This window comes from Streptomyces sp. WAC 06738 (assembly GCF_003945505.1).
Taxonomy (GTDB): domain Bacteria; phylum Actinomycetota; class Actinomycetes; order Streptomycetales; family Streptomycetaceae; genus Streptomyces.
The window spans coordinates 4,043,691-4,100,697 of sequence record NZ_CP029618.1 but is presented as its reverse complement, the minus strand read 5'-3'; the positions used below and the strand labels follow the sequence as shown (position 1 = coordinate 4,100,697).

The following is a 57,007-nucleotide window of genomic DNA, read 5'->3' as shown; positions in this document are numbered from 1 at the left end:
CTGAGCCCGGTGACCTGCTGCCGCGGCCGCCCGCGACCGTCCTCACGTACTCCCTCACCTGGCGCTGGGCCGACCTGGACGAGGACGCCTTCGTCACCCTCATGCGCAACTACGCCCGCTGGGGCGAGCGCAACTCCGCCCCCGGCTCCCCCGCCGCCGCGCTCTACGGCGAGTTCGCCATGACCACCTCGCCGGGCGGCACCCTCGGCATCGCCGGCCAGGTCGCCGCAGGCGACACCGAAGCGCGCCGGCTGCTGGACGACCTCCAGGGCACGCTCACCGGCGGCCGGGGCGTACCGCCGCCCGCGCGGGAGGCCGAGACGCTGCCGTGGCTCTCCGCGACGCTCGCGCACAGCGGCGCCGACTCCGTCCCCTTCGCCGCCCGCATGAAGATCAAGTCGGGCTACCGCCGCCGCGGCTTCTCCGCCGCCCAGCTCACCACCCTCTACGAAAGCCTCACCGACCCCGCCTACGACAACCCCTTCGGCAGCGTCTTCCTCAACACCTACGGCGGGCAGGTCAACGCCGTCTCCCCCGGCGCGACCGCGATGCCGCACCGCGACTCCGTCTTCCTCGCCGGCTTCCTCACCGGCTGGACGGGCGAGGACGAGGACGAGCGGCAACTGCGGTGGCTGCGCGAGCTGTACGGCAAGCTGTACGCGCGGTCGGGCGGCGTACCGGCGGGCCCGGACGACAGCGGGACGTTCATCAACTACCCGGACAACGACCTCGCTGACCCCGCTCACAACACCTCGGGCACGCCCTGGCACACGCTCTACTTCGGCGCGGACGGCTACGCGCGGCTCCAGCGCGCCAAGGAGCGCTGGGACCCGCGGAACGTCTTCCACCACGGGCTGTCCGTACGGCCGCTGACATGATCGGCGCATGAAGGTACTTGTGATCGGTGCGACCGGAACGGTCGGCAGTGCTGTCGTCCGCGTGCTGGAGGAGGCTTCCCACGACGTCGTGAAGGCGTCGCGCAGCGGTCCCGTGCGGGTGGATCTGGAGGATCCCGCCACGCTGGACGGGCTCTTCGACGCCGTGCCGGACCTCGACGCGCTGGTCTGCTGTGCGGCCGGCGGCCCGCTGGTGGACCTGGGTGCGGTGACCGACGACGAGTTCGCCGCGGGGCTACGGGGCAAGCTCCTCGGCCAGGTCGCCCTCGCCCGGCGGGCCATGCACCGGCTCCCGGACGGCGGCTCCGTCACGCTGACCGGCGGCACGTTCGCCGCGCCGCTGGCCGGCGGGTCGCTGGGAGCCCTGGTCAACTCCGGCCTGGAGGGCTTCGTCCGCAACGCGGCCGCCGAGATGCCGCGCGGCCTGCGGATCAACCTCGTCAGCCCGGGGTGGGTCGCGGAGACGCTGGCGGGCCTGGGCATGGACCCGGCCGGCGGCACGCCCGCCGCGGAGGTGGCGCGCGCGTACGCGGAGGTGGTGGCGGGCACCGCGCAGGGGCTGACCATCCGGCCGTGACAGGGGGCGGCCGGGCGGCGGCCCGGGAGCCGGGGCCGGGGCCGGGCACGCACGGCGCCCGGCTCCGGCTCCCGGCGCTCGTACGATCGTTTCCATGCTGACGCCGCCCGCTTCCGTGACCGACCGGGACGTGCTGCGGGCGGTGGCCCGGTACTGGCTGCCGGAGGCGGACGAAGTGGCGCACCTGCCGTGGGGCTTCGGGGCGTACCACTGGCGGGTGGCGGGCGGCGGCACGGTGCTCTTCGCGACGCTGGACGCGCTGGCGCCGCGGCACTCGGCGGCGTCGCTGGAGGCGGCGTACGCGGGGGCGGCGGCGCTGGCGGCGGGCGGGCTGGAGTCGGTGTGCGCGCCGCTGCGGACGCGGTCGGGGGCGGGCGCCGGGGCGTTCACGGTGCCGTACGGGGACGGGGCGCTGAGCGTCACGCCGTGGGTCGAGGGCCGTACGCCGACGGAGGCGGAAGCGGCCGGGCCGGCGCACGCGGCGGAGGTCGTACGCGCCCTGCGTGCCCTGCACGCCACCGCCGTCCTGCCGCCCGCGCTGCCCGTCTGGGCGCCGCGGGTCGGCCCCGGCTTCGCGGCCGGCCTGCGGGCCCGTACCGCGGAACCCTGGACGTCGGGGCCGCTCGCCGAGGAGGCCCGCACCGCCCTCGCCGCCCACGGCGACGCCATCGCCCGCTGGACCGACCGCTACCTGCACCTCGCCGGCGCCGCCCGCGCCCGCCGCGCCTCCTGGGTCCCCACCCACGGCGAACCGCACCACGCCAACCAGCTCCTCACCCCCGCGGGCCTGCGCTTCGTCGACTGGGAGTCGCTCGCCCTGGCCCCGCGCGAGCGCGACTTGGCCGACGTGCCGCCCGCCCTGCGGGACGCGCTCGACCCGGACCCGGCCATGCTGGAGCTGTTCGCCCTGGACTGGCGGCTCTCCGAACTCGACGAGTACGCCCGCTGGTTCACCGCTCCGCACACGGGCACGGCGGACGACCACACGGCGCTGGCCGACCTGCACGAGGAACTTGCGGGATGAGTCCCCGGCCGTGACCGGGATACTGCGGAGAAAGCTCCCCGCCTCCGTGACGCGGAGCGGGGGGACCGCAGGGCGACGGGCGGTTGATGACCATGATGCGCGCCACCGGGACGGCCGCGATGGCGGCGTCGGACGTCGTGTACGTGGAGGGCTGGATCCCCGCGGTGCTCGTCCTCGCCTTCGTCTTCGCGTACGTCGCGTACACGGACGGCGGGTGGAACGTCGCCGCCGGGGTGGCCGTCCTCGTGGTCTCGGGTCTGTTCGCGTTCCTCATGTGGAGATCGCTGACGGACTATCCGCTGACGTACAGGAACGGCGACCGCCCGACGCTGAACGTGGACGGGACGGGCCTGTACCAGGTCTGGGACCTGGCGCCCGGAGCGGGTGTGAGCACCGTCCTGGAGGCCGACGGCGGCTCCGACGCCGGGAAGCTCGCCGGCGACGTGAGCGTCGGCCACGGCTGCGAGGCGGCGCGCGTCCGCTGGCGCATCAGCGCGGGCGACCCGGCCGACGAGGCGTCCGCCGGCATCTCCCGCGCCGACGCGCCTTTGGCGTCGGGGACGTTGGGCGAAGGCGAGCGGCGCGGGCTCGGCGACGTACCGCTGCGGCCGGAGCCGCCGGACGCGGTACTGCTGACCGCGGTGCGGGTGGACGACGCGACCTGTGACACGACGCTGACCTGGGAGAACCCCGGCTTCGAGGGCCCGGGGCACGGCAAGTTCCGCTTCGTCTTCCCGGTGCCGAGCGAGTGACAGGGGGAACGGCGCACGAACGGCGGGCCCGCCCGGGGGCGGGCCCGCCGTCTTGCGGGACGGGGGTGCCGGTCAGCAGCTCAGGCGGTCGCCCGGGGTGACGCCGAGGATCTGGGTGAAGCGCTGGTAGTTGTTGATGCGGCTCTGGACCTGCGCGGGGTTGCCCCCGTTGCACTCCAGGGCCCCGTTGATCGAGCGGATCGACTCACCGAAGCCGGCGCCGGTGGTCATCGCCGTGTGCCCGGACATGGTGCCGGGGCCGCTCTGCGTCATCCAGTACCAGAGGCCGGTCTGCCAGGCCACGGCCGGTTCCCGCTCCACCCGCCAGGGGTTGGTGAGCAGGTCGAGGCCGAGCGCGTCGCCCGCAGCCTTGTAGTTGAAGTTCCAGCTGAGCTGGATGGGCCCGCGGCCGTAGTACGCGGCCTGGCCCGCGGGACAGCCGTAGGGCTGGGTCGCGTCGCAGTAGTGGGGGTAGTTGGCCTGGTTCTGCTCGACGATGTGCACGAGGCCGCCGGTCTCGTGGCTGACGTTGGCGAGGAAGGCGGCGGCTTCGCGGGCCTTGGTGGTGTTGTCGCCGGTGTTGGCGAAGGCGGGGTAGGACCGCATGGCGGTGGTGAGGCCCGCGTACGTGTAGAAGGGGTTCCGGTTCGGGAACATCTGGTTGAACTGGGCCTCCGTCACGAAGCCCCCGGGGCCGGGACCGGGGTCGCTGCCCCCGCAGGTGCCCTGGTCGGCCCAGACGCCCCACTGACCGGTGGTGCCGGGGGTCTCGCCCTGGGTCCACCACTTGGCCTGCCAGTTGTGGCCGTTGTGGGAGACGACGTTGCCCTGGGTGTAGACGGCGCCGCTGTTCCACGCGGCCGCGCAGGCGGCGGCGCTGGCGGTGGTGGCGGTGGCGAGGGGGACGAGCACGGCGATGAAGGCCACCGCGGCGAAGGCGGCGACGAGGCCCCGGATCCGTCTGCCGAGTCTGCGGCGCAGGTGTACGTGCACGTGTGTGGCTGACACGTCATCACATCCTGTCAGTGGGGGTGTACGTGGCATGGTGGAGCAAAGCCCATTGGTCTGGACCTGTCAAGGTCTAGACCAACAAATACCCCGAGGATCAGCACACCGGTCTACGGCCCCTCACCAGCAAGGGCTTTCTATGGCGGCGGCGGGCGGCAAGTTCCGGCCCGCCAGGCACCGTTGACCACCGCTCTGAGCAGCCGTACTTTCTGTCCGTTTGGTTTCTCAGCCGGTCGGACAGCCGGACCGACCGCCGTTCGGCGGCGGGTTCCCCGGCCGGACCCCGACCGCCGAGCCGGGAGGTACGCACGTGCCCCAAGAAGCCACCCCGCCAGCCGGTCCCGTACCCGCGCGCGGTCCCAGCAGACGCAGCCTCGGCCGCGCGGCCGTGGCCGTCGCCGCCACCCCCGTCCTCGCCGGTACGTGGCAGGCGCTCACCGCCTCCACCGCCGCGGCCGCCGACGGCGCGGCCGACGGCGAGCAGAGCCGGGCCTGGACCGGCACCTGGGCCTGCGCCGAGACGACGGTGCCCGCCGCCGACGCCACCGCCTTCGCCGACCAGACCCTGCGCCAGGTCGTCCACACCAGCACCGGCGGGCGCGCGCTCCGTATCCGCCTCACCAACAGGTACGGCACGGAACCCCTCGTCGTCGGCGAGGTCCGCGTCGGCCTCTCGGTCCCCGGCGACGGCACCGCCGTCGTCCCCGGCACCGACCGCGCGGTGCGCTTCGGCGGCCGTACGCCGGTGACGCTGGCGCCCGGCACCCGGCAGTGGAGCGACCCGGTGTCGCTGGACGTGCCGACCGCCGCGGACCTCGCCGTCAGCGTCTACCTGCCGCAGCCGACGCCGGCCGACACCGTGCACAGGTCGGCCTTCCAGCGGAACCACGTCGCCGCGGGGAACGTCGCCGCCAAGCCGGCCGTCGACGCCCAGCGCACCGTCACGAGCTGGTACTTCCTCGCCGGCGTCGCCGTCGCCGGGGCCGCCCCGGACACGGACGCGGGTGCCGGCACCGGCTCCCGCCAGGCGATCGTCGCCTTCGGCGACTCCATCACCGACGGCTCCGCCACCACCGTCGGCGCCAACCGCCGCTGGCCCGACGTCCTCGCCCGCCGCCTCCGCGACGAGGCCGGCCGCACCGGCACCGGCGTCCTCAACGCCGGCATCGGCGGCAACCGCCTCCTCCGCGACCCCAACCCGCCCCCCGGCTCCAACGCCGAGAGGTACGCCCCGTACTTCGGCGAGGCGGGCATCCGCCGCTTCGCCCACGACGTACTCGACCAGCCGGCCGCCCGGCACGTCGTCGTGCTCCTCGGCATCAACGACCTCGGCCACCCGGGCCGCGACGCCCCCCGCGACGAGGAGGTCACCGCCGCCGACCTCATCAACGGCCACCGCAGCCTCATCCGCCAGGCGCACGCCCGCGGGCTGCGCATCCACGGCGCGACGGTGCTGCCGGTGGAGGGCGACGACCTCGGCTTCTACACCCCGGAGCGGGAAGAGGTCCGGCAGACGGTGAACGACTGGATCCGCACCGCGGGCGAATACGACGGCACCGTCGACTTCGACGCGGCCACCCGCGACCCGGCCCAGCCGCGCCGCCTGCTCCCGGCGTACGACAGCGGCGACGGACTGCACCCGAACGACGCGGGGATGGCGGCGATGGCGGCGGCCGTCCCGCTGGACCTCTTCACCTGAGCCGCACCCTGCGAGCGCCCCCTGAGCAGCACGAGGGCCGGCCGGCGTCACCGCCGGCCGGCCCTCGTTCCGTACGGGCCCGCGGAATCAGTCCCGCTGCGCGCCCTCGGGGAGCTGGCGGAGCTGCATCGTGCTCGCGGTGCGCGTGCCGAAGCCGTAGTCCAGGAGCTTGGCCGCGTCCTTGTAGCGGTCGCTGGCGTTGAGGACCACGCCGATGTACGTCTTGCCGTCGCGCTTGGCGGTGAAGACGAGGCAGGGCCCAGCCGGCGTGGTGGTGCCGGTCTTCATGCCGTTGGCGCCGCTGTACGAGCCGAGGAGCTGGTTGGTGTTGTACCAGGTGTAGGTGCGGCGGTTGCCGTTGGTGGCGGTGCCGTAGCGCACGGCCTTCGTCTTGGAGATGATCTCGCGGAACTTGCTGGAGTAGCCGTACGCGCTCTTCGCCAGCTTCGCCATGTCGCGCGGCGTCGAGTAGTTGTCCCCGGTGGAGGAGACGCCGTCGAACGAGTCGAAGTGGGTGTTCGTCATCCCGAGGAAGTCGGCCTTGGCGTTCATCTTCTTGATGAACGACTTCACCCGCGCCGAGGTCGTGCTGCCCGAGCCGTAGGTGTCGGCCAGCGCGTACGCGGCGTCGCAGCCGGACGGGAGCATCATCGCGTACAGCAGGGTGCCGACGGAGACCTTGTCACCGGCCTTCAGATCGGCGGTGCTGGCGCCCCTGTTGACGACGTAGTCGCGGTACGCCTGCTTGATGGTGACCTTCTTGTCGAGGTTCAGGTCCGGCTGGCTGAACACCACCCGCGCGGTCATGATCTTCGTGGTGCTGGCGATCTGCCGCTTGGTGTCGGACCCCTTGCCGAAGACCTTCGCGCCCGTCGACCCGTCCATCAGGAACGCGCCCTTGGCGGAGACCGTGGGCGCGGCGGCGGCCTCGGCGGCGCTCGCCGGGGACGCCATCGGCGCCACGGCCAGCAGGGCGCCCGCGGCCACGGCCCCGGCCGTCGCCTTGCGGAACCGGGTACCCGTGCGGCGCGGGCGGACGCTGTGTTCTGTTGTTGTCAAGGCAGTTGCTCCGATGCTCCGAATGTCGGTGAGCGGCGCGCTTGCACGCTGCGCGCGGCGCCGGCGTGAACGTCACGGCGGGCGCGGCGGCTGCGCCGCTCTACTCCTGACTCACGAGAGGGCCCGATGGATGTACGACGATAGGCGTGATTTCCGTGCGTCCGGAAGGGGCGTACGAATTCTCCCGTGGCGCCGCCGCGTTCTTCGCACCGGGGTCGGCGGCGGGGGCGTACGGGCGGATTCGCCTCGCGGGCGCGCAGAGGGTTGACATGTACGCGGAGGGCGCGCTTTCTTACTGACAAGTCAGTAACTTCTGTTGGCAGAGTCGCCCACCGAGGAGTTGCCCGCATGCATGGCCGTACCCTCCGGCGTGCCTTCGGCACGCTCGCCGGCACCACCGCGGCGGCGGTAGCCGCCACCGTCGCGCTCCCGCTCACCGCCGCCTCGGCGGCCGAGCGGCCGCCCTTCTACGAGCCGCCCGCCGCGCTCCCCGCGGCCGACGGCGACGTCATCCGCGCCGAACCGTCCGTCTACTACCTCGACCCGCTGAAGACCCTCAAGGTCGACGCGAACGTCCAGCGCGTCATGTACCGCTCCACCGACGGCCAGGGCGCGCCCATCGCCGTCACCGGTACCGTCATCACCCCCAAGTCCGCCTGGTCAGGGCCCGGCGAGCGGCCCGTCATCGGGTACGCCGCCGGCACCCAGGGCCTCGGTGACCAGTGCGCGCCCTCGCGCCAGCTCGCCAACGGCACCGAGTACGAGGGCCTGTTCGTCAAGGGCCTCCTCGCCCGCGGCTACGGCGTCGCCATGACCGACTACGAAGGTCTCGGCACCCCCGGCCTGCACACGTACATGAACCGCGCCGTCCAGGGCCATGCCGTCCTCGACTCCGTACGCGCCGCGCAGCGCCTGCCCGCCGCCGGGCTCCCGGACGACGGGCCCGTCGCCGTCTACGGCTACTCCCAGGGCGGCGGCGCGGCCGCGTCCGCCGCCGAACTCGCCCGCTCCTACGCCCCGGACCTCGACGTCAGGGGCGTCGCGGCGGGCGCGGTCCCCGCGGACCTGGCCGCGGTCGGCCGCAACCTCGACGGCTCGCTGTACGCCGCGTTCCTCGGCTTCGCCGTCGCCGGACTCGCCGAGGGCTCGGAGGTCGACCTCGGCCCGTACCTCAACGACCGCGGCCGGCAGGTCATGGCCGAGGCGGCGGAGACGTGCACGGCCGAGGCCGTGCTGCGCTATCCCTTCCTGCAGTCGAAGACGCTCACCGCAGACGGGCGGCCGATCACCGACTACATGGACGCGTCGCCGTGGCGCGAGGTGGTGGCGGAGCAGCGGATCGGCGCACGGAAGCCGGAGGTTCCGGTCTTCGTCTCGCACAGCATGCTGGACGACGTGATCCCGTACGGGGTCGGGAAGAAGCTGGTCGCGGAGTGGTGCGCGAAGGGCGCGACGGTGGACTTCTCGACGAACGTCGCGCCGACGCACGTGGGCGGCGCGGTGGCGTCGTACCCGGCGGCGTACGGCTGGCTGGAGGGCCGCCTGGCCGGCAAGCCGGCGCCGGACGACTGCTGAGCACCCGAGGCGCCCCGGGCCCCGCGGCCCCCGGGGGCCGCGGCAGGTCCGCCGTCGTGGGGCGCCCCGGGTGGGCGTCCCACGACGGGGGCGGCGGCGCCGGGGCCCGGTGTCAGGGCTTGCGCGCCACGCCGCCGTACGCGGCCACCTCCGGCCGCTTCTCCGCCGCCGGGTCCGGCCGCCAGTCGGCGATCTTGCCGAATCCCGGCTCGACGAACTCCAGGCCCTCGAAGCACGCGCTGATCTCGGCCTGGGTCCGCGGGTAGTACGGATCCGGGCTGCCCTTGGCGTACTCCTCGCAGAGGGCCACGTACGGCTTGCTGTCGACCGTGCCGTCCCACAGGATCAGGTAACTGCCGGCCGGCACCGCGTCCGTCACCGTCCGCACGATGCGCCGCATGTCGGCGTAGCTGCGGGCGTGGCCGAGGACGCCCATGAACATCACGGCGACCGGCTCGCCGAAGTCCAGCGTCTTCCGCGCCTCTTCGACGATCCGCTCCGGGTCGTGGAAGTCGCAGTCGACGTACGCGACGGTGCCCTCCGCGCTCACCGGCTGGAGCAGCGCCTCCGCGTGCCGCAGCACCGACGGGTCGTTGTCGACGTACACCACCCGCGACTCCGGCGCGATCCGCTGGGCGACCTCGTGGGTGTTCTCGGACGCCGGCAGCCCCGTGCCGACGTCGAGGAACTGCCGCACGCCCGCCTCCCGCGCCAGGTGGGCCACCGCCCGGATCAGGAAGCCGCGCGACGCCTTGGCCATCGTGCCGATGTCCGGATCGATCGCCAGGCCCTGCTCGCCGACCGCCTTGTCGACCGGGTAGTTGTCCTTGCCGCCCATCCAGAAGTTCCAGATCCGCGGCGACGACGGCACGCTGGAATCGATCACCGGGGGTTTCGAGGGCTGCGACACGGCCAACTCCTTCTGCTCCGACAGGCGGCACCGGGGCACGTCCGCCCCGGGCGCCGCCGCGGAGACGCCGTGGGCCCCGCGACCGGGCCCCGGAGGGGCCCCTTCGACCACGAACCCTACCGGCCAACTTACGGACAGTGACCGTAAGTTGAGCGAAGTCGCCCGCTCAGGACCCCGATTGTTCCGGGAGTTGCCCCGGGCGTACGGAACTGTCGATTCCGCGCAGGAGCACGCCGCCGGCGAGCTGGAACGCGGCGAGAACGGCGAGGAGCTGGGCCGGCGAGAGCGCGGAGGCCGCGGCGGCGGTGAGCGCGGCTCCGGCGGAGGCGGCGGTGGTCTTGAGCCCGGCGCCGAGGGTGAAGACCTGGGTGCGCACGGCGGGCGGCGCGTGGTCGGCGCGGATCCGCAGGGTGGCGGCGAGCAGCGGCCCGTCGCAGAGCCCGGCGAGGCAGAAGAGCACCACGCAGAGCGGATACGGGGCGGAGGCGGCGGCGCCGAGGAGGGCCGCCCCCGTACCGACGAGGCAGACGGCGGCGAGCCGCACGTCGGAGACCCCCGCCCCGCGCCGCGCGGCACCCAGCGCCCCGGCGAGCGCCCCGGCGGCCAGCACGGTGAGCAGCACGCCGCCACCGCCGGGGTAGCCGCGCTCGTCGGCGAGGAGCACGGCGGCGGGCGCGAGCCCGCCGATGCCGACGAAGGCGAGGGAGGTGGCGGCGGTGATCCCCCGGAGCGCGGGTATCTCCCAGAGCACCCGCAGCCCGCCGAGCAGTTCGCGCCAGAGCGCGGAAAGGCCCCGGCAGCGGAGGTTCCGGTCGGCGGTGGGGCGGGGGCCGTCCCCCGCGCCCTCCGTCTCCCCGGCGTCCGGCGCCGTGCCCGTCCGCGTGCCGGCGTCCGGTGCGGCCTTCGGCACCGCCCCTCCGGCCGGTCGCGGCGCCCGGAGGGTCGTGGCCAGGCCCGCGGCGCCCGCCGCCGACACGGCGAGGGTCCCCATCGCCGGGCCCGCGCCCCACACGCCCGCCGTCGCCGTCACCGCGGCGGGGGCGGCGATGCCCGCCGCGTTGTACGTGGCCGCGTCCAGGGCGTACGCGCGGGCGCGGGCGCCAGTGCCGGGGACCAGGCCCGCGAGCAGGCTCGACAGCCCGCCGGTGACCATCGGTCCGCAGCAGCCGCCCAGCGCCGCCACGGCGAGCACCACCGGCACGGGGGCGCGGCCGAGCGTGAGGGCGACGCCCGCGATCGCGGCGGCGAAGAGGGCGAGCGCGGCGACGTGGAACGCCGCACCCGCACCCCGCGCCCGCGCGGCGAGCGCCCCGGTCAGCGGGGCGGCGACGGCGTGCGGCGCCATCCACGCCGCGAGCACCGCCGCGCCCTGCGCGGCGCTGCCGGTCCGGTGGAGCGCGAGCAGCGTGACGGAGACGGCCATCCCGTCGTCGGCGAGCCGGGCGCAGGTGGCCGTGGCCAGATACCCCCGCAGCACCCGCCCCATCGCCCCGCCTCCTGTCCGGCCGCCCGGCCCCGCCGTTCGAGAGCACTGCTCCCGCCCGCGAGCGGCGATCGCGAGACGGAGCACCGTCCGTCGCAGAGCACCGCTCTTAGTAACGGCTTATCGGATCAAGACGTTACACTACCGTCGGCCCGCCACCCCGCCCAGCCCGAGCCCAGGAGCACCGATGCCCCCGCCCCCACCCCCCGGCCACGGCTTCCGGCCCGCGCAGCGGCTCCTCGACATCGCCAACGCCGTCCGCCGCGACCCCCGTATCCCCCGCGCCGGCCTCGCCCGGATCCTCGCCGACCACGGCGAGACGCCCGCCGACCTCGCGCCCGGCGCCTTCTCCGACGCCGACGCCGACGCGCTGCGCGGTGCCGCCCGGCGCATGACCGCCGTGCTCACCGAGCCCGACCCCGACCGCGCCGCCGCCGCGCTCAACGAGGTGTTCGCGGAGTGCGGCGCCCGCCCGCGGCTCTCCCGGCACGGCGACCACCCCTGGCACCTGCACGTGGACCGCGGCGACGACGCCGGCTGGGCCGACTGGTTCCTCGCCTCCGGCGCCCTCGCGCTGGCGCAGATCCTCACCGAGTACGGGCAGCCGGCCTGGGGCGAGTGCGCCGCCCCCGACTGCACCGTCCTCTACCTCGGCACCGGCCCCGGCAGCGCCCGCCGCTACTGCTCCCCGGCCTGCGCCTCCCGTACGCGCGTCGCCGCCCACCGCCGCCGGCGGCGTGCGGAGCAGACGGCCGGCCGCGCCGGGCAGGCCGGGCAGCCGGAGCCGACCGGCACCTGACCCCCTCGCCCGCCGCCTCCACCCCTTCGTCCCGTTTGCGCGCTTCCTCCGCTCTTGTTTCAGTGAGGTGAGGCCCAGGCTCCACCCCACCCACCGCCGCGGAGACTCCCCTATGTCCCTCTCGCCCCTCGGCTCCTACGGCTCCTCCGACCCGTTCTCCGATCTGCTCAACCGCTTCTTCGGCATGTCCCCCGCCACCTCGCCGCCCGCCGTCCAGCGCGTGCCCATCGGGCGGCTCCTCACCGACTCCGCGCGCGAGCTGATCGGCCGCGCCCAGCGCCGCGCCGAGGAGGACGGCAGCGTCGACCTCGACACCGAGCACCTGCTCTGGGCCTGCACCCAGGTGGACCCCGCGCGCTCCGTCCTCGCCCACGCCGGGGCCGACCCCGACGAGCTGGCCAGGGCCGTCGCCGAGGCGCTGCCGGGGGAGGGGAGCGCCGCGTCGGCGGAGCCGGAGCTGACCCCCGCCGCGAAGCGGGTGCTCCGCGGCGCGGTGGCCCGCTCGCAGGCCAACGGCACGTCGTACATCGGCCCCGAGCACATCCTCGGCGCCCTCCTCGACGACCCGGACGCCGGCGCCGCCCGGCTGCTCGGCGCGTACGGCACGGACACCGACCGGCTCCGTACCGGTGCGGAAGCCGCCACCGCCCACCGCGTCGCGGGCCCCGCCACGGCCGCGGGCCGCCCCGCCGCCCCGGGCGGTGCGCAGCCGCGGAGCGAGACACCGACGCTCGACGAGTACGGCCGCGACATCACCGCCGAGGCGCGCGCCGGCCGGCTCGACCCCGTCGTGGGCCGCGCCGAGGAGATCGAGCAGACCGTCGAGATCCTCTCCCGCCGCACCAAGAACAACCCGGTCCTCATCGGCGAGCCCGGCGTCGGCAAGACCGCCATCGTCGAGGGCCTGGCGCAGCGCATCGAGTCGGGCGACGTGCCGCAGACGCTCGCCGGCAAGCGCGTCGTCGGCCTGGACCTGGCCGGTCTCGTCGCGGGCTCGAAGTACCGCGGCGAGTTCGAGGAGCGGCTGAAGAAGGTCATCGAGGAGGTGAAGAAGACCGAGAGCAGCACGATCCTCTTCATCGACGAGCTGCACACCGTCGTCGGCGCGGGATCCGGCGGCGAGGGCGCCATGGACGCGGGCAACATGCTCAAGCCCGCGCTCGCCCGCGGCGAGCTGCACGTCGTCGGCGCGACGACGATCGACGAGTACCGCAAGCACGTCGAGAAGGACGCCGCGCTGGAGCGCCGCTTCCAGCCGGTGCTGGTGCCGGAGCCGACCGTCGCGGAGACCGTGCAGATCCTCGAAGGGCTGCGGGACTCGTACGAGGCACACCACCAGGTCCGCTTCACCGACGAGGCGCTGGCCGCCGCGGCCGAGCTGTCCGACCGCTACGTCTCCGACCGCTTCCTGCCCGACAAGGCCATCGACCTCGTCGACCAGGCGGGCGCGCGCGTCCGGCTGCGCTCGATGGGCCGCAGCACCGAGGTGGCCGACCGCGAGGACCGGCTGGCGAAGCTGCGCCGGGAGAAGGACGAGGCGGTCGCGGCGGAGAAGTACGAGAAGGCGTCGCAGCTCAAGGAGCGGATCGCCGAGACGGAGGCGGAGCTGGCGGGCGTCGAGGAGCGGCGCGAGGGTGTGATGGAGGTGACCGCGGACGACATCGCCGGGGTGCTGTCGCGCTCGACCGGCATCCCCGTCGCGCAGTTGACGGAGAGCGAGAAGGACAAGCTGCTGAAGCTGGAGGACGCCCTGCACGACCGGGTCGTCGGGCAGGACGAGGCGGTGGTGGCGGTCGCCGAGGCGGTACGCCGCGGGCGGGCCGGCATGAGCGACCCGGACCGGCCGACGGGTTCGTTCCTCTTCCTCGGCCCGACCGGCGTGGGCAAGACGGAGCTGGCGAAGGTGCTGGCGGACCTGCTCTTCGGCGACGAGAACCGGATGATCCGCTTCGATATGAGCGAGTTCCAGGAGCGGCACACGGTCTCGCGGCTGCTGGGCGCCCCGCCCGGCTACGTCGGCTACGACGAGGCCGGGCAGTTGACGGAGAAGGTGCGCAGGCGCCCGTACAGCGTGCTGCTCTTCGACGAGATCGAGAAGGCGCACCCGGACGTCTTCTCGGCGCTGCTCCAGGTGCTGGAGGACGGGCGGCTGACGGACGCGCAGGGTCGGACGGTCGACTTCCGCAACACCGTCGTCATCATGACCTCGAACATCGGCGCCCAGCGGATCCTCGCCCACAAGGGCCGTGTCGACGAGATCCGCGACGAGCTGATGGAGGACCTGCGCGGGCGCTTCCTGCCCGAGTTCCTCAACCGCATCGACGAGGTCATCATCTTCCACGGGCTGACGGCCGACGACCTCGCCTCGGTGGTGGACCTGCTGCTGGACCGCAGCCGGCGGCGGCTGCGCGCGCAGGAGGTCGACCTGGAGGTGACGGAGGCGGCGAAGAAGCGCCTCGTCGCGCTCGGGCACCAGCCGGAGTTCGGCGCCCGGCCGCTGCGCCGCACGCTCCAGCGGGAGCTGGACAACCGGATCGCGAACCTGCTGCTCGACGGCTCGGTACGGCCCGGGGACACGGTGCTGGCGGACGTGGACGGGGAGAGCGGCGAGCTGGTGTGCACGCTGGCCCGGCCGCGGAGCTCGAAGGCGGAGACGGCGGAAGGGGCCGGCGTGGAGCGCGAGGAGGGCGGGCCGACGGGGCTGCGGGACGCGGCGTAGGCGGGTTCCGGCGGCGCGGGGCGGGGCGTTCGTGCCGTACGTGCCGGGCGCCCACCCGGCTCCGTACGCCCGCGCGCCCCGCCCGCGTCACGCCGGTGTCGTACGCGCCAGGTGCAGCAGGAACTCCGCGTTGCCTCCGCTCGCCTTCATCCGCTCCAGCAGCAGCTCCATGCTCTGCACGGCGTCGCGGTCGCCGAGCACCCGGCGGAGCCGGTGCAGCAGGGCGACCTCGCCGGGGGCGGCGAGGAGTTCCTCGCGCCGGGTGCCGGAGGCGTGGACGTCGACGGCGGGGAAGATGCGCCGCTCGGCGAGGGTGCGGCTGAGGCGCAGCTCCATGTTGCCGGTGCTCTTCAGCTCCTCGAAGTAGTAGTCGTCCCCGCGGGAGCCGGTCTCGACCAGCGCCGAGGCGAGGATCGTCAGGGAGCCGCCGTCCTCGATGTTGCGGGCGGCGCCGAAGAGCTTCTTGGGGATCAGCAGCGCGGAGGCGTCCACGCCGCCGGTGAGGGTGCGGCCGCCGGCGCCCGCGCTGTTGTTGGCGGCGCGGCAGAGCCGGGTGAGCGAGTCCAGCAGGATGACGACGTCCTGCCCGCCCTCGACCATCCGCTTGGCGCGCTCGATGGCCATCTCGGCGACGGCGACGTGCTCGCGGGCGGGGCGGTCGAACGTGGAGGAGATCACCTCGGCGCGTACGGAGCGCTGCATGTCGGTGACCTCCTCGGGGCGTTCGTCGAGGAGCACGACCATCAGGTGGCACTCGGGGTGGTTGACGGCGATAGCGTCGGCGAGGTGCTGGAGCAGGATCGTCTTGCCGGTCTTGGGCGGGGCGACGATCAGCCCGCGCTGGCCCTTGCCGACGGGGGCGAGGAGGTCGACGACGCGGTTGGTGAGCCGGCCCGCGGAAGTCTCCAGGCGAAGCCGCTCGGTGGGGTGGAGGGGGACGAGGTCGGCGAAGCGGGGGCGGCGGGCGGCGGCCTCGGGGTCGAGACCGGCGACGCGGTCGACGCGGGCGAGGGCGGGGACCTTCGCCCGCCGGTCGGCGGCGGCCCCGCGGTCGCGCTCGCGGCGCTTGCCGGACCCGGAGGCCGATCCCGGCCCCGGGCCCGAGCCGGACTTCGGTGCCTGGCCGCCGGCCGGCAGGACGCCGCCTTCCACGAGGTCGCCCTTGCGGAGGCCGAAGCGGCGGATGAGGTTCGCGGGCACCTGCACGTCGTCGTCGCCCGGCTGGAGGTTGCCGACGCGGAGGAAGCCGTGGTTGCCCACGGGCTCGAACACCCCGGCGACCGCGGCGAGTTCGGACGTGGCCCGGACGACGCCTGCCGCCTGGGTTTCTGCTGTGGTGGGTGTCGTAGTAGTCATGCACGGTCCTTTCGCGGACGGTGTCGCGGTTCCAAAGGGTGTGGGATGTGCGGCAGAGGCGCGGCTTGGGCACGCGCGGCCGCGTAGAGAGGTGAAACAACCTCGCTCGGCGTCAGTCAGCGACTCGACGGAGAACCGGAGCGCGGTGGTGAAGAAGCACGGGCGCCGACTGCGGGCGCGACTCAGTGCTGATGTCAGAGTAACATCCCCGGTCCCCCGGCCATTCCCTTTCGCCGCTACGGGCCCGCTGAACAGGGCTTTGGCACCGCATCCCGGCGCAAAGGGCTGCGCCGGTGTCAGAGGGGCATGTCACAGTGCTAGGGACATGACTGCTGCACTCATCGGACGAGACCACCCCGCGGGCGTGCTGCGCGCCGAGGCCGACCGGGCGGCGGACAGCCACGGGGGCCTCGTGCTGGTCACGGGCGAGCCGGGCATCGGCAAGACGTCGCTGGTCACCGCCGCGGTGGCGGAGGCGCGACGGCGGGGGACGCTGGTGCTCGGCGGCTCGTGCTGGGCCTCCGACAGCGCCCCGGGGTACTGGCCGTGGGTCCAGGTCGTGCGGGCGCTGCGGCGCGGTGTGCCGGCGGAGGAGTGGGCGGCGGCCCGCGAGGCGGCGGGCAGCGGGCTCGACGTGCTGCTCGGCGAGGAGCCGGCCACGGGCGGACGGCAGGAGCACGGGGCGCCGGCCGAGCGCGTACGGGACGGCCGCGGCCCGCACCACGAACACGACCGGGACCGGGACGGGGCGCACGACCGCTCCGGGGCGCACGACCACGACGTGGCGCACGACTGCTCCAGAGCACACGACCACGACGCGGCGCACGACCGCTCCAGAGCACACGACCACGACGCGGCGCACGACCGCTCCAGAGCACACGACCACGACGCGGCGCACGACCGCTCCGGGGCGCACCACCACGACGTGGCGCACGGCACCGACCCCGCCGTCGTCACCGGCCCCCCGGCAGGACCCGGCACCGACCCGGCCGCCGCCGGGACGTACGCCGACAGCTTCCACCTCGCCGACGCCGTGACCACCGCCCTGGTCGCCGTCTCGCACCACCGCCCCGTCATCGTCGTCCTCGACGACCTGCACTGGGCGGACCCCGCCTCCCTCCGCCTGCTGGAGTTCGCCGCGCAGCACACCTGGTTCGAGCGGCTGCTGCTCATCGGCACGTACCGGGACGCCGAGGTCGACACCCCCGGCCACCCGCTGCGCGAGCAGATCGCGCCGCTGGTCGCCAAGGCCACCACCCTCACGCTCACCGGCCTGGACCGCGCGGGTACGGCCCGGCTCATGGCCCGTACCGCAGGCCGGGATCCGGGCGAGGCGCTGGCCGCCGAAGTGCACCGGCGCACGGGCGGCAACCCCTTCTTCATCGAGCAGACCGCCCGCCTCTGGGCCGGCGGCGCCTCCGCGGAGGCCGTCGCGCCCGGGGTGCGGGACGCGCTCCAGCGCCGGCTGCACCTGCTGCCGGCGCCGGTCGCCGAGCTGCTGGTCGCCGCCGCGGTGCTCGGCCGCGAGTTCCACCGCCAGGTGCTGGCCGCGGCGGTCGGCAGGCCGCCCGGGTACGTCGACCGGCTGCTGGAGACCGCGGTCGCCGCCCGGCTCGTCGTGGGCCGGGGCGCGGGCCTCTTCGCCTTCGCGCACGACTTGGTGCGCGAGACGCTCTACGAGGACCTGGACCCCGCCGAGGCCCGTCGCCGGCACGCCGCGGTCGTACGCGCCCTTGACGCCTCGCCCGCGCTGAGCGAGAAGGTCTTCCCCGCCGACCGCGCCCGGCACGCCTGGGAGGCCGGCGACGAGCTGCCCGCCGAGCAGGCCGTGGGGCTCCTGCGGGACGCCGGACAGGACGCCGGCAGCCGGCTGGCGTTCGAGGAGGTCGTCGCGCACCTGCGGCGGGCGTACGAGCGCTCCGCCGCCGCGTCGCCGCGCTGCCGGGTGCTCACGGCCCTCGACCTGGGCGGCGCGCTGCTGCACGCGGGCAAGACGGCCGACGCCTGGCCGCTCTTCGAGGGCGCGGTGCGCACGGCGCGGGAGCAGGACGACCCCGAGATGCTGGCCCGGGTCGCCCTCGGTGTCTTCAGCGCCGAGGGCTACTGCGCGACGATCCCCCAGGACCAGGCCGAGGCCAACCGCCTGCTGCTGCGCGAGGCACACCGCGCGCTGGCCCGCAGCTCCCACCCGGCGTCCGCGGGGCCGGACGAGGACGAGCTGACGGCCGGCCAGATGGCCGCGGAGCTGAGCATCACCCTGTCGGTGAGCGCCCGCCGCGGCCAGGACGACGAGGAGCTGGGCTTCGGCCTGTGGACCAGGCACAACGCGATCTGGGGCCTGGGCACGGCCGCCGAGCGGGTGGCGCTGACGGAGGAGCTGATCACGCTCGCCGAGCGGGCGGGCAACTCCGCGGGGCGGCACATGGCCGTGGCGATGCGCTGGGTGGCGCTGCTGGAGCTGGGCGACCCGCGCTTCGCGCCCACGTACCGCGGCTACGTCGAGGCCGCCGAGCGCAGCGACGTGCCCAGCATCCGCCACACCGTGGTGATCGACCAGAGCCTGGTGGAGGCGCTGCGCGGCGACTTCGACGCCGCCGAGCGGCACATCGCGCAGGTCGTGGAGATGGGCCGGGACACGGAGCACGAGCACTGGATCGAGATGCTCGACCACCACTGGTGGGCGATCCGGATGCTCCAGGGCCGGTACGCGGAGGCGGCCGAGGCGGCGGGGAGACTCACCGTCGCCGGGCACGGCTTCCCCGCCGGGCTCCAGGCGCTGGCGGAGCTGCGCCGCGGCGATCCGGAGCCCGCGCTGCGGCTGGTCGCCGAGGGCCCGCCGACCGACGAGCAGCAGAACCGCGGCTTCTTCCCGCTGTGGCTGCGGCTCCAGGCGGAGACGGCGGCCGCGACCCGGGACCCGGAGCTGGCCGCGTCGGTGCGGGGCGCGCTGTCGCCGTACCGCGGGCAGTGGCTGGTGGCGGTCTACGGCTGGGACGTGAGCGGCCCCGTCGACTACTGGCTGGCGCTGGTCGACGCGGCGGAGGGCCGCTGGGCTCCGGCCGCGGCCGGCTTCCGCGCGGCCCGCCGCTCGGCGGACCTGATGCAGGCCCGCCCGTGGTCGGTGCTGGCCCGCCACGGCCTGGCGGGGGTGCTGCGGGAGCAGGGCGACCCGGCGGCGGAGCGACTGGCGCGGGAGACGGCGGCGGAAGCGGCCCGCCTCGGCATGCGGCTGGAGGCGGAACGGCCCAGGACCCCGCCCGCGGAACCGGCGGCTCCGCCGGCGGAGCCGGCCCCGCCGGCCGCGGAGTTCCGCTACGACGGCCGGGTGTGGACCCTGACGTACGCGGGCCGGACCGTACACCTCCCCGACGCCAAGGGCCTGCGCGACCTGCACACCCTCCTCTCCGCCCCCGGCACGGACCTCCCCGCCGTCCGCCTCCTCAACCCGGAGGGCGGCGAGGAACTGGCCGCCGCCCACCGCCTGGGCGGCGACCCGGTGCTCGACGCCGAAGCCAAGTCCCGCTACCGGCGCCGCCTGGAACTCCTCGACGAGGAGATCGACCAGGCCACCGCCACCGGCGACGACACCCGCGCCGCCGCGTACGACCGCGAACGCGCGGCCCTCCTCGACGAACTCCGCGCCGCGGCCGGCCTCGCCGGCCGCACCCGCCGCCTCGGCGACGAGGCGGAACGCGCCCGCAAGGCGGTGGGCGCCCGCATCCGCGACGCCCTCCGCAAGATCGCCAAGGACCACCCGCCCCTGGCCACCCACCTCAAACAGACAATCTCCACAGGCACCACCTGCACCTACCACCCCCAACCCCCCACACCCCCCTGGCGCCTCTGAAGCGGCGCCGGACCGGCGAGCCGGAAGAGTGTCGGGTGGTGGACAAGGCCCACGCACTGGTGCAGTTGTGGCACGAACTTGAGGTCCCAGAAGGTCTGCGGGTACCGGGCTCGGGCATGGCCGGAGCCCGGCACTCCATGTCCGGGTTGCGGTCCCACATGCCGTTGCCGCCCCGGTAGACGGGCAGCCCTGACGGGGCGGATATCCCAGCCCCGGTGAGGACGGCGAGCCGAGGTCTGCGGTCGGCCGACGCGATACAGTCATACGATCACTCTCGGCGCCGTCGCAGCCTCGTGGCACCGGGTTTTCTCCGGGGTCACCGCGAGCCCGCCGCCGACGATCTCCCAGGTGGAGGCCGCCAGGGGTGCTCCTGCGGCACGGGATGACGTCGGGCAGGTCGCTGAGGGAAGATGCACGCGTGCTTTCGGATCGCGGTGGGCGATATCTTCAATCTCTCCAACGTCAAGCCACGCACGCGCACAGCCATTGCCGGTTCCTGGCCGACCGGATGCGGCCGCTGGCCGGGTGGATCGGCGCCGGGGACACAGGGCTGCGGGAAAGAGCGCAGCGCCTTCAGCGCTTCTTCGAGGACGTAGAGGAGCACTACCAGCGGGTGGTGCAGGCGGCGGAGCAGCCGCCGCCGGACGACCGACGCGCCCGGCGAAGCCAACGGCGGGAGCTCCAGGCGACCGTGGGTGAAATGCGTCGCAAGGTAGATGAGTTGGACAGAATGGTCCTGGGACTGGAGGTCGAGCACGGCCTTCAAGCTCGCGCGAGCGGTCACCATCGGCCCGAGGCCGACGGCTGAGCGGATGCGGCGCGGCACGCGTCGTACGCAGCCCGCCGTGATCATCCGGGGTGAGGACCGCCCGGCGGACGAGGCAGCCTGGAGTTACCCGCCGAACACCGCCAGCCCGTCCCCCTGGCGGCCGTGATGCCGTGGACCTCGGGAACAGCGGCAGCGCGTTGCGCGGCGCATTACGCTGCAATACGCTTCTTGTCATGAAGACCATCACCCAGCGTGAGCTGGCGGCCCGCTCCAAGGCGGTGCTCGACGACGTCGAGGCGGGTGAGACGTACCACATCACCCGGAACGGCACCGAGATCGCCGAGGTTCGCCCCATAAGCCCCCGTCGACGGTTTGTCCCCGTCGAGGAACTCCAGCGGACATGGGAGCGCGCACCGCGGGTGGACCACCGGCAGATGCGCGCCGAGACCGACGAGTTCTACGGCGACGAAGACCGCGTCGACGAGGGCGCAGACGATCCGTGGCGATCGACGTGACCGGCCGTCGGCGCCCGCGAGGGCTCCTCGACACGTGTGTACTCATCGATCTCCCTGATATCGACGCCGAGAAGCTGCCCGTCGAAGCCGCCGTGCCGTCGGTCGTGCTCGCTGAACTCGCGCAAGGCGTGGCCATGACGCGGGACCCGGTGGCGATACTGGCCAGGTCGCAGCGGCTCGCCGATGCCGAATCCGTGTTCTCCTCGATTCCCTTCGACCGCGAAGCAGCTCGCCGGTTCGGCACGCTGGTTGCCTTGACGATCAAGGCGAACCGAAATCCCCGCCCGCGGCGCATGGACCTGATGATCGCCGCCACGGCCGCCGCGCACGGCCTCCCGCTCTACACCCGCAACGGAGACGACTTCCAGGGCCTGGAGGAGGCCGTGGACGTCATCGTCGTCTGAGCCGACGGCACTCGGGCTCCCTGGGGGCTGGAGGTCGCGCTCAGCGCAGGTCGAGCAGCATCACGTCGTGGAGATCAGCGTCGGCCCAGGTCCGCGCCTCACCGACCTTCCGGTACCCCACGCTCGGTACATGGCCGCTACCGCCTTGCTGTCCGGTGGACGTCGAGCAGGACGCGTTCGGTCCCGATGCCGTCGAGCAGTGTCTCGTGGAGGCGACGGGCAATGCCCTGTTCACGCCAGGGTGTGCGTAGGCGAGTTCCATGAGGCCGAACGTGCGGTGGCCGTCTTCGCGCCGCATGTCCTCGGCTACCGGTAACCGGCCGGCTCACCGTCCTCGGCACGGGCGAGCACGGCACGAAAGCGGGGCTTGTTCCCGGTCCCCCTGGCGCCTCTGACCGCGTACGTCCCTTCCGTCATGCCTTGACCGCCGGGGCGCGGAGCAGCGCGGCTATGAGGGCGGCGCCCAGCGTGAGGAGGGCGGCGGCCGTGGTGAGTGCGGTGGAGAAGCCCTCCGTTGCCGCGTGCAGGGGGGTGTGGTCCGGGGTCAGGTCGTCGCGGCGCCGGGTGGCCAGGCCGACGAAGACCGCCACCCCCACGGCGCCTCCGACCTGCTGGACCGAGGTCAGGACCGCCGAGCCGAGGCCGGCGTTCTCGCCGGTGGTGCCGGTGAGGGCCGCGACGGTGAGAGCGGGCAGGCTCAGGCCGCATCCGAGGCTCGTGACGAGCATGCCCGGCAGCACCCCGGAGGCGTAGCCGTCGCTCGGTGCCACGCCCGCAAGCAGCAGCAGCCCGGCCGCGGTGATCAGGAACGACAGCACGAGGGCCGGTCGTGTGCCGAGCCTCGTCACGGCTCGGGAGGAGAGCCACATGCCGATCAGGATGCCGCCGCCGTACGGCAGGTAGGCCAGGCCCGCCGTGAGCGGGCGGTAGCCCAGCACGGTCTGCAGGTGCACCATCAGCAGGAAGGCCATCGCGTACATGGCCGCGGAGAAGAGCAGGGTCGTCCCGTTGGCCACGGCGCGGAAGCGGAAGGCAAGGAACGACAGCGGCACCAGCGGCTCGGCGGTGCGTGCTTCGACCGCGAGGAAGGCGGCGGCCAGGAGGACGGCGAGGACCAGGGGCCCGGTGGTGCCCGGGTCGCCCCAGCCCGACTCGGCGGTCCGCAGCAGCCCGTAGACCAGGGACACGAGGGCGCCGGTGCCCAGGACCGCGCCGGGGACGTCGAGGCGTGCCGCGCGTGCGGCGCGGCTCTCGGGCACCAGGCGCGGGAGCAGCACGACGGCCGCCAGCGCCACCGGCAGGTTGACGAGGAAGATCCAGCGCCAGGACGCGAGGCCGGTCAGCGCTCCGGAGATCACCAGGCCCGCCGTGCCGCCCAGGCCCGCGATCCCGCCCCAGATGCCGAACGCCCGGGCGCGCTCCCTGGTCCCCGGGTACAGGAGCGCGATCAGCGCCAGCGCGGCGGGGCTGGCCATGGCCGCCCCCGCGCCCTGCGCGAACCGCCCGGCCACCAGTTGCCAGGGCTCCTGCGCGAGCCCGCAGAGCAGACTCGCCGCACCGAACACGCTCACGCCGGTGAGGAAGACGCGCCGGCGGCCCAGAAGGTCGGCCATGCGGCCGAAGAGCAGCAGCAGTCCGCCGAAGGCGAGGAAGTAGGCGTTGACGACCCAGGCCAGCCCCGGGGTGCTGAAGCCGAGGTCGTCGCGGAGGGTGGGGAGCGCGACGCTCACCACGTTGTCGTCCACGACGAGCATGAACTGCACGAAGCAGAGGACCACCAGGGCCGGCCCGCGCCGCCCGCCGGCCCCGGCCCCCTGCCCGGCCGCTGCCGACGCCGCCGTCATGGCGGGCGTCCCGTGCTGCGGGGCGGGGCCGGTCACGCTGCGGTCGCGCCCGGGGCGCGGAGGATCGGTCGGCATACGACGACGCTAGGCACGCGGCGCCCTGGCCGCGATCCGCTACCGGGCCACGTCGTGTCGCATTGGGGACATACGCTGGGAGGCATGACCGATGCCGTCTTCGGGGCCGTCCCGGCCGGGGTGGGCGCCATCGTCGTCGGGACCTTCCCGCTGGCGTCCGGGCAGTGGTTCGTCCCGCACAGCCACCCGCAGCACCAGTTGGCCTGGGCGCGGCGCGGTGTGCTCGGCGTCGCCGTCGGCGACTCGTACTGGGTCCTGCCGCGCAGCCGGGCGCTGTGGCTGCCCGCGGGGGTCGTCCACAGGACCGGGGCGACCCGCGACGCGGTGCTGTGCAGCCTCTACTTCGCACCGGACCGATGCGACCTGGACTGGGCCGAGCCCACGCCGGTCGGCGTCGACGGCCTGCTGGCCCACCTCTTCGTCCACCTGAGCGACGAGAGCCTGCCCGACGACGCGCGGCTACGGGCCGAGGCGGTCGTCCTGGGTCTCCTGCGCCCGCTGCCGGCCACCCCCATCGACGTACCGAGCCCCACTGACGACCGCGTGCGCGCGGTGGCCGACGCGCTGCTCGCCGACCCCGCGGACCCCCGGGGGCTGGAGGCTCACGCGCGGAGCGCCGGCGTGAGCCGCCGCACCCTGACCCGGTTGTTCGTCCACGACACCGGCATGACCTTCGACCGCTGGCGCACCCACCTGCGGATGCGCGCCGCCCTGCCCCTCCTCGCCGAGGGCCTGCCCGTCTCCCGGGTCGCGCACACCGTGGGGTACGCGACGGCGAGCGCGTTCCTCGCGGCGTTCCGGCGAACGGTCGGCACGTCCCCGGGCAGCTACCTCCACGGCGAGGCGCCGCCCGCCACCGGCGAGTGATCACGGCCGGGCCCGCCGCCCGGTGGGGCGGCGGGCCCGTACCGCTCAGGACTGCTTCGGCTCCTCCAGCCGCGGGAAGAGGATCGCGCCCTTCGTCACGCGGGCGCCCGCCGGGAGGCGGCCCCAGTCGGCGGCCTCGGCGAGGCGCTGGTCGGCCAGCGGGCCCAGGGCGGGTTCCGCGCCCAGGGAGGACCAGAGCTGCTGGGACGTGCGCGGCATCACCGGGTGGAGGAGGACCGCCACCGCGCGCAGGGCCTCCGCGGCGGTGTAGAGGATCGTCCCCAGGCGGGCCTTGGCCTCGTCCGAAGGGTCCTTCGCGACCTTCCAGGGCTCCTGCTCCGTCAGGTACAGGTTGACCTTCTTGATGAAGTCGAAGACCGCCGCGATGCCGCCCGCGAAGTCCAGCTCGTCGCCGATCCGCCGGTCCGCCTCCGCCACCGCGTGCGCCAGGCCGTCGACGATCACCTGCTCCGCGGGCCCGGCCGCGGTCGCCGCCGGGAGGTCGCCGTCGAAGTACTTGACGGTCATGGCGCCCACGCGCGAGGCCAGGTTGCCGTAGTCGTTGGCCAGTTCGCTGGTGTAGCGGTGGGTGAAGTCCTCCCAGGAGAACGAGCCGTCCTGGCCGTACTGGATGGCCCGCAGGAAGTACCAGCGGTACGCGTCGACGCCGAAGTGGTCCGTGAGGTCCTGCGGCTTGATGCCGGTCAGGTTGGACTTCGACATCTTCTCGCCGCCGACCATCAGCCAGCCGTTGGCGAAGACCTTGCCCGGCAGCGGCAGCCCGTTGGCCATGAGCATCGCCGGCCAGATCACCGCGTGGAAGCGGAGGATGTCCTTGCCGACGAGGTGGACGTCCGCCGGCCAGGTGCCCGCGAACTTCGCCTCGTCCGCGCCGTAGCCCACGGCGGTCGCGTAGTTGAGCAGGGCGTCGATCCACACGTAGATCACGTGCTTGTCGTCCCACGGGACCCGCACGCCCCAGTCGAAGGTGGACCGGGAGATCGACAGGTCGTTGAGGCCCTGCCGGACGAAGTTCACGACCTCGTTACGGGCCGACTCGGGCTGGACGAAGCCGGGGTTGGCCTCGTAGAACTCCAGCAGCTTCGGGCCGTACTCGGAGAGCTTGAAGAAGTAGTTCTCCTCCTTCAGCATCTCCACCGGCGTCTTGTGGATGGGGCAGAGCTTCAGGCCCGCGTACTCGCCCTCGCCGTCGAGGAGCTCGCCGGGGGTCTTGTACTCCTCGCAGCCGACGCAGTACGGGCCCTCGTAGCCGCCCTGGTAGATCTCGCCCTTGTCGTACAGGTCCTGGACGAACTCCTGCACCCGGTCCGTGTGCCGCTTCTCCGTGGTGCGGATGAAGTCGTCGTTCGCGATCTCCAGGTGCTCCCAGAGGGGCTTCCACGCCTCCTCCACGAGCTTGTCGCACCACTCCTGCGGGGTGACGCCGTGCGCCTCCGCGGTGCGCATGATCTTCTGACCGTGCTCGTCCGTGCCGGTGAGGTACCACACCTTCTCACCGCGCTGGCGGTGCCAGCGGGTGAGCACGTCGCCTGCGACGGTCGTATAGGCGTGGCCCAGGTGCGGAGCGTCGTTCACGTAGTAGATGGGCGTCGAGACGTAGAACGCCGGCTCACCCCCACCCTTGTGGGGAGTACGACGCTCCGCAGCGTCAAGCTTCTCAGATCCAGTGGCCGCCATACCCGAAATCCTAACGGCCGCGGACCGTCGCACTCATCCGATTACGTACGGTGACGAACCGTTCATCGTACGCCGCGCATGCGCCCACCGGCGCGGGTTCACCCGGAGTTCAGGTCCCCTTCGCTCCCCGGCGGGACTACGCGCCTAGCGTCCGGCGCGAACTCACAGAATCCGGAGGGGATCGTGCGCAGACTTCTGCCGCTCATCGGCTCGCCGCACCCGGGCGGGCGCTCGGCCATGACCTGTCGCTACCGCTGTGGCGACGCTTGCTTCCACGAGGTTCCGAACACCAGCGACAACGAGTACGCCGGCGACATCGTCGCCCGCGCCGTCTCCCGCCGCGGGGCGCTGCGTGCCGGTGCCGCGGTGACCGTGGTGGCGGCAGGAGCGGGGATCGCCGGGGCCGCCCCGGCGACGGCCGCGCCGGCCTCGCCGGCCGGCACCTTCGGCCGCGGTCCCGGCAGCGGCGGGGCCGGCGGCGACGCCGCCCGCGGCCTGCGCTTCGACGCGGTCGCGCCCAACACCGACGACGTCGTCACCGTCGCCGACGGCTACGAGCAGAACGTCGTCATCGCCTGGGGCGACCCCGTCCTGCGCGGCGCCCCCGCCTTCGACCCGGCCCGCCAGTCGGCCGCCGCCCAGGCCGGCCAGTTCGGCTACAACAACGACTTCCTCGCCCTGCTGCCGCTCACCGGCGAGCGCGACCGGCAACTGCTGGTGGCCAACCACGAGTACACCGACGAGCAGCTCATGTTCCCCGGGTACGACCCGGAGAACGTCACCCGCGAGCAGGCCGAGATCGGCTGGGCCGCGCACGGGATGTCCGTCGTGGCCGTCCAGGAGGACGGCGGCCGGGGCACGGGCGGCGGCACCCTCCGCGCCGTACCGCGGCACCCGCTGAACCGCCGGATCACCGCCACCACCGAGTTCGAGCTGCGCGGCCCGGCCGCCGGCAGCGACCTGCTCAAGACCTCGGCGGACGCGACCGGACGGCGTGTGCTCGGCACCCTCAACAACTGTGCGGGCGGCACCACGCCGTGGGGCACGGTGCTCTCCGGCGAGGAGAACTTCAACCAGTACTTCGCCAACGCCGGCTCCGTCACCGACCCGGTCGCCAAGCAGCGCCTCACTCGCTACGGGCTCTCCGGCGGCGCCTCGCAGCGCAGGTGGGAGCAGTTCGACGACCGCTTCGACGTCGTCAAGGAGCCGCAGGAGTCGCACCGCTTCGGCTGGGTCGTGGAGATCGACCCGTACGACCCGGACTCGACCCCCGTCAAGCACACCGCCCTCGGCCGCTTCAAGCACGAGGGCGCCAGCATCCGGCTGACGCGCGACGGCCGCGCGGTCGCGTACTCCGGTGACGACGAGCGCTTCGACTACCTCTACAAGTTCGTCTCCGACAAACGCATGGTGCGCGGCACCAGCCGCTGGGCGCGCGCCCACAACATGACGCTCCTCGACGAGGGCACGCTGTACGTCGCCAAGCTCACCGGCGACAGCCCGGCCGGCGAGATCGACGGCAGCGGCAAGCTGCCCGCGGACGGCGAGTTCGACGGCTCCGGCGAGTGGATCAAGCTGGCCAGCGGGAACCGCAGCTTCGTCCCCGGCATGACCGCCGAGGAGGTCTACGTCTTCACCCGCCTCGCCGCCGACAAGGCCGGCGCGACGAAGATGGACCGCCCGGAGGACGTGGAGCCGAGCCCGAACAGCGGGAAGGTGTACGTCGCGCTCACGAACAACACCAACCGCGGCACTGGCACCAATGCCAAGGCCGACGAGGCCAACCCGCGCAACGCCAACAAGCACGGGCACATCCTGGAGCTGACGGAGAAGCGCGACGACCCGGCGGCCACCGGCTTCGGCTGGCGGCTCTTCCTGGTCTGCGGCGACCCGGCGGACCCGTCGACGTACTTCGCGGGCTTCCCGAAGGACAAGGTCAGCCCGATCTCCTGCCCGGACAACGTGGCGTTCGACCCGTACGGCAACCTGTGGATCTCCACCGACGGCAACGCGCTCGGCAACCACGACGGGCTGTTCGGCGTGGCGACCACGGGCCGCTACGAGGGCCAGGTGAAGCAGTTCCTCAGCATGCCGACCGGCGCGGAGACCTGCGGTCCCGTGGTGCAGGAGGACCGCGTGCTCGTCGCGGTGCAGCACCCGGGCGAGGTCGACGGCGCGTCGTACGAGAACCCGGGCTCGGCGTGGCCCGACGGCCCCGGCAAGCCCAACCGCCCGGCGGTCGTCAACGTCTGGCGCACCGGGGGCGGGCGCATCGGGGCCTGACGCTTCTCCCGCAGCGACCCCGATACCCCCTCCGGTCCCGTGGCGGAACCTCCGGTTCGACGGGTCCGGCGGCCCCGCGCGCACGTGTCGGCGTGCCGCGGGGCCGTCGGCCCGGGTTCCCCGGTCGAGCATATTAGGTTAGCCTCACCTAAGTCGATCGCCCGAGGGGGAACCCAGCCTTGGCCACCACCGCACCGACCACCGCGCTCTCCCGCCGTACCCTGCTCACCTCAGCCGGCGCCCTCGGCCTCGGCGCCCTCCTCGCCGCCTGCGGCGGCGACACGGCGAGCGGCGGCTCCGGCGGCGGCTGGTCGTTCACCGACGATCGCGGCGAGAAGGCGAAGGCCGACCGCCGCCCGGAGACGATCGTCGCGTTCGTCAGCTCCGCCGCCGCGCTCCACGACTACGGCGTGACCTGCACCGCGATCTTCGGCCCCAGCGAGCCGATCGACGGCAGGCCCAACCCGCAGGCGGGCGACCTGGACCTGGCGGAGCTGGAGAGCCTCGGCGAGGCGTGGGGTGAGTTCAACGTCGAGAAGTACGCCTCGCTCGGCCCCGAGCTGCTGATCAGCAACATGTTCCCGCCGCCCGACCTGTGGTTCGTGCCCGAGGAGAGCCGGAAGAAGATCTTCGCGCTCGCCCCCGCGATCGGCATCAAGGGCGCGCACACGAGCCTGCTGGAGCCGCTGCGGCGGTACGAGGAACTCGCCGAGGCACTCGGTGGCGACACGACCGGCGCGCGGGCCGAGGCGGACAAGAAGCGCTTCAAGGACGCCGAGAAGCGGCTGCGTTCGGCCGCGGAGGCGAAGCGCGGCATCAAGGTGCTGGCGATGACCGGCGACCAGGACAACATGTACGTCGCCGTCCCCGGCTCGTACACCGACCTGCACTACTTCCGGGATCTCGGGGTGGACGTCGTGGAGGGGAAGAAGTCCGACGAGTTCGGCTTCTGGGAGTTCCTGAGCTGGGAGAACACCGACAAGTACCACGCCGACCTGATCATGGTCGACAACCGCGCCCAGGCCATGACCCCCGCGGCGCTCGCCGAGAAGCCCACCTGGAGCCGGCTCCCGGCCGTCGAGGCCGGGCAGACGACGCCCTGGTCGATGGAGGAGCGCTACAGCTACCGCGGGTTCGCGCCCGTGCTGGAGCGGCTGGCCGACGCCATCGAGAACGCCGGCAAGCTCGGCTGAGGGAGCGGGGCATGGCTTTCTTCGACGACGTACGCGCAGAGACAGGCAGCGGCACCGCCGCGCCGACGCCCGCGGAGCGGGTGCGCACGATCCTGGCGACCGCGGGCTCGCTGACGCTGGAGACCGACGGCTTCCGCTGCGACCTGGTGGGCCTGCACACGACGGCCCCGGGCCCCGGCGGCCGGCTGCTGCGGCTGCGCCCGCCGGCGGAGAGCGCGCTCGCGGCGCGGGTGCTCTGCGCCCCGGCGGGCGACCTGCCGGTGCGGCTGCATCTGACGGACATCGCGCCGGTGGGGGTACGGGACCGGGTACGGGCCCGCGTGACGCTGACCGGCTGGCTGGCGCCGGAGACCGGGCGGTCCGAGGGCGCACAGGCGGGGGGCGAACAGGCGGACGCGGACCGGCTCGTGCTGGGGTTCGACCCGGCGGAGGCGCTGGTGGCGGCGGGCGCGGGGGCGGGCGCCGGTGACGTGGCGGTCGTCGACCCGGAGGAGCTGACGGCGGCCGGCCCCGACCCGCTGGCGGTGCAGGAGCCGGCGATGCTGCTGCACTTGGCGGACTCCCACCGCGACGCGGTCGACGCCCTGACCCGGCTCCTCGACCCGGCGGTGCTCCACGGCGTGGTCCGCGTCCACCCGCTGGCGCTGGACCGGTACGGCCTGGTCCTCCGCCTCGAACACCCCCGCACCCACCGCGACGTCCGCCTGCCGTTCCCGAACCCTCTGACCGACCCGGCGGAAGCGGGCCCGGCCATCCAGACCCTCCTCTCCGCCGCCCACCACTGCCCCCGCCGCCGCCCGCACCGCGGCGGGTAGCGGCGGCCGTTCGCAGGGCCGGAGGCGGAGAACCGCGGCCTACAGAGAGCTGCGGTAGGTGAGGAGCCCTTCGACCCCGCGGAGGAACGTCTCGCCGACGGCTGCCGGATCGGCCAGGCAGCCGGCGGCCATGGCGCCGTCCCGCATCATGACGAAGTGCCGTCCCGCGGCTTCCGCGTCGGGCTTTCCGGTGGCGGTGAAGAGTTCGGTGACGGTCTCCAGGAACCACCGCCGGTGCCTGAGGACCGCCTGGTGGACCGGATGATCCGGATCGGGGTACTCGGCGGCGGCGTTGAGGAACGCGCAGCCCCGGAAGCCGTCCCGCCGGATGTCCTCGGCGATCCCCCGGCCGATGGTCCGGATGGCCTCGTCGGGCGAGGCGCCCTGGTCGCGTGCGGCATCCACGCGCGCCCGGATCGCCTCGTCCACCCGCGTCAGGTAGGCGACGAGGAGATCGTCCTTGCTCCGGAAGTGCCGGTAGAGCGTGGCGCGGGTGACCTGGGCCTCCGCGATGACGCGGTCGACCCCGACGGCGTGCAGACCCTCGGCGTAGAAGAGCCCGCTGGCCGCGTCGAGCAGCCGGGTCCGTGCTTCCGACATCCGCTTCCCTCCCGAGGCCCGCGGGTTCCGCCTCCTGAGGCGCTCCTTCGAGGCTAGCAGATAGAACGGTCGGTCTTGACACGCGGGCGGCGGGTACTTCACTCTCTGGTGTACCGACCGTTCTATCTCCCACGCTCGGTCGGGATCGGTCACCGCTTCACACCCTCAGGAGAGATCAGATGTCGAGCTTCACCGAGACCGGCCGCCGCACCGGCAGCACGGCGGACGCCGCCTCCGCGGCCGTCCGGCTGCGGAACCTGTACTACGTCCGCTTCGGGTTCGCCGTGGTCTGGGCGGCCCTGGTGGCCCTCAGCGCTTCGGACCTCAACCCGGCGAGCGTCGCCCTGCTGGTGCTCTATCCGGTCTTCGACGCCGCGGCTGCCGTGATCGACCTCCGCACCCCGGGTGCCGCACGACCGCGAGCGCTGCTCCGCGGCAACGCGGCGCTCAGTCTGCTCACCGCCGCCGGACTGGCGGTCGCCGTCGCCTCGGACATCCCGGACGTCCTGCGGGTGTGGGGCGCCTGGGCGATCACCGCGGGCGTCGTCCAACTGGCCGTCGCGATCTCGCGCTACCGCCTCGGTGCCCAGTGGGCGATGATCCTCAGCGGCGGTATCTCCGCCCTCGCGGGTTCCCGGTTCCTCCTCACGGCCGACGGGGCGGACTCCCTCACTTCCCTCGCCGGCTACGCGACGCTGGGCGGCGTCTTCTTCCTCATCTCGGCGGCGCGCCTCCACCGCCGTGCAACTCCGGCGACGTGACATGACGGACACGGGCCGGGGAGCGGGCGCCGGCGAGCACGACGGTGCCGGCGGCGAGGACGGCCGGGAGCCCGGCCAGGGCGAAGCAGAGGGGGAGGGGGGCGTTGTCGATCAGCAGGCCGGTGGCGGCGGTGGCCGTGGAGGAGCCGGCGTTGAGCGCGGTGTTCACCCACGCGCCCGCCTTCGTACGGGACCCGGGGCCGGCCGACTCCTCCGCGATCAGGTACGCCGTCGTGATGCCGGGCGCCACGAAGACCCCGGCCAGCGCGGCGCAGCCGAGGAGCACGTACGGGTGCGGCGCCAGGCCGGTCGCGGCGAGCAGCAGGCCCAGCGCGGCGGCCGGCACCGGCAGCCGCCGCGTGCCGGGTGCGCGCCAGGCGACGGCCCCGTAGACGAGCCCGCCGACCGCGCTGCCCGCGGACATCGCGGCGAGGATCCACGGCACCAGGCCCGCGGCGTCGTGCTCGTCGGCGAAGGCGACGACGAGGAGTTGCAGGGCACCCAGGCACACCCCCACCCCGGCCACCCCGATGACCGCCTGCTTCATCGGCAGGTTCCCGCGCAGGACTCCCGGGGCGCGGCCGGGTGTCCTGCGCGCCGTCGCCCGGGATCCCTTCCTCGCCCCCGCCACCGGTGAGGCGACCAGCGCCAGCGTGCCGCAGAGGATGAGGGCCGCGCTCGCCGCCAGGCCCACCGGCGCCGGCGCCGCGGTCACGATCGCGCCGACCAGCAACGGTCCCGTGACGAGCAGCAGTTCCTCGGCGACCGAGTCCAGGCTGTACGCGCGCGGGAGCAGCCCCGGCGGCACCATGTCGCTCCACAGCACCCGCATCACGGGACCCAGCGGCGGCGTCAGCGCCCCGGCCACCGCCGCCAGCGCGGTCAGCCCCGCGGCGCCCGTGCCGCCGTCCGCGGTGACGACGGCCAGCGCCGCCAGCAGCAGCGCGTACGCGGCGGCCATCGGCGGCAGGGCCCGCCGCGGGCCGTGCCGGTCGATCACGCCGGCGCGTACCGGCGACAGGGTCACGCTGGTCGCCCCGAAGCACGCCAGGGCGGCCCCGGCCGCGGTGTACGACCCGGTGGCGGCTTTGACGGAGAGCAGCAGCGACAGCGAGACCATCCCGTACGACAGCCGCCCCAGCAGGGCGGCGCCGAAGGTGCGGGAGGCATGGGGGATGCGCAGCAGAGCCGCGTAGGACGGCGCGGACATGGTGAGGTTCCTCGGTGAAGGGAGCGCGGAACCACAGCGCTCGAAGGCGTGCATGGGCGGCATACGGCCACGCCGGACGGGCGCGGCGGCGCCGGCTCCTATGCACGGGGGAGGAACATGCGGCCGAACTTAGCAGAGGGGAAGGCGGACATGACCGGGGCCCGCCCCTTTCCAGTCGGAAGGGGACGGGCCCGGTCGCGCGGCGTCGCGCTACTTCCTGGCGTAGAGGCGCATCGTGATCGGGCCGAAGATCGCCACGATCGCGCCCGCCCAGCCGAGCGTCCACGCGATGTCCGCGCCCGGCCAGTCGCCGTGCATCAGGTCGCGGACCGCGGCGGCGAGGTGCGTCACCGGGTTGTTGTTGACGAACGCCTGGAGCCAGCCCGGCATCGTCTCCGGCTCGACGAAGATGTCGCTGAGGAAGGTCGTCGGGAAGAGGACCATCATGCTGACGCCCATGACCGACTTCTCGGTACGGAGCAGCAGACCGAACATCGTCCAGATCCACGAGAACGCGAACGAGAAGACGATCAGCAGCGCCACCCCCGCGAGCACGCCGACCACGCCGCCGTCCGGGCGGAAGCCCATGATGAGGCCGACACCGACCATCACCACCGACGCTATGAGGTAGCGCAGCATGTCGCCCAGCAGGTAGCCGACCATCACCGCGGGGCGCCAGATCGGCAGCGAGCGGAAGCGGTCGAAGACGCCCTTCTCGATGTCGGTGTTGACGGAGACGCCGGTGTACATCGTGATCATGACGATGCTCATCACCAGGATGCCCGGCAGCAGGTACTGCAGGTAGTCCGAGGTGGAGCCGGCCAGCGCACCTCCGAAGAGGTACGTGTACATCAGCACCATCATGATCGGGAAGGCGGTGACGTCGAAGAGCTGCTCCGGCACGTGCTTGATCTTCAGCACGGCGCGCCAGCCGAACGTCACGGAGGCGGACCACGCACTGGGCTGCGGTGGCCGCTCCTTGGAGACCAGCAGCTCCGCCAGGCTCTCGGTGGTGACCGGCGCCAGGTCCTCCGTACGGCCCTGGGTCTGGGTCTCGGTCGCGGTGCTCATGCTGCTGCCTCCTGGGTCTCGGCACCGGCCGGGCGGTCGGTGAGGGCGAGGAAGACCTCGTCCAGGCTGGGCTGGCCCAGCGAGAAGTTGTCGACGGTGATGTCCGCGCGGGCGAGCTCCGCCAGCGCGGCGGCGGCCTGGGCGGCGGCCGCGTGCCCTCCCCCATAGCCTTCGGCATGGGCGGTACCCCCATCGCCGTTGCCGACGCGGGCGGTGAGCGCGACCGGGTCGGCTTCGAGCTGGACCTGCGCGCCGGAGAGCGCCGTCTCCAGCAGGGCGACCGCCTCCGCGCGCTGCGCGGCGTCGCGCAGCCGGAGGTGGACCGAGCCGGCGCCGACGGACGCCTTCAGCTCGCCCTTGGTGCCCTCGGCGATGACCTTGCCGTGGTCGATGACGGCGATCCGGGAGGCGAGCTGGTCCGCCTCGTCCAGGTACTGGGTGGTGAGCAGGACGGTGGTGCCCTGGGCGACGACCGCGCGGACGATGTCCCAGACCTGGTTGCGGCTGCGCGGGTCGAGGCCGGTGGTCGGCTCGTCGAGGAAGAGCAGGTCGGGGGTGTTGAGGATGGACGCGGCGATGTCGATGCGCCGCCGCATGCCGCCCGAGTAGTTCTTCACCTGCTTGGCCGCGGCCTCGCTGAGGCCGAACGCCTCCAGCAACTGCGCGGCGCGCACGCGCGCGGCCGCGGGCCTGTGCCCGAGGAGGCGGCCGAGCAGCACCAGGTTCTCGGTGCCGGTCAGGTCCTCGTCCACGGAGGCGTACTGGCCGGTGAGGCTCACCCGGGAGCGTACGGCGTTCGCGTCGCGGACGACGTCCTTGCCGAAGATCCGGGCCTCGCCGCCGTCGGGGCGCAGCAGGGTGGCGAGCATCTTCACGGTGGTGGTCTTCCCGGCGCCGTTGGGGCCGAGGACGCCGTAAACGGTGCCGCGGGGGACGGCGAGGTCGACGCCGTCCACCGCGCGGGTCTCGCCGAACACCTTCACCAGCCCCGACGTCTCGATCGCCAGGCCGGACGGGTCGTTAGTCATGTGCTTCTTCTCCAGATTCTCCAACATCAGGTATGTGTGCGGCTTGTGCTACGCCACGTACGGCCGCGTCGCGCGGGCCTCTCTCAGCGCGAGACCCCACCAGGTGAGCTGGTCCAGCAGGGCGCCCGCGGCGCGTACCAGCCCGTCCGAGTAGAGGGACCCCCCGGCCGGGAATTTCTCATCGGTGAAGCGCAGGTCGATTCCGACCGAGTCCCGCACCGTGACCGTGTGCAGCTCGGTGAAGACCGACCTCAGGTGCTCCACCGCGCGCACGCCGTCGCAGCCGAAGCCGTACGAGACGAAGCCGACGGGCTTCGCGTGCCACTCGTCGTAGCCGGTGTCGATGGCGTGCTTGAGCTGCGCGGGGAAGCTGCGGTTGCACTCGGGGGTGACCACGACGAAGCCCTCGGCCGACGCCAGCTCCGCGGTGAACGAGGCCATCTGCTCAGTCGGGTGCGCGGGGTAGCGCAGCGGGAGGTCGTAGTCGGCGAGGTCCAGCACGCGCAGGGTCATGTCGCCGCGGGCGCCTGCCAGCTCGTCGAGCCAGTGGGCGACGGCGGGCGGGCGGCAGTCGGGCTCCTCCTGGCCGCCGAGTATGCACGCGATCCGCAGCAGGTCGCCCGTGCCGGCCGCGCCCGGGGGGCCGGACGCCGCCGCGGCGCCGGGCGTCTCGCGTACGCCGGACTCGCCGTTCCGCATCGGGCACCTCCCGGTCTCGGCCGCCCCGGGCGGTGCGCCCGGGCCTTCACCCTTCAGGCGCCAGAAACCGGCAGGCGCCCGCTAGATCCGATCTAGCGGGCCTCGCGCACCCCCGCGCGCCGGGCCGGTGCGGGCCGCGTACACCCCTCCCGCCTGCGCGTTCGCCTTGTGGTCCGCGCTTTCCTCACGGCCGCATAACGGCATCATGTCTGGTCGTCCACTGTTCACCCCTTGCTCACCGAAGCCGCCCCGCATGGCCGACTGCCGCCACTTCGATACAGGACCCGAGGTATGTCCGAATCGATCAGCGGAGAGCAGTGAAGGCCCGTGAGCCCGATAAAGACGAAGCGCACCGCCGCCCGCCTGGGCGCCCTCCTCCTCGCCCCGGCCGCCGTCGCCTCCCTCGTGTCCTGCGGCGCCGAGAGCGAGGCCGGCCCGGCCGAGGACGAGACGGCGCGGCCGGCCGGGACGGTCACGATCGACGGCTCCAGCACGGTGGAGCCGCTGACGAAGCTCGCGGGCGAGCGCTTCGGCGGGCAGGAGCCGGGGGTACGGGTCGAGGTCGGGGCGTCCGGCACCGGCGGCGGCTTCGACAAGTTCTGCGCGGGCGAAACGGATATATCCGACGCATCCCGGCCGATCAACGACTTCGAGAAGGAGACCTGCGCCAACTGGGACGTGCCGTACCGCGAGCTGACGATCGCCAACGACGCGCTCACCGTCGTCGTCCCGCGCGCCAACGACTGGATCGACTGCATCACCACCGACCAGCTCAAGCGCATCTGGGAGCCCGGCTCCGCGCTGGCGAGCTGGCAGGAGGTCGACCCCGCGTTCCCGGACGAGCCGCTGCAGCTCTACGGGCCCGACACCGACTCGGGCACGTTCGACTACTTCACCGAGGCCATCAACGGGGAGGAGAAGGCGTCCCGCGCCGACTTCACCCCGAGCAGCGACGACAACACGCTCGTCAAGGGCGTCGCGGAGCACTCCGGCGGGCTCGGTTACTTCGGCTTCACCTACTTCGACGAGAACCGCGACAAGCTGCGCGCCCTGGAGATCGACGCCGGTGACGGCTGCGTGGCGCCCAGCACGGCGTCGGTCCAGGACGGCTCGTACAAGCCGCTGGCCCGGCCGCTGTTCCTCTACCCCTCGGCGAAGGCGCTGGAGCGCCCCGAGGTGGAGGCGTTCGTCGAGTTCTACGTGGACAGCCACACGGACTTCGCCTCGGAGGCCGGCTACATCCCGCTCAGCGAAGTGCAGGAGAAGGAGCTGGAGCGCGATCTGGCGCGGCTGAAGGAGCACAGCGACCGGCCCGGCGGCGCGGGCGACACCGGCGGGGACTCGGGCGGCTCGGGCGGACTGTGAGGTGCCCCGGCCACGTGCCCGTACGGCAGTCCGGCGGGCGGTCCGGCAGGCGGTCCTGCGGGCGGCCGGAAAGGTGAGCCGCGACACGTGCGGTGGGGCTCAGGGTGCCGTGGATCACGCCGTTCATAACGGGCGGATAACGGCATCATGCGCTCCTGTTCCGATGTTCACCTTCAGTTAACCGCCACCACCGGCCGCGTCCGCAGACGCCGATTTCCATGAGAGGCGACGAAGGGGGTGGTGACCGACCGATGGACACACCGGCGATACCCGGCCAGCGACACGGACATGTCCTGCTGCTCGCCGATCCGGACGAACAGGTGGCGCACGATCTCGCGGAGCACCTGGCGGGCCATCAGGTGAAGGTCGTCTTCTGCTCCGACGGAGCGGAGGCGCTGCTCCAGGTCGGCCTGCAGTCCCCCGACGCCCTGCTCGTCAGCGCCAGACTGCCGCTCGTGCCCGGCGCCCGGGTGGTGGAGGTGCTGCGGCGGCGCAGTGCCACGCCGGTCATCATCGGCGTCGGCCCCGACGACGCGGAGGACGCCGTGGAGGCGCTCACCGCCGGGGCCAGCGCCTGTGTCGCCCGGCCCTACCGGCCGTACGAGGTCCTGAAGATGCTCGGCGTCGCCAGTCCGGCGACGTACGACGTGGACCAGACGGTGGCCTCAGGTCCGTACAGCGTCAACCCCGCCACCTTCGAGGCCCGCGTCGACGGCCGGCTGGTGCAGCTTCCGCTGCGCGAGTTCAAGCTGCTGCACCTGCTGGTGGCCAACGCCGAGAAGGTCGTCACCCGAGACCAGATCAGCGCCGAGCTGTGGGGTGGCAGCGCACCGAAGTCCAACACGATCGCCGTGCACATCCGTCGGCTGCGCGACCGCATCGGGGACAACCCTCACGATCCACGGATCATCCTCACCGTCCGCAACGTCGGCTACCGCTTCGTGCCGCCGGCCCCGGACCTCCCCTAGACCCCACGACTCCGTTCGTCTCGATTTGTTATCAGCCGCTCCTGGAAGTGCGGCCTCAGGAAGGAAAGTCCCCAGTGAAGTCTCAGAGCAAGATCCGGTACCGCACCGCGGCAGGCATACTCGCCCTCTCCAGCGCCCTCGTCCTCTCGGCGTGCGGCTCGGACGACAATTCGGACTCCGGCGACGACAACGCCAAGGGCGGCGACAAGAGCGCCGCCGCCGGCGGCGAGATCAAGTGCGGCGGCAGCGGCGAGCTGCTCGCCTCGGGCGCCAGCTCCCAGGACAACGCCGTACAGCAGTGGGTCGCGGACTACCAGGCCGCCTGCCCCGACGTGACGGTCAACTACAAGCCGGTCGGCTCGGGCGCGGGCATCGAGGAGTTCCTCAACGGCCAGACCGCCTTCGCCGGCTCCGACTCCGCGCTGGAGCCGGAGGAGGTGGAGAAGTCCAAGGAGGTCTGCTCCGGCGGTCAGGGCATCAACCTGCCGATGGTCGGCGGCCCGGTCGCCATCGCGTACCACCTGGAGGGCGTGGACGAGCTGGTGCTCGACGCCGAGACCCTGGCGAACGTCTTCAGCGGCGAGATCAAGCAGTGGAACGACGACGCCATCGCCAAGCTGAACCCCGACGCCGAGCTGCCGGACACCAAGATCCAGCCCGTGCACCGCTCCGACGAGTCGGGCACCACCGAGAACTTCACCGCGTACCTGAACACGGTCGTGAAGGACGCCTGGCCGGACGAGGCCGACAAGAAGTGGCCGATCGAGGGCGGCCAGGCCGCCACCGGCTCGGCCGGGGTGTCCTCGCAGGTGAAGCAGACCGACGGCGCCATCTCGTACATGGAGATCTCGCACGCCGAGTCCAACGACCTGAGCACCGTGAAGCTGGACACCGGTGCCTCCGAGCCCGTCGAGGCCACCGTGGAGAACGCCTCCCAGGCCATCGCCGTCGGCAAGCGGGTCGGCCAGGCGCCCGACATGGCGCTCGAGCTGGACTACGCCACGAAGGAGGAGGGCGCGTACCCGATCACCCTCGTGACGTACGAGATCGCGTGCGACAAGGGCAACAAGCCGGAGTCCCTGGACGCCGTGAAGTCCTTCCTCGCCTACACCGCCAGCGAGGCCGGCCAGCAGTCGATCGTCGACGTCGGCTACGCCCCGCTGCCCGCGGAGATGGCCGCCGAGGTCGTCAAGACCGTCGACAGCCTGTCCTGATCCCCCCTCCCGCCGGCCGGCGAACCACACCGCCGGCCGGCGGGGGCCATCCGGTGCACCGCCGCCGGGACGCGGGCGCAGACCGCGCCGTCGCCCCACACCAGACCGGAGATTCACGTATGACTGCTCCACCCACCGACATAGAAACCCCCGCCCCACCGCCGTCACAGGTTTTGCTGTCGAACGGCAAGGGCGGCTCCCGCCGCGGCGACAAGGTCTTCTCCGGCCTGTCGAAGGGGTCCGGGATCGTACTGCTGCTGATCATGGCCGCGATCGCCGCGTTCCTCGCGTACCGCGCGTCCCTCGCCCTCGCGGACAACGAGGGCAACTTCCTCACCACCTTCGAGTGGGACGCGAACGCCATCCCGCCGAAGTTCGGCATCGCCGTCCTGGCCTTCGGCACGGTCGTCTCCTCGATCGTCGCGATGGTCATCGCGGTGCCGATCGCCGTGGGCATCGCACTCTTCATCACCCACTACGCGCCGCGGAGGCTGGCGGCGCCCATCGCGTACGTCATCGACCTGCTGGCCGCCGTCCCGTCCATCGTCTACGGCCTGTGGGGCGCCCTGTTCCTGGTGCCGCACCTGGTCGGCACGTACGAGTGGCTGGACCGCTACTTCGGCTGGACCGTCGTGCTCTCCTTCGACGGCACCGCGCCGCGGTCGCTGATGACCGCGGGCATCCTGCTGGCCGTGATGATCCTGCCGATCATCACCAACGTCAGCCGCGAGGTCTTCGCCCAGACCCCCCGCCTCCAGGAGGAGGCCGCGCTGGCGCTGGGCGCCACGCGCTGGGAGGTCATCCGCATGACGGTGCTGCCCTTCGGCCGCTCCGGCGTCATCTCCGCCTCGATGCTGGGCCTCGGCCGGGCGCTCGGCGAGACGATGGCGGTGGCCACCGTGCTGTCGCCGTCGGCGCTGCTGTCGGCGGAGATCCTCCAGGCGGGCGGCGGTACGTTCGCGCAGAACATCGCCGCGTCGTTCGGCGAGTCCGGGCAGTTCGGGCGGGACGCGCTGATCGCCTCCGGCCTGGTGCTGTTCGTCATCACGCTGCTGGTCAACGGCGCCGCCCGGCTGATCATCGCGCGCCGCAAGGAGTACTCGGGGGCCAACGCATGAGCGACGCACACGCGGCTGCCCAGCCGCACCCGACGACGCTGACCGCACCTCCCGCCGCGTGGGCGGAGAAGCGAATGATCGGGGAGGAAGCATGAGCGCGCAGACCATCGCCGACAAGCGGCCGGTCGACCGGCTCGGCATCCAGCACCCGCGGCTGCCCCGCTTCGCGCCCCTGGGCATCGCCGGCGGCGCCGCCGCCGTGGCCGTGGCCATCGGCGTGCTCGCCGGCCTCGGCAACCGCATCCAGTGGGGCCTCATCGCGGCGATCCTCTTCGTCGTCGGCCAGTTCGTCATCTCGACCGCGGTCGAGGGCGGCCGGCAGGCGAAGGACCGGCTGGCGACCTCCCTGGTGTGGGTGGCGTTCCTGCTGGCCGTCGTCCCGCTGGCGTCGCTGATCTGGGAGACCGTCAGCAAGGGCATCAAGGTCACCGACGGCTACTTCCTCACCCACTCGATGAGCGGCGTGGTCAACGTCGCGCCCGGCGGCGGCGTCTACCACGCGCTGCTGGGCACCATCGAGCAGGTGCTGATCGCCACGCTGATCGCCACCCCGATCGGCCTGCTGACCGCCGTCTACCTGGTGGAGTACGGCCGCGGGGCGCTGGCGAGGGCGGTGACGTTCTTCGTCGACGTCATGACGGGCATCCCGTCGATCGTCGCCGGCCTCTTCGTCCTCAGCCTGTGGATCATGATCCTGGACTTCGGCTACTCCGGCTTCGCCGGTGCGCTGGCCCTGGCGATCCTGATGATGCCCGTGGTGGTCCGCTCCACCGAGGAGATGCTGAAGCTCGTCCCGAACGAGCTGCGCGAGGCGTCGTACGCCCTGGGCGTACCGAAGTGGAAGACGATCCTCAAGGTCGTCCTCCCCACCTCCATCGGCGGCATCACCACCGGCGTCATGCTGGCCGTCGCCCGCATCACCGGCGAGACCGCCCCCGTGCTGCTGCTCGTCTTCGGCAGCCCCGCGATCAACAACAACCCCTTCGACGGCGGCCAGGCGTCCCTGCCGCTCTACATCTACCAGCAGTGGGGGGCGGGTACGTCGGCGTCGTTCGACCGCGCCTGGGCCGCCGCCCTCGTCCTCATCGTCTTCGTGATGATCCTCAACCTGCTGGCCCGCGGCATAGCCCGCTGGAAGGCCCCGAAAACCGGCCGCTGACGGCCAGAGGAGAAGTGATCTGACATGGCCAAGCGCATCGACATCAGCGGCCTCACCGCCTACTACGGCGACTTCAAGGCGATCGAGGACATCTCGATGGCCGTCGAGCCGAAGTCCGTGACGGCCTTCATCGGCCCGTCCGGCTGCGGCAAGTCCACCTTCCTGCGCACCATCAACCGCATGCACGAGGTCATCCCGGGCGCGCGGGTGGAGGGGAAGGTGATGCTGGACGACGAGAACCTCTACGGCTCCGGCGTCGACCCCGTCTCCGTACGGCGCGTGGTGGGCATGGTCTTCCAGCGGCCCAACCCGTTCCCGACGATGAGCGTGTACGAGAACGTGGCCGCGGGCCTGAAGCTCAACGCCCGCTACAAGAAGTCCGAACTGGACGACGTGGTGGAGAAGTCCCTGCGCGGCGCGAACCTGTGGAACGAGGTCAAGGACCGCCTGAGCCGCCCCGGCTCCGGCCTCTCCGGCGGCCAGCAGCAGCGTCTGTGCATCGCCCGCGCCATCGCCGTCGAACCCCAGGTGCTCCTCATGGACGAGCCCTGCTCCGCGCTCGACCCGATCTCCACCCTCGCCATCGAGGACCTCATCGGGGAGCTGAAGACGCGGTTCACGATCGTCATCGTCACGCACAACATGCAGCAGGCGGCGCGCGTCTCGGACCGCACCGCGTTCTTCAACCTGGCCGCCGTCGGCGAGCCGGGCCGGCTCATCGAGATCAACGACACCGACAAGATCTTCTCCAACCCGTCGGTGCAGGCGACCGAGGACTACGTGTCGGGCCGCTTCGGCTGAGCCGACGACTCCGGCCGGAGTCCCGGGGGACCCCGGCCGGCCGAGCCGTCTTGCGGTGCTGCCTGGCGGTGCCGCCGCAAGACACCGGGGCCCGCCCCGCACACCCGGGGCGGGCCCTTCCGCTCACTCCTCCGCCAGCGCCGCCTCCGCGGGCCGCGCCCGGAGGGCCGCCCAGCCCGGCACCAGGGTGGCGGTCAGCGCGAGGGCCACGGCAGCGGAGACGATCGCGGCGTAGATGGAGAGCGGTCCCGAGGGGAGCAGGCTGTCCGCCGCCGCGTGGCTGAACGGCACCAGCGCGGTGGCCGCGGCCGCCGTGCCGAGGGCCACGCCGATCCCGGCGACGATCAGCGCCTCGATCGTCAGCATCCGCAGCACCTGCCGCCGGGTGGCGCCGGCCAGCCGCTGCAGCCCGAACTCGCGGCGGCGGCCGGAGACGGAGAGCACCAGGTTGTTGACCACGGAGATCGCCGTGTACGCGACGATCATGCCGACCATCAGGTAGTTCACCCACGCCTGGGTCTCGGTGTCCTTGATATTGGCCTCGATCAGCTCGTCGCGGTCGACGACGGTGGTGCCGGGGTGGTCCGCGAGGGTCTTCTCCAGGTTCGCCGTCAGCGCCGCGGCGCTCGTCCCGTCCGCGGCGCGTACGAGGATCTGCTGCGGCAGTGCGCCGTCGGTGTGCGCGGCGAGGAGGTCCGCGGGCAGGAACACGGTGTCGTAGCCGGCGCGGCCCTCGAAGAGCACCGCGATCCGCAGCTCGGCGACGGCGCCGTCGCCGAAGCGCACCTCGACGGTGTCGCCGACGCCCCGGCCGTCCGCGGCTCCCGCGGGCAGGGCGACGGTCCGCCCGGTGAGGCCGGCGACGTCGCCCTCGACCGGGTCCAGGGCGGTGGTGCGGGCGGCCCCGCGCGCGTCGATCCCCTGGAGCGGTACGCCGTCCTCGTCGCCCATGCCGTCGATCCAGCCGGTGCTGGTGACGTACGCGCCGGCCGCGGCGACGCCCTCGGTGGCGCGGACGTCGGCGGTGAGCGCCGGGTCGAGGGTGCCGGAGGCGGAGTCGACGACGGCGTCGGCGCGCAGGTTCACGGCGTACGCCTCGCGGGAGGCGTCGGTCTGGGTGGTCTGCAGGTACAGGTTCGCGGTGGCCATGGCGACCGCCAGCATCACCGGGGTGACGACGCCCGCCATCCGGACGGCGCGGGCCCGGGCGGTGAGGACGGCGAGTTCGCCGCCGGCGCCGGTGACGGCCTTCACCGGGCCCGAGATCAGCACGGTGCACAGCTTCGTCAGCCCCGGGCCGAGGAGCGCGAGGGCGATGGCCGCGCAGAGCACGGTGGGTCCCGCGGTGCTGGCGGCGATCGGGCCGTCGAAGAGCACCCAGGTGAGGATGGCCAGCGCGACCGCGCCGGCGAGGAAGAGCAGCGCCGCCACGATCCGCGCCGGGGTCGCCCAGCGGGTCCGTACCGCTGACTCCGCCATCGCCTCGACGGCCGTGACCTTCACCCCGCGCCGGCCGCCGAGGAAGCCGCCGAGCAGCGAGGTCAGCAGCAGCGCGCCGGCCGCGGCGACGGCGGGTATCCAGCCCTGCTCGTACGCGACGGCCTCCGACACCATGCCGCTGCCGGTGAACTCCTCGAAGAGCCGCTCCCCCGCGGGCGGCCCGGCGAACCAGCCCGCCGCGCCGGCGACCAGCGCGACCATCAGCGTCTCGGCGAGCAGCAGCCGGCGCAACTGGCGCGGGGTGCCGCCGATGGTGCGGAGCAACGCGAACTCCCGGCGGCGCCGCTCGACGGAGAGCGCGACCGTGCCGGAGACGACGAAGACCGCGACGAGGGTGGCCATCCCGCCGAAGGCGCCGGCCAGCGCGATCAGGTCCTCCTTGCGGGTCAGCACCTCGGGGTACTCGACGGCGCCGCGGTCGTCGCCGGAGACGACCTTCGCCGGGGTCTGCGCCTTCGCGGTGCGGTCCGCGACGACCTCGCCGAGGCGGTCCTTCAGCTCGCCGTGGTCGGTGCCGGGCGCGGCCGTGACGGCGATGTCGGCGACGGCGGGGGAGAGCGCGCGGGCGCGGTCGTCGGTGAAGAACACGGCGCCGCGGTCGACGGCGTGCGCGGTGCGGACCACGCCGGTCAGGCGGTACGCCTCGGCGCTCCCCTGCGCCGCGACGCGCACCTTGTCGCCGGGGCGCACGCCGTACGCGCGGGCCGTCGCCTCGTCCAGCACCACGTCGCGGGCGCCCTCGGGCGCCCGGCCTCCGGTCAGCTCGTACGGGGTGACGGCGGCGGAGGACCAGCCGTGGGCCTGCGCGTCGGGGGCGTCGCCGGCCCCGAGCACGGCGGCCTCGAAGACGCGCTCGGGGACGGCGCGTGCGACGCCGGGGACGTTCCGTACGGCCGCGGTGAGGGAGTCGTCGAGGGCGGGGCGCTCGGGGAGGACGGCGGTCTCGTCGCCGCGGGGGAGGTCGCGGTCGCCGGTGACCACGAGGTCGGCGCCCGCCAGGCGCTGCGCCGGCGCGTTGTTGCGTATGCCGGTCTCCAGCAGACCGCCGCACGTCATCACGATGACGGAGCCCAGGAAGAGCGCCAGGAAGGTCGCCGAGAGCGCGGCGGTTCTGTGGCGGAGCGTACGGATGGCCATGGCCCACATGGGACGGTTCCCCTCTGCGATGTCGATGACATCAACCTAGGAATTCGCGTCCCCGCGTCCCATGGGATGCCCACCCGGCTCCGGGGTGTACCTGGCACCACCACGGGCCGGGGGCCCGCCGGGCGCCCCGGCCCGTACGCCGGTGGGAAAGCCTCTCCGCTACGTGCCCTACTTGGCCTGAGGCCTGCGCAGCTCGATGTGCAGCTCGCGCAGCCGGGCCTCGTCGACCTCGCTGGGCGCGCCCATGAGCAGGTCCTGGGCGTTGCCGTTGAGGGGGAAGGCGATCGTCTCGCGGATGTTCGGCTCGTCGGCCAGCAGCATCACGATGCGGTCGATGCCGGGCGCGATCCCGCCGTGCGGCGGGGCGCCGAAGCGGAACGCGCGGAGCATGCCGCCGAACTCGCGCTCCACCTCGTCCTTGCTGTACCCCGCGATGCCGAAGGCCTTGAACATGACCTCCGGCTCGTGGTTCCGGATCGCACCGGAGGACAGCTCGACGCCGTTGCAGACGATGTCGTACTGGTACGCGAGGATGTCCAGCGGGTCCTTGGTCTCCAGCGCCTCGATGCCGCCCTGGGGCATCGAGAACGGGTTGTGCGAGAACTCGATGGCGCCCGTGTCCTCGTCCTTCTCGAACATCGGGAAGTCGACGATCCAGCAGAACCGGAAGACGCCCTCGGCGAACCGCCCGGCACGCTTCGCGGCCTCCACCCGCACCGCGCCCATGATCTTGGAGACCTCGCCGGTCTCGCCCGCGCCGAAGAACACGGCGTGCCCGGCTTCCAGGCCGAGGCGCTCGGTGAGCACCCGCACGTTCTCCTCGGTGAGGAACTTCGCGATCGGCCCGGAGAGCGCGCCGCCCTCACCGACCCGCACCCAGGCCAGGCCCTTCGCGCCCTGCTCGACGGCGAAGTCGCCGAGCGCGTCGAAGAACTTGCGCGGCTGGTCCTGCACGGCCGGCACCGGCAGGGCCCGGACGTGCTTGCCCGCGAACGCCTGGAACTCGCTCTCCGCGAAGACGTCCGTGACGTCCGACAGCTCCAGCTCCGCCCGCAGATCCGGCTTGTCCGAGCCGTACTTGACCATCGCCTCGCGGTACGGGACCCGGGGGAACGGCGACGTGACGTGCCGCCCGTCGCCGAACTCCTCGAACAGCTCCGTCATCACCTTCTCGATGACGGCGAAGACGTCCTCCTGCTCGACGAAGCTCATCTCCATGTCGAGCTGGTAGAACTCGCCGGGGGAGCGGTCGGCGCGGGCGTCCTCGTCGCGGAAGCAGGGCGCGATCTGGAAGTAGCGGTCGAACCCGGCCATCATCAGCAGTTGCTTGAACTGCTGCGGGGCCTGCGGCAGCGCGTAGAACGTGCCGGGGTGGAGCCGGGAGGGGACCAGGAAGTCGCGGGCGCCCTCGGGGGAGGTGGCCGAGAGGATCGGGGTCGTCAGCTCGTTGAAGCCGAGGGCCGTCATCTTCTGCCGGATGGCCGTGACGACGGCGGTGCGCAGCATGATGTTGCGGTGCATGCGCTCGCGGCGCAGGTCGAGGAAGCGGTACTCGAGCCGGCGCTCCTCGCCGACGCCGTCCTCGGCGTTGATCGTGAACGGGATCTGCTCGGCGCCGCCGAGCACCTCCACGTCGCCGACCTCGATCTCGATCTCGCCGGTGGGCAGCTCGGGGTTGACGTTGTCGGCGCCGCGGGAGACGACCTTGCCGTCGATCCGTACGACGGTCTCCTTGCTGAGGTGCGCCAGCGCCTCGTTCCCGGGGGTGCCGGGGCGGGCGACGAGCTGGACGATGCCGTAGTGGTCGCGCAGATCGATGAAGAGGATGCCGCCCAGGTCGCGCCTATTGTGCAGCCAGCCGGAGAGGCGGACGTCGCTGCCGACGTCGCTCGCGCGCAGCTCACCACAGGTGTGGGACCGGTACCGGTGCATCATCCATCCAGTTCGTCGGACTCGTCGTCTTCGGCTTGGTTCGCTCGCGGCCGGGGGGGCCGGGCCGGGAGGGCGCCGTTCGGCCAGGGGAGTGTCCAGCCCGCCAAGACTACCGCCCCCGTCTTCCCCGGCCGCACGCGGGCAATCACCTTAAAATAGGGCAATGCGCACCGAGGAGGTCCTGGCTGCCGTCGGCACCGGGGTGTGGAGCTGGGACACCGCCTCCGGCACCGTGACCATGGACGCCGAGGCCGCCCGGCTCGTCGGGCTGCCCGAGCGGCCGGCGGAGACGACGGCGGCCGACGTCCGGGGCCGCTGCCACGGGGTGGACTACGTCGAGCTGGCCGGGGCGATGGACCTGGCCCGCACGGAGGGGACCGTGGCGGAGGCGCGGCTGCGGATCGTGGACGAGCGGGGGACGGTGCTGCGGGTCGTACGGACCAGGATGCGGCCGTTCCGCGACGGTGAGCCGGCGGCGGGGGGACACGGTACGGACCGGGCGCCGGGCGCCGGTCCCGACGCGGGCACGGGCGGCGGCCCGGCCGCGGGCCCCGGCACCGGCACCGGGCCCGCCGCCACCGGACCCGCCGCGGCCGCCGACTCCGGTGACGTGGTCATGTCCGGCATCGTGCAGGAGGTCGTGGAGCCGCTGCCCGGCGCCAGCGCCGGCACCTCCCCGCCGTCCCCGCTGACCAGCGACTGGCGGCTGTCCCGCGAGGCGTTCCTGCTCGACGCGGGGCGTGCCCTGGCCGAGTCCCGCGGCACCGACCAGGTGCTGCGCGTCGCCGCGTCCCTGTCGATGCCCGGCTTCTCCCCCGACGGCATGGCCGTCTTCGGTGTCGAGGGCAACCACCTCAAGGTCATCGGCCAGCACGGCTACCGCCCCGAGGACGAGGAGCCCTTCCACGACATCCCCCTCGACTCCGACTACCCCGGCTCCGTCGCCGTCCGCACCGGCCGCGCCCTCTACATCGCCGGCCGCGAGGAGTACCGCCGCCGCTTCCCCGAGGCGTGGCGGCTCGCCGGCCGGCTGGGCCGGCGCTCATGGGCGTACGTACCGCTGATCGTGGCCGGCCGGGTCATCGGCGTCTGGCTGGCGGCCTTCTCCCACCCCGCGCCCTTCACCCCCGACGAGCGCTCCGTGCTCACCACGGTCGCCCGCATGCTGGCGCAGGCGCTCTCCCGGGCGCACGTGCACGAATCCGAGCGCGAGCTCTCCGCCGGGCTGCAGCGGAGCCTGATGCCGGAGGAGGTGCCGCCGACGCCGGGCATGACCGTCGCGGCGCGCTACGTGCCGACCGGCGGCGGTCTGGAGATCGGCGGCGACTGGTACGACGTGATCACGCTGCCGTCCGGCAAGACGGCCGTGGTCATCGGCGACGTGCAGGGCCACGACGTGCGCGCGGCCGGGCTGATGAGCCAGTTGCGCATCGCCATCCGCGCGTACGCCTCGGAGGGCCACCACCCCGACGCCGTCCTCACCCGCGCCTCGCACTTCCTCACCCAGCTCAACCAGCGCGAGGGCCTCGAAGGCGACTCCCCGCCCGACGACGCCGACCCCCGCTTCGCCACCTGCCTCTACATCAAGGCCGACCCGGCCGCCGGCACCCTCTCCATCGCCCGCGCCGGCCACCTCGACCCGGCCATGGGCATCGGCGACGGCACCCTCCTCGTCCGCCCCACCGAGGGCGGCCTGCCCCTGGGCGTCGTCGAGGACCCGGACTACCCCGTCACCCGGCTGGCCATGGAGCCGGGCGAGCTGATGCTGCTCTGCAGCGACGGGCTCATCGAGACCGGCGGCCACGACCTGGAGACCGGCCGCGACCGGCTGCGGCGGGCCTACGCCGAGCACGTCGGCGACGACCTGGAGACGCTGGCGGACGCGCTCATCGACGCCGTCAGCGGCCCCGGCTCCCACGCCGCCCCCGGGCCGCACGCGGAGCGCCGGGAGGACGACATCGCGCTCGTCCTCCTCCGCCGCGACCTGCCGCCGGTCGAGGGCGAGCCGAGCGCGCCCCCCGCCACCGGCCGCCACATGCACCTCACCGTCCCCCAGGCGGAGCAGCAGCGCACCGCGGACGCCCGCCACGAACTGCGCGCGATGCTCTACGACTGGGCCACCCCCGCGCAGGTCGACTCCGCGGAACTGGTCCTCTCCGAACTCATCGCCAACGTACTGCTGCACACCGACAGCGACGCCGACATCAGCGCCGACGTCGAGGGCCCCCGCGGCAACCGCACCCTCCGCGTCACCGTCTCCGACGCCGACACCGGCCTCCCCCACCTGCGCCACCCGGGCGAGATGTCCTCCTCGGGCCGCGGGCTGTTCCTCCTCCAGGAGCTGTCGGGCGAGTGGGGCACGGAACCCCGGGGCGACGGCAAGGAGATCTGGTGCGAGTTCCACGAGGAGGACTGGCCGAACCTCTGAGGTCAGGCGCCGTCCGCGGCGGGGATGGTGCCGAGGCGGCCGGACTTGAAGTCGTCGAAGGCCCGGGCCAGTTCGGCGTGGGTGTTCATCACGAACGGGCCGTACTGCCTCATCGGCTCCCGGATCGGCAGGCCGCCCAGGAGGACGACCTCGAATGTCTCGCTCCGGGAGTCCTGCGCGGCGTCCGCCCGGACCGTCAGCGTCTCGCCGGGGCCGAAGAGCACCGCCTGGCCCATGGCGAAGGGACGGGACCCGGGGCCCGCGGTGCCGCTGCCGGCGAGGGCGTACGCGAGGGCGTTGAAGTCCGCGCGCCAGGGGAGGGTCACCGCCGCGCCGGGGCTGACGGTGGCGTGGATGAGGGTGATGGGGGTGTGCGTCGATCCCGGGCCGGCGTGGCCCGCGAGGTCGCCGGCGATGAGGCGGAGCAGCGCGCCGCCGTCGGCGGAGGCGAGGAGCTTGACGTCCCGGCCGCGGAGGTCCTGGTACTTCGGCGGGATCATCTTGTCCTCGCGCGGCAGGTTCACCCAGAGTTGCAGCCCGTGGAAGAGGCCGCCGCTGACGACCAGTTCCTCCGGCGGGGTCTCGATGTGCAGGAGCCCGCTGCCGGCGGTCATCCACTGGGTGTCGCCGTCCGTGATGACTCCGCCGCCGCCGTGGGAGTCGCGGTGCACGAGCGTGCCGTCGATGATGTACGTCACGGTCTCGAAGCCGCGGTGCGGGTGCCAGGGGGTCCCCTTCGGCTCGCCGGCGCCGTAGTCGACCTCACCCATGTGATCCAGCATGATGAACGGATCGAGATGGGTGTAGCCGATGCCGGCGAACGCGCGGCGGACCGGGAAGCCCTCGCCCTCGTAGCCCTGCGGCGCGGTGCTGACGGTGCGCACCGCGCGGGCCTCGGCCGTGGCCGGGGGCGGGGAGATCCGGGGGAGAAGCAGGGGATTGTCGGCGGTGACGGCAGGCATGGGGTCTCCTCGGTTGGTCCGCCCTCAGGTGGTTGAGGGTTAAACGACCTCCGGGAGCCTTCTCATTCCCCGCTCAGCCGTACATGCGGCGCATCGCGAAGTCGACCATCTCCTCGACCGCCTTCGCGTCCACGACCATCCGGTGGTCGCCCTCGATGTCGAGCACGAAGCCGTACCCCGTGGGCAGCAGGTCGATGACCTCCGCGCCGGTGACCGTGAAGTACTTCGACTCCCGGCCGGCATAGCGCCGCAGCTCCTTCAGCGAGCTGAAGAGCGGGATCACCGGCTGCTGGGTGTTGTGCAGGGCGAGGAAGCCGGGGTTGTCGCCGCGGGGGCAGTAGATCTTGGAGGTGGCGAAGATCTGCTGGAAGTCCTCGGAGCCGATGGCCCCGCCGGTGAACGCCTTCACCGCGTCGGCGAGCGACGGCGGGGCGGGCTGGGAGGGCTCGGGGTAGAGGGGCTGCTCGGCGTAGCCGGGGGCGGGCTGGTCGTACGGCCCGGGCGGCGCGGCGTACTGGTGCCCCTGCGGGGGCGCCTGGGGGTGGCCCGGCGGGGCGCCGTAACCGGCGGACTGGTCGTAGCCGTACATGCATTCAAGCCTAGCCGCGCCGGGGGCGTACGGGTGGGGACTCCGCCGGCCGGAGGGATGTGACAAGACGAGGGTTGCGTTTTATTACTGACGGGTAGCATCATGGGAGGTCGCTGATCCCTTATGCCTGATACGGAGCCTGCGCATGGGCCACTACAAGTCGAACCTCCGGGACATCGAGTTCAACCTCTTCGAGGTGCTGGGCCGCGGCGACGTCTACGGCACGGGCCCCTTCGAGGACATGGACACCGAGACCGCGCGGAGCGTGCTCACGGAGATCGCCCGGCTGGCCGAGAACGACCTGGCCGAGTCCTTCGCCGACGGCGACCGCAACCCGCCGGTCTTCGACCCGGAGACCGGCACCGCCCCCGTCCCGGCGGCCTTCAGGAAGTCGTACGAGACCTACATGGACGCCGAGTGGTGGCGCCTCGGCCTGCCCGAGGAGATCGGCGGCACGGCGACGCCCTCGTCGCTGATCTGGGCGTACGCCGAGATGGTGCTCGGCGCGAACCCCGCCGTGTGGATGTACGCCTCGGGTCCCGCCTTCGCGGGCGTGCTCTACGACGAGGGCACCGAGGAGCAGCGCAAGGCCGCGCGGCTGATGGTCGAGCGGCGCTGGGGCTCGACGATGGTGCTCACCGAGCCGGACGCCGGCTCCGACGTGGGCGCCGGGCGCGCGAAGGCGCTGGAGCAGCCGGACGGCACGTGGCACATCGAGGGCGTGAAGCGCTTCATCACCTCCGGCGAGCACGACATGTCGGAGAACATCGTGCACTTCGTGCTGGCCCGCCCGGAGGGCGCGGGGCCCGGCACGAAGGGGCTGAGCCTCTTCGTCGTGCCCAAGTACGACTTCGACTGGGAGACCGGCGAGCTGGGCGAGCGCAACGGCGTGTACGCCACCAACGTCGAGCACAAGATGGGCCTGAAGGTCTCCAACACCTGCGAGCTGACCTTCGGCGACCGGCACCCGGCGAAGGGCTGGCTGCTCGGCGGCAAGCACGACGGCATCCGCCAGATGTTCAAGATCATCGAGTTCGCCCGGATGATGGTCGGCACGAAGGCCATCGCCACCCTCTCGACCGGCTACCTCAACGCGCTGGAGTACGCGAAGGAGCGCGTCCAGGGCCCGGACCTGGCGCAGTTCACCGACAAGACCGCGCCGCGCGTGACCATCACGCACCACCCGGACGTGCGCCGCTCACTGATGACGCAGAAGGCGTACGCCGAGGGCATGCGCGCCCTCGTCCTCTACACCGCCTCCGTGCAGGACACCATCCAGGTCCGCGAGGCCGCGGGCGAGGACGCCTCGGCGCAGCACGAGCTGAACGACCTGCTGCTGCCCATCGTCAAGGGGTACGGGTCGGAGAAGTCGTACGAGCAGCTCGCCCAGTCGCTGCAGACCTTCGGCGGCTCCGGCTATCTGCAGGAGTACCCGATCGAGCAGTACATCCGGGACGCGAAGATCGACACCCTCTACGAGGGCACCACCGCCATCCAGGGGCAGGACTACTTCTTCCGGAAGATCGTCCGCAACCAGGGGCAGGCGCTCACCTCGCTCGCCGAGGAGATCAAGAAGTTCCTGGCCGAGGCGGTCGGCGGGGAGCAACTGGCCGCCGCGCGGGACGAGCTGGCCAGGGCTGCGGTGGACCTTGAGGCCATCGTCGGGGTGATGCTGACCGACCTCGCGGCCACCGAGAAGGACGTGAAGTCCATCTACAAGGTGGGGCTCAACACCACCCGCCTGCTGATGGCCTCCGGCGACGTCGTCATCGGCTACCTGCTGCTCAAGGGCGCCGCGGTGGCCGCGGAGAAGCTGCCGGGCGCGGCGGCGAAGGACGTGCCGTTCTACCAGGGCAAGATCGCGGCGGCGACGTTCTTCGCGCGGAACGTGCTGCCGGGCGTCGGCGTGCAGCGGTCGCTGGCGGAGAGCACGGACCAGTCGCTGATGGAGCTGGACGAGGCCGCATTCTGAGGCACGGGACCGCCGGGCCCGGGTCCGGCGCCTTTTGACGACGACGAAGGCGCCGGATCCGGACCCCCCGGAGGGCTCAGGGGGCGGGTCAGTCCCGGTAGCCCCAGGCGGCGGCGTACTCCGCGAGCTGCGGCGACAGCTCGGCGGTGCGCTCCTCGAAGGTGCGGGCCGCCTGGATCCGGCCGGACTTGATGTTGTCGCTGCGGTCGCCGAGGTTGGGGCGGAGCCGGCCGTGGTCCTGCTCGCCGTACGCCAGCATCGACTCCTCGAACTCCACCTCCAGGTACGCGCACACGCCGCGCATGACCCGCTCGGGGTCGGAGGTCAGGTCCTCGTACGTGAGGGTGTGGCCGTCGAGCGCGGTGCGGGCCCGCTCCAGCGGCTCGAAGTACTTCAGCGCGTTCGCCTCGTTCTGGGCGCGGGTGGAGGTGTTGGACTTGCGGTTGTCCAGCGAGCTGACGACGCCCTCGGGGTGGCGGAGCAGGAAGAGGAACTTCGCCTTCGGCCAGGCGTACGTCAGCCGCTCCCAGGCCCACACGTTGCCCGGGGTCTTGTCGACGACGATGTCCTTGCCGCTGCGCTCCAGCTCCAGATGGAGCACCCGGTCCCAGAGCACGTGCTCCAGCTCCACCTTGTCCAGGCCCAGTTCGAGCATCGACTGGTCGGAGAAGCCGGGGGTCAGCTCCACGCCGAGGGTGCGCAGGTGCAGCTCGTGCGGGGCGCGTATGCGGGAGTGGCTGTTGAGCAGCATGCGCAGCAGGGTGGAGCCGGAGCGCACCGGGGCGAGGACGAAGACCGGCGCCTCGACCTGCCGGGGCATGGCCTCCACCCCGTAGTCCATCGCGACCGTCTTCTTGGGCGGGCGCGGGCCCTTCGGCTTGGCCGTCTCCGGCGTCTTCTGCGGCGTCGCGGCCTCGGGCGACACCTGCGCCGCCGGGACCGCCTCCGTGCCCGGGCCGGTCAACTGCCGCGGCGGCCGGAGCGCCTCGCCCAGCAGCCTGGCTCTGCGCTTGATGCCCGTGTTCACGACTCCCATGGCGCCTCTGCCACCCTTCCTCGCACCGTGCCTGCCCGTCACTCCCCCCGCGCGGACGGCCGATGCCTCATTGGCAACAGGCGACGCGCACCCGGACGAACGTAGGACAACGATTCGGCAAAGGCAATGGCTCGATTCCGCTTCTCACCCACGTCTTAGGCTTTGCCCATGACGTCTGCTCCTCCGCCCCGGTTCGACCGCAGCCACACCGATGACCTCGCCGGGTACCTCACCGCCTCCCCCACGCCGTACCACGCCGTGGCGGAGGCCGCCCGGCGGCTGGAGAAGGCCGGGTTCACCCAGCTCCGGGAGACCGACGCCTGGGACGCGTCGGCCGGCGGCCGCTACGTGCTGCGCGGCGGCGCGCTCATCGCCTGGTACGTGCCGGAAGGCAGCGCCCCCGAGACGCCGTTCCGCATCGTCGGCGCCCACACCGACTCGCCCAACCTGCGGGTCAAGCCGGTGCCGGACACCGGCGGGCACGGCTGGCGGCAGATCGCCGTGGAGGTCTACGGCGGGCCGCTGCTCAACAGTTGGCTGGACCGGGACCTGGGCCTCGCGGGCCGGCTGACGCTGCGCCCGGGCGCGACGCACGCGGACGCGGGGGCGAGCGGCGGTGGCCGCGGGCCGGGCGGCGCCGAGGTGCTGCTGGTCAACGTCGACCGGCCGCTCCTGCGCGTACCGCAGCTCGCCATCCATCTCGACCGGGGCGTGGTCACCGAGGGCCTCAAGCTCGACAAGCAGCGCCACTCGACGCCGATCTGGGGCCTGGGCCCCGTGCACGAGGGCGACCTCGTCGAGTTCCTGGCCGCGGAGGCAGGGGTCGCGGCGGGCGACGTCATCGGCTGGGACCTGATGGTCCACAGCGTCGAGCCGCCGGCCTACCTCGGCCGCGACCGCGAACTGCTCGCGGGCCCGCGCATGGACAACCTCCTCTCCGTGCACGCCGGCGTCGCCGCCCTCGCCGCCGCGGCAACCGCCGGCACCCCGCCGACGACGATCCCGGTGCTGGCCGCCTTCGACCACGAGGAGACCGGCAGCCAGTCCGACACCGGCGCGGAGGGCCCCCTCCTCGGCACCGTCCTGCGCCGCACCGTCGCCGCCCGCGGCGGCACGTACGACGACACCGCCCGCGCCCTGGCCGGCTCCGTCTGCCTCTCCTCCGACACCGGCCACGCCGTGCACCCCAACTACCCCGAGCGCCACGAGCCGGGCCACCACCCGATGCCAAACGGGGGGCCGATCCTCAAGGTCAACGTCAACCAGCGCTACGCCACGGACGGCGCCGGCCGCGGGATCCTCGCCACCGCCTGCGAACGGGCCGGGGTGCCGTGGCAGACGTTCGTCTCCAACAACGCGATGCCCTGCGGCACGACCATCGGCCCCATCACCGCGGCGCGCCACGGGATCACGACCGTGGACATCGGGGTGGCCATCCTCTCGATGCACTCGGCGCGGGAGCTGTGCGGCGCGGAGGACCCGCACCTGCTGGCGGGCGCGCTGGCGGCGTTCCTGACGGAGTGACCCCGGCGGGCCTCCTTTCGCAGGCGGGCCTCCTCTCGCAGTCGGGTCGTCGTCGTAGTCGTAGTAGTCGTGGGCTCGGTGTGGGGGCGCGGGTGCGGGGCGTGGGCGGGTGCGGGTCCGCGGTGCCGCCCGTAGGGCGTCAGCCGTACGGCTTGATGGCCACCGTCGCGTCGAGTTCCAGCGCGTTCTCCCCCGCCGGGGCCGGCAGGCCCAGCACCCGGTCCAGGATCCGGCCGCCCGGGCGGCCGCACCCCTCCGTGCGCGGAGCGGTGAACTCCCTGTCCGCGGCGGCGAAGGAGACCACCAGCGGGTCTTCGGATATCACCTCCGTGGGCCGGGTGTCCTTCAGCACGAGGTGGATCGGCTCCGAGGCCGCCGGGCCGATGGAACAGCCCTTCGGGAGCAGCGGGCCGCCGACCGCGAGGGTCAGGTCCAGCTCGCCGCGGCGCACGTCGTCGGCTTCGAAGTCGCTGTAGCCCCCGTACCGCGGCGTGAGCGTCAGCGGCGTCCCCCCGACCCGGATCGGCTCGGCGGTCATCTCGCCGAACACCTGCGCATACGCTCCGTCGACCCGGCCCTCCGCGAAGGTCAGCGTCATCGGCCGCTCGACGGGCTCGTCCACGCCGCCGACGCGCAGCCGTCCCGTCGCGTGCATCACCTCGCAGCGCCAGGTCCCGGGATCGGCGCCGGCGGGCAGCTCGCCCGCCGCCGGGCAGGCGCCGAAGTCGAACGCGGCCCCGGGCGGGCCGGCTTCCGCAGCGGTGGCTTCCGCGGTGGACTCCGCGGCGGCGGGGACGGCGCCGGTGGTGAGGGCGGCGAGCAGGGCGGTGAGCGCGGTGGCCGCGAGGCGGGCGGCGCCCGTTCCGTACGACCCGCGGTTCCAGTTCTTCTTCATGCCCGCAGCATTACAGAGAATTCTCTGCAAAGAAAGCTCTGCAGAGGAACCTGTGGATAAACTGCGGCCCATGACGGACGAGCGGCGCAAGGTCAGCAGCCCGGAAGCGCTCAAGGCGCTCGCGCACCCGCTGCGGCTGCGCATCCTGCGCCACCTCTCGGTGCACGGTCCGGCGACGTCGACGACGCTGGCGGCGGCGCTGAACGAGAACACCGGAACGCTCAGCTACCACCTGCGCATGCTGGAGCGCGGCGGCCTCATCGAGGACATCCCGGAACGGTCGGCGGGCCGCGAGCGCTGGTGGCGCGGCGTGCCGGGGCTGGACATCCGGCGCCCGCCGATGGACGACGTGACGGCGGGGGAGCGGGCGGTCATCGCGGAACTGGACCGGCTCCGCGGCGCGGAGGACCTGGAGCTGGCCCGGCGCTTCGCGGCGGGGCAGGGGGAGGAGGGCGGGGAGTCGGAAGAGGGGTGGCTGCGGGGGTCACGCGGGCTGAGCCACCTGACGAAGGAGCAGTTGGACGCCTTCCACGACGACTACCTGAAGCTCCTGGCCAAGTACCGCCACACCCCGGAAGACGCGGCCCCGGGCGCGCGCCCGGTCCACCTCCGCTGGTTCGGCATCCCGGCGGACTAGGCGGCGGGCTCCTCCTTTTCCTCCCCCTCGTCCAGCCCCGCCAGGATCAGCGGCAGCCGCCGCGCGCCCGACTCCGTGAGGCGGATCGGCACCCCCCAGTCCTGCTGGTGGACGTGGCACGCCGGGTACTCCACCGACGGGTCGTCGTCGCAGCTCGCCGCCATCGCCGAGACGTGCAGCACGCCCTCCCCCGGGCCGTCCGCCGACAGGGTCACCTCGCGGGTC

Annotated in this window: 46 protein-coding genes (2 of these 46 only partly in view); 27 read left to right on the top strand and 19 right to left on the bottom strand. The window is 73.1% G+C overall.

The window, feature by feature from the left end; translation table 11 throughout:
* The 4 genes from DMB38_RS17705 to DMB38_RS17690 all read left to right on the top strand — a co-directional run.
* Positions 1 to 878: the 3' portion of an FAD-binding protein gene (locus DMB38_RS17705; protein ID WP_125936003.1), read on the top strand. 796 nt of this gene lie to the left of the window's left edge; the window shows 878 of its 1,674 coding nt (coding positions 797-1,674); its start codon lies off the left edge, out of view; its stop codon occupies positions 876 to 878.
* 7 nt (positions 879 to 885) lie between these two features.
* Complete coding sequence (locus tag DMB38_RS17700) at positions 886 to 1,473, top strand: short chain dehydrogenase (protein WP_125936002.1); 588 nt, start codon at positions 886 to 888, stop codon at positions 1,471 to 1,473.
* A gap of 94 nt (positions 1,474 to 1,567) precedes the next feature.
* A complete protein-coding gene (locus DMB38_RS17695; protein ID WP_125936001.1) occupies positions 1,568 to 2,497 on the top strand; it encodes an aminoglycoside phosphotransferase in 930 nt (309 codons plus the stop codon).
* An 86-nt stretch (positions 2,498 to 2,583) separates the two neighbouring features.
* Entirely contained in the window at positions 2,584 to 3,249 is a 666-nt protein-coding gene (locus DMB38_RS17690) for a hypothetical protein (protein WP_125936000.1), read from the top strand.
* Positions 3,250 to 3,321: 72 nt separating this feature from the next.
* On the opposite strand, the gene DMB38_RS17685 is transcribed toward DMB38_RS17690, so the two are convergent.
* Complete coding sequence (locus DMB38_RS17685) at positions 3,322 to 4,242, bottom strand: glycoside hydrolase family 19 protein (protein WP_125939105.1); 921 nt, start codon at positions 4,240 to 4,242, stop codon at positions 3,322 to 3,324.
* A 325-nt stretch (positions 4,243 to 4,567) separates the two neighbouring features.
* On the opposite strand from DMB38_RS17685, the gene DMB38_RS17680 reads away from it, so the two are divergent.
* Positions 4,568 to 5,956, top strand: coding sequence for an SGNH/GDSL hydrolase family protein (locus tag DMB38_RS17680; RefSeq protein WP_125935999.1), 1,389 nt, complete (start codon positions 4,568 to 4,570; stop codon positions 5,954 to 5,956).
* A gap of 87 nt (positions 5,957 to 6,043) precedes the next feature.
* On the opposite strand, the gene DMB38_RS17675 is transcribed toward DMB38_RS17680, so the two are convergent.
* Entirely contained in the window at positions 6,044 to 6,910 is an 867-nt protein-coding gene (locus tag DMB38_RS17675) for a serine hydrolase (protein WP_164716206.1), read from the bottom strand.
* 453 nt (positions 6,911 to 7,363) lie between these two features.
* Here DMB38_RS17675 and DMB38_RS17670 point away from each other — a divergent pair, with 453 nt between their 5' ends.
* Positions 7,364 to 8,590: a lipase family protein gene (locus tag DMB38_RS17670; protein ID WP_125935997.1), complete on the top strand. Its 1,227-nt coding sequence runs from the start codon at positions 7,364 to 7,366 to the stop codon at positions 8,588 to 8,590.
* Positions 8,591 to 8,702: 112 nt separating this feature from the next.
* Here the strand turns inward: DMB38_RS17670 and DMB38_RS17665 are convergent, their stop codons facing one another.
* Positions 8,703 to 9,500 (bottom strand): SAM-dependent methyltransferase, encoded by a 798-nt coding sequence (locus tag DMB38_RS17665; protein ID WP_125935996.1) that lies wholly within the window; start codon positions 9,498 to 9,500, stop codon positions 8,703 to 8,705.
* A 166-nt stretch (positions 9,501 to 9,666) separates the two neighbouring features.
* Positions 9,667 to 10,986 (bottom strand): MFS transporter, encoded by a 1,320-nt coding sequence (locus DMB38_RS17660; protein ID WP_125935995.1) that lies wholly within the window; start codon positions 10,984 to 10,986, stop codon positions 9,667 to 9,669.
* A 184-nt stretch (positions 10,987 to 11,170) separates the two neighbouring features.
* On the opposite strand from DMB38_RS17660, the gene DMB38_RS17655 reads away from it, so the two are divergent.
* Positions 11,171 to 11,782 carry a CGNR zinc finger domain-containing protein gene (locus tag DMB38_RS17655; protein WP_125935994.1) on the top strand — a complete coding sequence of 204 codons (612 nt, stop codon included), beginning with the start codon at positions 11,171 to 11,173 and terminating at the stop codon, positions 11,780 to 11,782.
* A gap of 112 nt (positions 11,783 to 11,894) precedes the next feature.
* On the top strand, positions 11,895 to 14,501 hold the full coding sequence (locus tag DMB38_RS17650) for an AAA family ATPase (protein WP_125935993.1): 2,607 nt from the start codon (positions 11,895 to 11,897) through the stop codon (positions 14,499 to 14,501).
* Positions 14,502 to 14,588: 87 nt separating this feature from the next.
* Here the strand turns inward: DMB38_RS17650 and rho are convergent, their stop codons facing one another.
* The gene (rho, locus tag DMB38_RS17645; protein WP_125939104.1) at positions 14,589 to 15,773 is read right to left on the bottom strand and encodes a transcription termination factor Rho; all 1,185 of its coding nucleotides are present in this window, start codon (positions 15,771 to 15,773) and stop codon (positions 14,589 to 14,591) included.
* Between the two features lie 409 nt (positions 15,774 to 16,182).
* Here rho and DMB38_RS17640 point away from each other — a divergent pair, with 409 nt between their 5' ends.
* From DMB38_RS17640 to DMB38_RS17625, 4 genes are all read left to right on the top strand, one after another.
* Complete coding sequence (locus tag DMB38_RS17640; RefSeq protein ID WP_125935992.1) at positions 16,183 to 19,704, top strand: AAA family ATPase; 3,522 nt, start codon at positions 16,183 to 16,185, stop codon at positions 19,702 to 19,704.
* A 418-nt stretch (positions 19,705 to 20,122) separates the two neighbouring features.
* Entirely contained in the window at positions 20,123 to 20,512 is a 390-nt protein-coding gene (locus tag DMB38_RS17635; RefSeq protein ID WP_125935991.1) for a hypothetical protein, read from the top strand.
* Positions 20,513 to 20,706: 194 nt separating this feature from the next.
* Positions 20,707 to 20,988, top strand: a complete 282-nt coding sequence (locus DMB38_RS17630; RefSeq protein ID WP_125935990.1) for a type II toxin-antitoxin system prevent-host-death family antitoxin — start codon at positions 20,707 to 20,709, stop codon at positions 20,986 to 20,988.
* Positions 20,973 to 21,392: a type II toxin-antitoxin system VapC family toxin gene (locus DMB38_RS17625; RefSeq protein WP_125935989.1), complete on the top strand. Its 420-nt coding sequence runs from the start codon at positions 20,973 to 20,975 to the stop codon at positions 21,390 to 21,392. The genes DMB38_RS17630 and DMB38_RS17625 overlap by 16 nt, the downstream gene beginning before the upstream one ends.
* Positions 21,393 to 21,805: 413 nt before the next feature.
* On the opposite strand, the gene DMB38_RS17615 is transcribed toward DMB38_RS17625, so the two are convergent.
* Positions 21,806 to 23,236: an MFS transporter gene (locus tag DMB38_RS17615; RefSeq protein ID WP_125939103.1), complete on the bottom strand. Its 1,431-nt coding sequence runs from the start codon at positions 23,234 to 23,236 to the stop codon at positions 21,806 to 21,808.
* A 159-nt stretch (positions 23,237 to 23,395) separates the two neighbouring features.
* Here DMB38_RS17615 and DMB38_RS17610 point away from each other — a divergent pair, with 159 nt between their 5' ends.
* Entirely contained in the window at positions 23,396 to 24,178 is a 783-nt protein-coding gene (locus tag DMB38_RS17610) for a helix-turn-helix transcriptional regulator (protein WP_125935988.1), read from the top strand.
* Positions 24,179 to 24,223: 45 nt separating this feature from the next.
* Here the strand turns inward: DMB38_RS17610 and metG are convergent, their stop codons facing one another.
* Complete coding sequence (gene metG, locus DMB38_RS17605) at positions 24,224 to 25,876, bottom strand: methionine--tRNA ligase (protein WP_125935987.1); 1,653 nt, start codon at positions 25,874 to 25,876, stop codon at positions 24,224 to 24,226.
* A gap of 183 nt (positions 25,877 to 26,059) precedes the next feature.
* On the opposite strand from metG, the gene DMB38_RS17600 reads away from it, so the two are divergent.
* The 3 genes from DMB38_RS17600 to DMB38_RS17590 all read left to right on the top strand — a co-directional run bounded on the left by DMB38_RS17600 (position 26,060) and on the right by DMB38_RS17590 (position 30,167).
* Positions 26,060 to 28,159, top strand: coding sequence for a PhoX family phosphatase (locus tag DMB38_RS17600; RefSeq protein ID WP_125935986.1), 2,100 nt, complete (start codon positions 26,060 to 26,062; stop codon positions 28,157 to 28,159).
* Between the two features lie 179 nt (positions 28,160 to 28,338).
* A complete protein-coding gene (locus DMB38_RS17595; protein ID WP_125935985.1) occupies positions 28,339 to 29,352 on the top strand; it encodes an ABC transporter substrate-binding protein in 1,014 nt (337 codons plus the stop codon).
* Between the two features lie 11 nt (positions 29,353 to 29,363).
* Positions 29,364 to 30,167 carry a DUF2470 domain-containing protein gene (locus DMB38_RS17590; RefSeq protein ID WP_125935984.1) on the top strand — a complete coding sequence of 268 codons (804 nt, stop codon included), beginning with the start codon at positions 29,364 to 29,366 and terminating at the stop codon, positions 30,165 to 30,167.
* 39 nt (positions 30,168 to 30,206) lie between these two features.
* Here DMB38_RS17590 and DMB38_RS17585 read toward each other — a convergent pair whose 3' ends face one another.
* A complete protein-coding gene (locus tag DMB38_RS17585; protein WP_125935983.1) occupies positions 30,207 to 30,767 on the bottom strand; it encodes a TetR/AcrR family transcriptional regulator in 561 nt (186 codons plus the stop codon).
* Positions 30,768 to 30,946: 179 nt separating this feature from the next.
* On the opposite strand from DMB38_RS17585, the gene DMB38_RS17580 reads away from it, so the two are divergent.
* Positions 30,947 to 31,528, top strand: coding sequence for a hypothetical protein (locus tag DMB38_RS17580; RefSeq protein ID WP_125935982.1), 582 nt, complete (start codon positions 30,947 to 30,949; stop codon positions 31,526 to 31,528).
* On the opposite strand, the gene DMB38_RS17575 is transcribed toward DMB38_RS17580, so the two are convergent.
* The 4 genes from DMB38_RS17575 to DMB38_RS17560 all read right to left on the bottom strand — a co-directional run bounded on the left by DMB38_RS17575 (position 31,482) and on the right by DMB38_RS17560 (position 35,536).
* Positions 31,482 to 32,738, bottom strand: coding sequence for an MFS transporter (locus tag DMB38_RS17575; protein ID WP_125935981.1), 1,257 nt, complete (start codon positions 32,736 to 32,738; stop codon positions 31,482 to 31,484). The two genes, DMB38_RS17580 and DMB38_RS17575, sit on opposite strands and share 47 nt — an antisense overlap.
* A gap of 210 nt (positions 32,739 to 32,948) precedes the next feature.
* Positions 32,949 to 33,809, bottom strand: coding sequence for an ABC transporter permease (locus DMB38_RS17570; RefSeq protein ID WP_125935980.1), 861 nt, complete (start codon positions 33,807 to 33,809; stop codon positions 32,949 to 32,951).
* The gene (locus DMB38_RS17565; RefSeq protein ID WP_125939102.1) at positions 33,806 to 34,837 is read right to left on the bottom strand and encodes an ATP-binding cassette domain-containing protein; all 1,032 of its coding nucleotides are present in this window, start codon (positions 34,835 to 34,837) and stop codon (positions 33,806 to 33,808) included. Before DMB38_RS17565 ends, DMB38_RS17570 begins: the two co-directional genes overlap by 4 nt.
* 48 nt (positions 34,838 to 34,885) lie before the next feature.
* The gene (locus tag DMB38_RS17560) at positions 34,886 to 35,536 is read right to left on the bottom strand and encodes an NAD(P)H-dependent oxidoreductase (protein ID WP_125935979.1); all 651 of its coding nucleotides are present in this window, start codon (positions 35,534 to 35,536) and stop codon (positions 34,886 to 34,888) included.
* Between the two features lie 327 nt (positions 35,537 to 35,863).
* On the opposite strand from DMB38_RS17560, the gene DMB38_RS17555 reads away from it, so the two are divergent.
* From DMB38_RS17555 to pstB, 6 genes are all read left to right on the top strand, one after another.
* Positions 35,864 to 36,901, top strand: coding sequence for a PstS family phosphate ABC transporter substrate-binding protein (locus tag DMB38_RS17555; protein WP_240662331.1), 1,038 nt, complete (start codon positions 35,864 to 35,866; stop codon positions 36,899 to 36,901).
* Between the two features lie 251 nt (positions 36,902 to 37,152).
* Positions 37,153 to 37,869: a response regulator transcription factor gene (locus DMB38_RS17550; RefSeq protein ID WP_240662329.1), complete on the top strand. Its 717-nt coding sequence runs from the start codon at positions 37,153 to 37,155 to the stop codon at positions 37,867 to 37,869.
* Positions 37,870 to 37,943: 74 nt separating this feature from the next.
* Positions 37,944 to 39,083 (top strand): phosphate ABC transporter substrate-binding protein PstS, encoded by a 1,140-nt coding sequence (pstS, locus tag DMB38_RS17545; RefSeq protein WP_125935978.1) that lies wholly within the window; start codon positions 37,944 to 37,946, stop codon positions 39,081 to 39,083.
* 119 nt (positions 39,084 to 39,202) lie between these two features.
* Entirely contained in the window at positions 39,203 to 40,201 is a 999-nt protein-coding gene (pstC, locus tag DMB38_RS17540; RefSeq protein WP_206337705.1) for a phosphate ABC transporter permease subunit PstC, read from the top strand.
* Positions 40,202 to 40,292: 91 nt separating this feature from the next.
* On the top strand, positions 40,293 to 41,360 hold the full coding sequence (gene pstA, locus DMB38_RS17535; RefSeq protein ID WP_125935977.1) for a phosphate ABC transporter permease PstA: 1,068 nt from the start codon (positions 40,293 to 40,295) through the stop codon (positions 41,358 to 41,360).
* Between the two features lie 24 nt (positions 41,361 to 41,384).
* Entirely contained in the window at positions 41,385 to 42,161 is a 777-nt protein-coding gene (pstB, locus tag DMB38_RS17530) for a phosphate ABC transporter ATP-binding protein PstB (protein ID WP_125935976.1), read from the top strand.
* Between the two features lie 123 nt (positions 42,162 to 42,284).
* Here the strand turns inward: pstB and DMB38_RS17525 are convergent, their stop codons facing one another.
* Positions 42,285 to 44,798, bottom strand: coding sequence for an FtsX-like permease family protein (locus tag DMB38_RS17525; protein ID WP_240662328.1), 2,514 nt, complete (start codon positions 44,796 to 44,798; stop codon positions 42,285 to 42,287).
* 177 nt (positions 44,799 to 44,975) lie between these two features.
* Positions 44,976 to 46,739, bottom strand: a complete 1,764-nt coding sequence (gene aspS / locus DMB38_RS17520; protein ID WP_125935974.1) for an aspartate--tRNA ligase — start codon at positions 46,737 to 46,739, stop codon at positions 44,976 to 44,978.
* A gap of 163 nt (positions 46,740 to 46,902) precedes the next feature.
* Between aspS and DMB38_RS17515 the strand changes: the two genes are divergently transcribed.
* On the top strand, positions 46,903 to 49,167 hold the full coding sequence (locus DMB38_RS17515) for a SpoIIE family protein phosphatase (RefSeq protein WP_125935973.1): 2,265 nt from the start codon (positions 46,903 to 46,905) through the stop codon (positions 49,165 to 49,167).
* Positions 49,168 to 49,169: 2 nt separating this feature from the next.
* Here DMB38_RS17515 and DMB38_RS17510 read toward each other — a convergent pair whose 3' ends face one another.
* Positions 49,170 to 50,129 (bottom strand): pirin family protein, encoded by a 960-nt coding sequence (locus DMB38_RS17510; RefSeq protein ID WP_125935972.1) that lies wholly within the window; start codon positions 50,127 to 50,129, stop codon positions 49,170 to 49,172.
* A 73-nt stretch (positions 50,130 to 50,202) separates the two neighbouring features.
* Positions 50,203 to 50,718, bottom strand: coding sequence for an SseB family protein (locus DMB38_RS17505; RefSeq protein ID WP_047016866.1), 516 nt, complete (start codon positions 50,716 to 50,718; stop codon positions 50,203 to 50,205).
* A gap of 145 nt (positions 50,719 to 50,863) precedes the next feature.
* Between DMB38_RS17505 and DMB38_RS17500 the strand changes: the two genes are divergently transcribed.
* Positions 50,864 to 52,690: an acyl-CoA dehydrogenase gene (locus DMB38_RS17500; RefSeq protein WP_125935971.1), complete on the top strand. Its 1,827-nt coding sequence runs from the start codon at positions 50,864 to 50,866 to the stop codon at positions 52,688 to 52,690.
* A gap of 88 nt (positions 52,691 to 52,778) precedes the next feature.
* Here DMB38_RS17500 and DMB38_RS17495 read toward each other — a convergent pair whose 3' ends face one another.
* Complete coding sequence (locus tag DMB38_RS17495; RefSeq protein WP_125935970.1) at positions 52,779 to 53,726, bottom strand: sulfotransferase; 948 nt, start codon at positions 53,724 to 53,726, stop codon at positions 52,779 to 52,781.
* Between the two features lie 168 nt (positions 53,727 to 53,894).
* Between DMB38_RS17495 and DMB38_RS17490 the strand changes: the two genes are divergently transcribed.
* Complete coding sequence (locus DMB38_RS17490) at positions 53,895 to 55,250, top strand: M18 family aminopeptidase (protein ID WP_125935969.1); 1,356 nt, start codon at positions 53,895 to 53,897, stop codon at positions 55,248 to 55,250.
* 139 nt (positions 55,251 to 55,389) lie between these two features.
* Here the strand turns inward: DMB38_RS17490 and DMB38_RS17485 are convergent, their stop codons facing one another.
* On the bottom strand, positions 55,390 to 56,145 hold the full coding sequence (locus DMB38_RS17485) for a hypothetical protein (protein WP_125935968.1): 756 nt from the start codon (positions 56,143 to 56,145) through the stop codon (positions 55,390 to 55,392).
* A gap of 70 nt (positions 56,146 to 56,215) precedes the next feature.
* Between DMB38_RS17485 and DMB38_RS17480 the strand changes: the two genes are divergently transcribed.
* The gene (locus DMB38_RS17480; protein WP_125935967.1) at positions 56,216 to 56,782 is read left to right on the top strand and encodes a helix-turn-helix domain-containing protein; all 567 of its coding nucleotides are present in this window, start codon (positions 56,216 to 56,218) and stop codon (positions 56,780 to 56,782) included.
* On the opposite strand, the gene DMB38_RS17475 is transcribed toward DMB38_RS17480, so the two are convergent.
* Positions 56,779 to 57,007 carry the 3' end of an NHL domain-containing thioredoxin family protein gene (locus tag DMB38_RS17475; protein ID WP_125935966.1) on the bottom strand. Its footprint extends 1,619 nt past the window's final position, so the window shows 229 of its 1,848 coding nt (coding positions 1,620-1,848); the start codon falls outside the window, past its right edge; the stop codon is at positions 56,779 to 56,781. The two genes, DMB38_RS17480 and DMB38_RS17475, sit on opposite strands and share 4 nt — an antisense overlap.

What these genes read in the sequence shown, in the direction of transcription:
- DMB38_RS17700 (WP_125936002.1), top strand. Translation starts at nt 886, where the DNA reads ATGAAGGTACTTGTGATCGGTGCGACCGGAACGGTCGGCAGTGCTGTC.
- DMB38_RS17695 (WP_125936001.1), top strand. Translation starts at nt 1,568, where the DNA reads ATGCTGACGCCGCCCGCTTCCGTGACCGACCGGGACGTGCTGCGGGCG.
- DMB38_RS17690 (WP_125936000.1), top strand. Translation starts at nt 2,584, where the DNA reads ATGACCATGATGCGCGCCACCGGGACGGCCGCGATGGCGGCGTCGGAC.
- DMB38_RS17675 (WP_164716206.1), bottom strand. Translation starts at nt 6,910, where the DNA reads ATGGCGTCCCCGGCGAGCGCCGCCGAGGCCGCCGCCGCGCCCACGGTC.
- DMB38_RS17670 (WP_125935997.1), top strand. Translation starts at nt 7,364, where the DNA reads ATGCATGGCCGTACCCTCCGGCGTGCCTTCGGCACGCTCGCCGGCACC.
- DMB38_RS17660 (WP_125935995.1), bottom strand. Translation starts at nt 10,986, where the DNA reads ATGGGGCGGGTGCTGCGGGGGTATCTGGCCACGGCCACCTGCGCCCGG.
- DMB38_RS17655 (WP_125935994.1), top strand. Translation starts at nt 11,171, where the DNA reads ATGCCCCCGCCCCCACCCCCCGGCCACGGCTTCCGGCCCGCGCAGCGG.
- DMB38_RS17650 (WP_125935993.1), top strand. Translation starts at nt 11,895, where the DNA reads ATGTCCCTCTCGCCCCTCGGCTCCTACGGCTCCTCCGACCCGTTCTCC.
- DMB38_RS17640 (WP_125935992.1), top strand. Translation starts at nt 16,183, where the DNA reads ATGACTGCTGCACTCATCGGACGAGACCACCCCGCGGGCGTGCTGCGC.
- DMB38_RS17630 (WP_125935990.1), top strand. Translation starts at nt 20,707, where the DNA reads ATGAAGACCATCACCCAGCGTGAGCTGGCGGCCCGCTCCAAGGCGGTG.
- DMB38_RS17615 (WP_125939103.1), bottom strand. Translation starts at nt 23,236, where the DNA reads ATGACGGCGGCGTCGGCAGCGGCCGGGCAGGGGGCCGGGGCCGGCGGG.
- DMB38_RS17610 (WP_125935988.1), top strand. Translation starts at nt 23,396, where the DNA reads ATGACCGATGCCGTCTTCGGGGCCGTCCCGGCCGGGGTGGGCGCCATC.
- metG (WP_125935987.1), bottom strand. Translation starts at nt 25,876, where the DNA reads ATGGCGGCCACTGGATCTGAGAAGCTTGACGCTGCGGAGCGTCGTACT.
- DMB38_RS17590 (WP_125935984.1), top strand. Translation starts at nt 29,364, where the DNA reads ATGGCTTTCTTCGACGACGTACGCGCAGAGACAGGCAGCGGCACCGCC.
- DMB38_RS17585 (WP_125935983.1), bottom strand. Translation starts at nt 30,767, where the DNA reads ATGTCGGAAGCACGGACCCGGCTGCTCGACGCGGCCAGCGGGCTCTTC.
- DMB38_RS17580 (WP_125935982.1), top strand. Translation starts at nt 30,947, where the DNA reads ATGTCGAGCTTCACCGAGACCGGCCGCCGCACCGGCAGCACGGCGGAC.
- DMB38_RS17575 (WP_125935981.1), bottom strand. Translation starts at nt 32,738, where the DNA reads ATGTCCGCGCCGTCCTACGCGGCTCTGCTGCGCATCCCCCATGCCTCC.
- DMB38_RS17570 (WP_125935980.1), bottom strand. Translation starts at nt 33,809, where the DNA reads ATGAGCACCGCGACCGAGACCCAGACCCAGGGCCGTACGGAGGACCTG.
- DMB38_RS17565 (WP_125939102.1), bottom strand. Translation starts at nt 34,837, where the DNA reads ATGACTAACGACCCGTCCGGCCTGGCGATCGAGACGTCGGGGCTGGTG.
- DMB38_RS17560 (WP_125935979.1), bottom strand. Translation starts at nt 35,536, where the DNA reads ATGCGGAACGGCGAGTCCGGCGTACGCGAGACGCCCGGCGCCGCGGCG.
- DMB38_RS17550 (WP_240662329.1), top strand. Translation starts at nt 37,153, where the DNA reads ATGGACACACCGGCGATACCCGGCCAGCGACACGGACATGTCCTGCTG.
- pstC (WP_206337705.1), top strand. Translation starts at nt 39,203, where the DNA reads ATGACTGCTCCACCCACCGACATAGAAACCCCCGCCCCACCGCCGTCA.
- pstA (WP_125935977.1), top strand. Translation starts at nt 40,293, where the DNA reads ATGAGCGCGCAGACCATCGCCGACAAGCGGCCGGTCGACCGGCTCGGC.
- pstB (WP_125935976.1), top strand. Translation starts at nt 41,385, where the DNA reads ATGGCCAAGCGCATCGACATCAGCGGCCTCACCGCCTACTACGGCGAC.
- DMB38_RS17525 (WP_240662328.1), bottom strand. Translation starts at nt 44,798, where the DNA reads ATGGCCATCCGTACGCTCCGCCACAGAACCGCCGCGCTCTCGGCGACC.
- aspS (WP_125935974.1), bottom strand. Translation starts at nt 46,739, where the DNA reads ATGCACCGGTACCGGTCCCACACCTGTGGTGAGCTGCGCGCGAGCGAC.
- DMB38_RS17515 (WP_125935973.1), top strand. Translation starts at nt 46,903, where the DNA reads ATGCGCACCGAGGAGGTCCTGGCTGCCGTCGGCACCGGGGTGTGGAGC.
- DMB38_RS17510 (WP_125935972.1), bottom strand. Translation starts at nt 50,129, where the DNA reads ATGCCTGCCGTCACCGCCGACAATCCCCTGCTTCTCCCCCGGATCTCC.
- DMB38_RS17505 (WP_047016866.1), bottom strand. Translation starts at nt 50,718, where the DNA reads ATGTACGGCTACGACCAGTCCGCCGGTTACGGCGCCCCGCCGGGCCAC.
- DMB38_RS17500 (WP_125935971.1), top strand. Translation starts at nt 50,864, where the DNA reads ATGGGCCACTACAAGTCGAACCTCCGGGACATCGAGTTCAACCTCTTC.
- DMB38_RS17495 (WP_125935970.1), bottom strand. Translation starts at nt 53,726, where the DNA reads ATGGGAGTCGTGAACACGGGCATCAAGCGCAGAGCCAGGCTGCTGGGC.
- DMB38_RS17490 (WP_125935969.1), top strand. Translation starts at nt 53,895, where the DNA reads ATGACGTCTGCTCCTCCGCCCCGGTTCGACCGCAGCCACACCGATGAC.
- DMB38_RS17485 (WP_125935968.1), bottom strand. Translation starts at nt 56,145, where the DNA reads ATGAAGAAGAACTGGAACCGCGGGTCGTACGGAACGGGCGCCGCCCGC.
- DMB38_RS17480 (WP_125935967.1), top strand. Translation starts at nt 56,216, where the DNA reads ATGACGGACGAGCGGCGCAAGGTCAGCAGCCCGGAAGCGCTCAAGGCG.